The sequence below is a fragment of the Klebsiella sp. GL120222-02 genome (assembly GCF_003097195.1).
In the GTDB taxonomy this organism is placed as follows: domain Bacteria; phylum Pseudomonadota; class Gammaproteobacteria; order Enterobacterales; family Enterobacteriaceae; genus Klebsiella; species Klebsiella variicola.
The window spans coordinates 57672-104410 of record NZ_QEQO01000013.1 but is presented as its reverse complement, the minus strand read 5'-3'; the positions used below and the strand labels follow the sequence as shown (position 1 = coordinate 104410).

Sequence of the window (46739 nt, the reverse complement as noted above, 5' to 3'; positions counted from 1 at the left end):
ATGTCTCCCCGGTGGCGCTGCGCTTACCGGGGCTACGGATTCGCACCCGCCCTGCACGACCTGTAGCCCGGACAAGGTGCGCAGCACCGCCTCCGGGGAGGCCCCTGTCTGCTGATGCCATTCATTAACGTCTGTGTTAAGAAGCAACCCTACCGATAAACTGCTAATGCCTCTCTAACCAATTCGCAATAAATGTCGCGATCTGTTGAATATCATTTAAATCCAACTGCGGAAGCGAGGTCGCGATGGGCATATCGCTGGCCACGGCGATGGTATGTTCATCAATTATCAGCTCTTCTACACGATGGCCGCTGTTTTGCCGAAAAAGTAGGATCTTCGGCACGGGTTCATGTTTGAACCCCTCCACTAAAACCAGGTCCAGTTTGCTGACATCCATTCGACTGACAAGCCACGTGAGATCTAATTCCGGCGTCTCTGGCGTCTCCGTCATCAACGCCCAGCGCTGTTCGCTGGCGACAATGGTCTGCGCAGCGCCCGCCTTACGTAATTCATAGCTATCTTTGCCGGGCTTATCGACGTCCATATCATGATGGGTATGTTTTATCAGCCCGGGACGCAGACCTCTGACACAAAGCTCAGGGATAAGACGCTTTAATAATGTTGTTTTTCCGGTACCGCTCCATGCGGCTATCGCCAGTAATGGGGTCATGATGGCTCCTGCATTTGCTGCAAATCTTCAAGCGTATTTACATTGATGAACGCTGATTTCACATCGCTGAAATTCACCGGGCGCCCACCCACTTGTCGCATAAAGACCATCACCCTGCGCTCTCCATGAGCCAGATAAGCCTCCAGTTCCGGAATGATTTGACGATGAACTAATGCAACGGCGGGATGATCCCGTTCGCCGTCATGGGCCCAAACGACCGGCGCGGCCCCTCTCTGCTGGATAAAGCGCTCCACCAAAAAGGACGGAATGAACGGCGTGTCGCAGGGGCAAAAAACAAACCATGGGCTCGCGACCTGCTGCATCACAGCAAGCATTCCGGCTAGCGGCCCCTGATAACCCTCCTGTATGTCTCGAAAGACCGGATATCCGCTGGCACGCCACTGTTCAAGATGACGATTGGCGCTAATGACTAACTCATCTACCTGCGGGGCTAATGTCTCCGCGACGTGACGCCAGAGAGGGCGACCATTTAGCGCCTGTAATCCTTTATCAATGCCGCCCATTCGCGTGGCTTTGCCGCCTGCCAGCACGACGCCGGTTATCGCCTCGCTTTGCATCTGAATATCGCCTCTTTCATTGTGGGATTGACCCTGTTAACTTGTCCCTATCAAGAGTAAGGAGCATGACCATGAAATGTAAACGTCTGAATGAAGTAATTGAACTCCTCCAGCCTGCCTGGCAGAAAGAGCCTGAACTGAATCTGATGCAATTTTTGCAGAAACTGGCGAAAGAGGCTGGCTATGAAGGCGAACTGAGCGATCTTTCCGACGATATTCTGATCTATCACCTGAAGATGCGTGACTCTTCTAAAGATGCCGTCATTCCTGGTATTCAGAAGGATTATGAAGAGGACTTTAAAACCGCGCTGCTGCGCGCCCGCGGGGTAATAAAAGAGTAAAAGGTTGTAAGCGCTGCCGCGTAAAGTGCAATGAGATGATATCCTGAACTATTCGTACGATTATCGGATGTCAGGATGCACGATAAGGCTTTTACTTTTCAGACGCTTCGCCCGGATACCATTATCGATGGGTTATTCGATCTGGGTATGCGGGTGGACTCCGGTCTCACCCCGCTAAACAGCTATGAGAACCGCGTTTATCAGTTCCAGGACGAAGAGCGCCATCGCTATGTGGTAAAGTTCTATCGTCCTGAGCGCTGGTCCGCAGAACAGATCCTTGAAGAACACCAGTTTGCACTTCAGCTTGTAGAAGATGAAGTGCCCGTTGCTGCGCCGCTCTTCTTTAACGACAGCACGCTTCATCAGCATCAGGGATTCTACTTTGCCGTTTTCCCAAGCCTTGGCGGTCGTCAGTTCGAAGCGGATAACCTTGATCAGATGGAATGGGTTGGCCGCTATCTGGGGCGCCTGCACCAGACGGGCCGCAAACAGCGCTTTACTGCCCGCCCGGAAATTGGCGTCCAGGAGTACCTGCTGGAACCGCGCCAGGTGTTTGAACAGGCGACGCTGATCCCCTCTGGCCTGAAGGCCGATTTCCTGAAGGCGACCGATAAACTCATTGCTGCCGTCATGGAGCAATGGCACGGCCGCGGGAACACGTTACGCCTGCACGGTGACTGCCATGCGGGTAATATCCTCTGGCGCGACGGGCCACTGTTTGTCGACTTAGACGATGCGCGAACCGGCCCGGCGATTCAGGATCTGTGGATGCTGCTCAACGGTGATAAGGCTGAACAGCGTATGCAGCTGGAGACCATTGTCGAGGCCTATGAGGAATTCAGCCCCTTTAACAGCGATGAAATCGCGCTAATTGAACCTTTACGCGCTATGCGACTGGTTTATTATCTGGCGTGGTTGCTCAGACGCTGGGACGATCCCGCTTTCCCGGTCAATTTCCCCTGGTTAACCGGGGAGGATTACTGGCGGGGGCAGACGTCGACTTTTCTTGAGCAGGTGAAGGTTCTACAGGAACCCCCTCTTCAGTTAACGCCAATGTATTAATGTGATATATCCAGGAGAGAGTAAATCATGAAAAAAGTTTGGCTGGCGCTGGCTGGTATGATTCTGGCTTTTAGTGCATCCGCTGCCCAGATCACCGATGGCAAGCAGTACATCACCCTTGATAAGCCGATTGCTGGCGAGCCGCAGGTGCTCGAGTTCTTCTCATTCTACTGCCCGCACTGCTACCAGTTTGAAGAAGTGCTGCATGTTTCTGACAATGTGCGTCAGAAACTGCCGGAAGGCACCAAAATGACCAAATACCACGTTGAGTTCCTGGGCCCTCTGGGCAAGGATCTGACGCAGGCGTGGGCGGTGGCCATCGCGCTGGGTGTTGAAGATAAAATTACTGCGCCGATGTTCGAAGCCGTGCAGAAAACCCAGACCGTGCAGAGCGTGGCTGACATTCGTAAAGTGTTTGTCGACGCTGGCGTGAAAGGGGAAGACTACGATGCCGCATGGAATAGCTTCGTGGTGAAATCTCTGGTCGCTCAGCAAGAGAAAGCGGCAGCCGATCTGCAGCTGCAGGGGGTACCGGCTATGTATGTTAATGGTAAATACCAGCTGAACCCGCAGGGGATGGACACCAGCAATATGGATGTCTTCGTTGCTCAGTATGCGGATACCGTGAAGCAACTGGTAGAGAAGAAATAAAAAAAACGCCGGTCACTGACCGGCGTTACCTTAGCTGTTCTGGCAGTGACTATCTTTCTTTGTCCCGCATGATGTCAGTCAACTGACGGTCTTTCTCTTCCCATAGCCCATTGAGCCAGCGCTGGAAGCCGCGCTTAAAGTTCTTATCGTTAACGTAATCGCCGTGCAGCTCTTCACCAATAGGAACCAGATTGATACGTACTACAATGCGCGTCAGGCGGCCGCTTAACATATCGTAAAACGGCTTTGTATTATTCTCCGGGTAGCACAGCGTGACATTCAGTAGTTTATCGAACTGCGAACCGAGCACGTTTAACGCCATGGCGATACCTGCCGCTTTAGGCGGTAGCAGGTTATCGTAAGGCGAGCGCGTCTCGTGCTTTTTGGCTTCGGTAAAACGCGAGCCTTCCACAAAATTGACGATAGTCGTCGGATGCGCGCGAAATTTTTCACATGAACGGCGGGTGGTTTCGACATCTTTACCGCGGCGTTCCGGGTGTCTAATAAGGTAACTGCGTGAATAGCGGCGCATAAAGGGCATATCCAACGCCCAGCAGGCGAGGCCGATGAAGGGTACCCACGCCAGCTGTTGTTTAAGGAAGTACTTATTCATCGGAATATGCTTGCGGAACAGCACGCACAGCACCACGATATCTGCCCAGCTATGGTGGTTACTGATCAGCAGATACCAGTTCTTTTTATTTAAGCCTTCCAGACCCTCGACGTCCCATTTAAGCCAGGGATTGAGATGCAACAGCAGCGCCAGCCCTTCGCACCAGCAATACATCATAAAATTGCAAAAAACAGATATAGAGCGCCATACCGCTGGAATGGGGACCAGCAGTTTAATCAGCCCGGCGACGATGATCGGTACAGAGCAGATAATGGTGACTAAGATGGTTAAGGCGATACTCAGCGGAAGTGTTATCGCAGCGAGTAATCTCGACATAGTTAGTTTATTCAGAAAGTTAGGCTGACAAAGAGCGCCTTTAAGCTGCGCAAGGGGCTGATTTTACCAGAAAACGCGGCAAATGACGGGTCTTACGAGAACAGAAAAAAACAAGGATCTTCTATCCACATGGAACATTGGGTCATCAAATTGATGCCAGGATCGTCGATCTGTTTTTAATTAACTGATATATAAAGAGTAATAGTATTTGTTCATTTATTTTCAGGGGCGGTAAAGCTGACGCTGTAAAACTATACACAAAGTTATCCACAAGCAAAGTTCTTATGCGATCGCGACGATCGTTGAATCTTTTCCGCGAAATGCGGGAAAAATTCAGGATTTCATGCCCGTCTGTGGCATCCTTTACCCATAATCTGATAAACAGGCACGGAAATTATGGTTCAGATCCCAGAAAACCCTCTCATCCTCGTTGACGGCTCATCCTATCTTTATCGGGCGTATCATGCGTTTCCGCCGCTGACTAACAGCGCAGGGGAGCCGACCGGGGCTATGTACGGCGTACTGAATATGCTGCGCAGTTTGATCCTGCAGTATCAACCGACTCACGCCGTCGTGGTCTTTGATGCGAAAGGGAAAACCTTCCGTGATGAATTGTTCGAACATTACAAGTCCCACCGCCCGCCGATGCCGGACGATCTGCGCGCGCAGATTGAGCCGTTGCATAAGATGGTGAAAGCGATGGGGCTGCCGCTAATGGCGGTTCCGGGTGTTGAAGCCGACGATGTGATTGGCACCCTGGCGCGGGAAGCGGAAAGGGCGGGTCGTCCGGTGCTGATCAGCACCGGTGATAAAGACATGGCTCAGCTGGTGACGCCGGGGATCACCCTAATCAATACCATGACTAACACCATCCTTGGACCGGATGAGGTGGTCTCCAAGTATGGCGTCCCGCCGGAGCTGATTATCGATTTCCTGGCACTGATGGGCGACTCTTCGGATAACATTCCTGGCGTGCCGGGCGTGGGCGAGAAGACCGCCCAGGCGCTGCTGCAAGGCCTTGGCGGCCTTGATACGCTGTATGCGGAACCGGAGAAAATTGCTGCACTGAGCTTCCGCGGCGCGAAAACGATGGCGGCGAAGCTGGAGCAGAACAAGGACGTGGCTTATCTCTCTTATCAGCTGGCGACCATTAAAACCGACGTCGAGCTGGAGCTCACGTGCGAAGAGCTGGAGGTGCAGCCTCCGGCGGCTGACGATCTGCTGGCGCTGTTCAGGCAGTATGAGTTTAAGCGCTGGACAACCGACGTCGAGGCCGGGAAATGGCTGCAAGCGAAGGGCGGCAAACCGGCCGCTAAACCTGCAGAGCCTGCGGCAGCGGCACAGGCAGAAGCAGAGGATGAACCGGCCTCCGCCCTTTCAGCAGAGCACTACGTCACTATCCTTGATGAGGCCACGCTGGTCACCTGGATCGATAAGCTGAAGCAAGCGCCGCTCTTTGCCTTTGATACGGAAACCGACAGCCTGGATAATATCTCTGCCAATATGGTCGGTCTTTCATTCGCGGTTGAGCCTGGCGTGGCCGCCTATGTCCCTGTGGCGCATGATTATCTTGATGCACCGGATCAGATCCCCCGCGAGCGCGTACTGGCGTTACTTAAACCGCTGCTGGAGGATGAGAAGCTGCTCAAGGTCGGGCAAAATCTCAAATACGATCGCGGTATTTTGGCCAACTATGACATTGAGCTGCGCGGGATTGCGTTCGATACCATGCTGGAATCCTACATTCTCGACAGCGTGGCGGGCCGCCACGATATGGACAGTCTTTCCGACCGCTGGCTGAAGCATAAAACCATTACCTTTGAAGAGATCGCTGGTAAAGGTAAGAACCAGCTCACCTTTAACCAGATTGCACTGGAGGAGGCTGGCCGCTACGCGGCGGAAGATGCCGACGTCACGCTCCAGCTGCATCTGAAGATGTGGCCGAAGCTGCAGCAGCATGAAGGTCCGCTGAATATCTTTAAGCATATCGAAATGCCGCTGGTGCCGGTGCTGTCTCGGGTTGAGCGCAATGGTGTGAAAATCGACCCTGCCGTGCTGCATGCGCATTCCCAGGAGATCGCCCAGCGTCTGGTTGAGCTGGAGCAGCGCGCACATGAGATTGCCGGGGAAGCGTTTAATCTCTCCTCCACTAAACAGCTGCAAACGATCCTGTTTGAGAAACAGGGTATCAAGCCGCTGAAGAAAACGCCGGGTGGCGCGCCATCCACGTCTGAAGAGGTCCTGGAGGAGCTGGCGCTGGATTATCCGTTGCCAAAAGTGATTCTGGAGTATCGCGGGCTGGCGAAACTGAAGTCGACCTATACCGATAAACTGCCGCTGATGATTAACCCTAAAACGGGGCGCGTGCATACCTCCTATCATCAGGCGGTCACTGCCACTGGCCGTTTGTCGTCTACCGATCCAAACCTGCAAAATATTCCAGTGCGTAACGAAGAAGGACGGCGCATTCGCCAGGCGTTTATCGCGCCGGAAGATTACGTCATTGTCTCAGCGGACTACTCGCAAATCGAACTGCGTATTATGGCGCACCTGTCGCGGGATAAAGGCCTGCTGACCGCCTTCGCTGAAGGGAAAGATATTCACCGGGCGACGGCGGCTGAAGTGTTTGGCTTACCACTGGACAGCGTCAGCAGCGAACAGCGCCGCAGTGCGAAAGCCATCAACTTCGGTCTGATCTACGGCATGAGCGCCTTCGGCCTGGCCCGCCAGCTGAACATCCCGCGTAAAGAAGCACAGAAGTATATGGATCTTTATTTCGAGCGTTACCCGGGCGTCCTGGAGTATATGGAGCGCACCCGCGCTCAGGCGAAAGAGCAAGGGTATGTTGAAACGCTGGATGGCCGTCGACTCTATCTGCCGGATATTAAATCCAGCAATGGTGCCCGTCGCGCCGGCGCGGAACGTGCGGCGATCAACGCCCCGATGCAGGGGACTGCGGCAGACATTATCAAGCGGGCGATGATTGCTGTTGATGAATGGCTGCGGAAGGAGCAACCTCGCGTGCGGATGATCATGCAGGTTCACGATGAACTGGTCTTTGAAGTGCATAAAGATGAGCTCAATGCCGTGTCGAAAAAAATCCATGAACTGATGGAGAACAGCACTACGCTGGCGGTGCCGCTGCTGGTGGAAGTCGGTAGTGGCGAAAACTGGGATCAAGCGCACTAAGTATACAAAGCGCAAAGCGATTTTCTGTAAGTAAGCAACATAACTTATAGCGTTTTGTGAGGATCATTTGAATTTGCTATGTAAATAGTGAAAAAAAACTACAAAAAATGCTTTATCCGTGAGCGAAAGAAGAGTAGAGTTAATCGCGTAGGGTACAGAGGTAAGATGTTCTATCTTTCAGACCTTTTACTTCACGTAATCGGATTTGGCTGAATATTTTAGCCGCCCCGGTCATTTATGACCGGGGCGTTTTTTATTGCGCGAAAGAAAAGTTTGATGCAGTTAAAAGCGCGTAATATGAACGTCCGGATAGGGCGCTACGCGCCGTTATCCGGAAAAAGCGGGGGTTACTCGGCGTCTTCAACGGCTTCTTGCGGCGGGATTTCGTTAAACCAGCTATCCAGCTTCTGTCGCAGCTTATCCACGCCAGATTTTTTCAGCGAAGAGAAAGGTTCAACCTGAATATCGCCATTGAAGGCCAGTACCGCTTCACGCACCATATTCACTTGCGCTTTACGCGCGCCGCTGGCGAGCTTATCGGCTTTGGTCAACAGCACCAGCACCTGAATATCGCTTTCTACCGCCCACTCGATCATTTGCTGATCGAGATCTTTAAGCGGGTGGCGAATATCCATTAGCACCACCAGGCCCTTCAGGCACAGACGTTTTTCCAGATACTCTCCCAGCGCGCGCTGCCACTTGATCTTCATCTCTTCAGGTACTTGCGCATAACCATAGCCGGGCAGGTCAACCAGGCGTTTGCCCTCGGCGACTTCGAACAGGTTAATCAGCTGCGTACGTCCAGGAGTCTTGGAGGTACGCGCCAGGCTCTTCTGGTTGGTCAGCGTATTTAGCGCGCTGGATTTTCCCGCGTTGGAGCGGCCGGCGAACGCCACTTCAATGCCGGTATCGGCAGGAAGATGGCGGATATCTGGCGCGCTAGTGACAAAGTGCGTCAGTTGATAATTCCAGTTGGTCAAGACGGTCGTCTCCGTTAAAACAGGCTATGGCAGGGATTATACCTGAACAGCAGAAAAAGGCTGTTTTTACCGCACGCCGTTCCTGTAAGTAAAAACCATATGGTTTGTGAGACATTGACTATTCTTCGTATAGGACATACCTGAGAAAAATAAGACGATACAGATGTAATTAACTGAAAACAAACAAGTTATAAAAATAGAGAAATCTGAAAATGTTTTTTTAACGGCCTGGCTGGTTGTCGATTTTTGTCAACAGGGTAAAGTAATACACAACGGCGGGGATGCTGAAAGGATTAAGACTCAGGACGAGGGGTCAGGAAGCGCCAGGAGGCGAAGACCACAGGATAGTCAGGATGACGCGCGTCTTGGAGACGTTTCAAAGGGAAAAGGAAGAAACAGGGACCGTTGGACGCTAAGGGAAAGACAGGGTAAGTCGTTAGCGAACAGGGAAAGAAGAAGCCCGTTAAGGGTGGTCAGTGAGGAAAAAGGCGACAGAGTAATCTGTCGCCTTTTTTCTTTGCTTGCTTTCTGCTAGATTCCGCCTCAATTCTATACTGAATAATACTGTCTGAAGATTACACACCATGAAAAAACCGACATCCGCCACCCGTGGCAAATCCGGCCGCAAGTCGCGTGAAGAGTTAAATCAGGAAGCTCGCGATCGCAAACGGCAGAAGAAACATCGTGGCCACGCGGCAGGCAGTCGCGCGAACGGCGGCGATGCGGCTTCAGCGGGCAAAAAACAGAGCCAGACGCAAGACCCGCGCGTCGGCAGTAAAAAACCGATCCCGCTGGGCGTGAGCGAAAGCAGCACCCCAGCCCCCAAGCAGCATAAACCAAAGAGCGAGAAACCTATGCTTTCACCGCAGGCTGAGCTGGAGTTGCTGGAGAATGATGAGCGCCTGGACGCGCTGCTGGAACGTCTGGAAGAGGGGGGCACCCTGAATGCTGAAGAGCAGAGCTGGGTGGACGCCAAACTGGATCGCATTGATGAGCTGATGCAGCAGCTCGGCCTCTCTTACGATGACGAAGATGAAGAAGAGGAAGAGCGTCAGGAAGATATGATGCGTCTGCTGAAGGGTGGAAACTAACATTTGCATCCCATCGGATTCCCGGTACTGCTTATAACCCTTCTGGTTATATGTTATCTGCTGTGGTTATTCGTTAAACTACGACGGTTGTCGCGGCGTCAGAAATGGCTGCGCAACCGGCTCATGACCCGCGGTGCGGTGGGGCCGGGACGGCGTACCCGTCGGCGGCACCATCGGAAGGAGTGAGCATGTCTGAGCAGATAATCGACTGGGATCTGGCCCTGATCCAGAAATATAACTATTCCGGGCCGCGCTATACCTCGTATCCCACCGCGCTGGAGTTTTCACCGCAATTTGGCGCGGCGGAATTCGATGCCGCTGTGGCCCGTTACCCACAGCGTCCCCTGTCGCTGTACGTGCATATCCCGTTTTGCCATAAGCTGTGTTATTTCTGCGGCTGCAATAAGATAGTCACCCGCCAGCAGCATAAGGCCGATCAATATCTCGATGTCCTTGAACAGGAGATCATCCACCGCGCGCCGCTGTTTGCCAGTCGCCAGGTTAAGCAACTGCACTGGGGTGGTGGTACGCCAACCTATCTCAATAAGGCGCAAATCAGTCGCCTGATGGATCTGTTGCGCAGCCACTTCCATTTCAGCGCGGAAGCCGAGATCTCCATTGAGGTCGATCCACGTGAGATCGAGCTGGATGTCCTCGATCATTTACGCACCGAGGGGTTCAACCGCCTGAGTATGGGCGTGCAGGACTTCAATAAAGAGGTTCAGCGCCTGGTTAACCGTGAGCAGGACGAAGCGTTCATCTTTGATTTGCTCCACCATGCGCGGGAGATTGGTTTTACCTCGACCAATATCGACCTCATCTACGGCCTGCCGAAGCAAACGCCGGAGAGCTTCGCCTTTACCCTGCAAAAGGTCGCCGAGCTCAATCCTGACCGCCTGAGCGTGTTTAACTATGCGCATCTGCCCACGCTCTTTGCCGCACAGCGCAAAATTAAAGATGCCGATCTCCCCTCCGCTGAACAGAAGCTGGAGATCCTCCAGGAGACCATCGGCTCGCTGACGGCGGCAGGCTATCAGTTTATCGGCATGGACCACTTTGCTCGCCCAGACGATGAATTAGCGGTCGCGCAACGTCATGGCATACTGCACCGCAATTTCCAGGGTTACACCACCCAGGGGGATACCGATCTGCTGGGGATGGGCGTGTCCGCGATCAGCATGATTGGCGACAGCTACGCCCAGAACCAAAAAGAGCTGAAGCTGTACTACCAGCAGGTGGCAGAGCAAGGGGACGCTCTATGGCGCGGGATCGCGTTAACCCGCGATGACTGTTTACGTCGCGACGTGATTAAGGCGTTGATCTGTAATTTCCGTCTGGATATTGGGGCCGTAGAGGCGCAGTGGGATGTGGATTTTCAGTCTTATTTTGCTGAAGACCTGAAGCTGCTGGCGCCGCTGGCGCATGACGGGCTGGTGGCTGTGGATGATAAGGCCATTCAGGTGACGGCGAAAGGCCGACTGCTGATCCGCAATATCTGCATGTGCTTTGATGCCTATCTACGGCAAAAAGCTCGGATGCAACAGTTCTCCCGGGTCATTTAATGTTTTCCCCTCTCCCGCGGCCGCAGGAGAGGGGAACCATTAGCTGAACAGCCCGACCAGCGCAGCGCACAACACGGCAGCGACTGCCGTTTGTGGCGTGTGACTGGCTGCGGCGCCGCTCGATATCATACTCACCAGTGATTCAAACATGATGCTCTCCCCTAATGCCGGGCACGATCATACTCAACTCATCGGAACAGTAAAGTACAAAATAGCAGCACTTTGCGCTGAACGGCTAATTTTCATCATGCCGTTAATCACTACTCCATTCCCAGCTCTTTTAGCTTACGCGTCAGGGTATTACGACCCCATCCCAGCAGACGCGCAGCCTCCTGCTTGTGCCCCTGGGTATGGCGCAGGGCGGTCGTCAGCAGTGTGCGCTCCATTTCGGGTTGCGCTTCTGAGAGCAGGTTTTGATGACCGGATCGCAACGCCCGATCGGCCCACTGACCCAGCAGCGTCGCCCAGCTATCGGGCTGCATCTGCGTCGGGCTGTCCGGAACCGTGGTCTCAAACAGTTCGCTCGGCAGATCCTGCGTCAGTACCTCCTGGCCGGCGGCCATGACGGTGAGCCAGCGACAGGTGTTTTCCAGCTGACGGACGTTGCCAGGCCACGCCAGGCGTGTCAGCGCTGTCTCCGTTTCCGGATGCAGCTGTTTGGCTTCAACACCGAGCTCGCGGGCGGCTATCTGCAGAAAATGGCGGGCCAGGCGTGGAATATCTTCCCGGCGCTCGCGCAGCGGCGGTAAATGCACCCGGATCACGTTCAGGCGGTGGAACAAATCTTCACGGAATTTCCCCTCCTGCACGCGCTGTTCCAGGTTCTGGTGGGTGGCGGCGATGATCCGCACATCGACCTTCACCGGCGCGTAACCGCCCACGCGATAAAACTGGCCATCCGCCAGCACGCGCAGCAGACGAGTCTGGACATCAAGCGGCATATCGCCAATTTCATCCAGGAATAGCGTGCCGCCGTCAGCCTGTTCGAAGCGTCCCTGGCGGACGGTATTGGCGCCGGTAAAGGCCCCTTTTTCATGCCCGAACAGCTCGGACTCAATCAGGTCTTTGGGTATTGCCGCCATATTCAGTGCGATAAACGGCGCTTTTGAACGTGGACTATGACGATGCAGGGCGTGAGCGACGAGCTCTTTACCGGTACCGGATTCGCCATTAATCAGCACGCTGATGGATGATCGCGACAAACGGCCAATAATGCGAAAGACATCCTGCATTGCCGGCGCTTCGCCGATGATGTCGGCAGTTGGGCTGCTTATTGGCGCATTTCGCGGCTGTTGCTGCTCCTGATAGTGGCTTATCGCCCGGTCGACCAGGGCGACGGCTTCATCAATATCAAAAGGTTTGGGCAGATAATCAAACGCGCCTTGCTGATAAGCGCTAACCGCAGCGTCCAGATCGGAATGCGCGGTCATTATGATGACCGGAAGCATTGGATGACGCTGCTTAATCTGTTTGAGCAGCGCCAGACCATCCATTCCCGGCATACGGATATCTGACAGCAGTACATCCGGGGTTTTGGTGGTGAGGGCATCTAGCACCTCATTGCCGCTTTCGAACGTTGTGCAGCTCAAGCCGGCTCCGGTGAGCGCGCGTTCAAGCACCCAGCGGATGGAGCTATCGTCATCAACGATCCAGGCTATCCCTCGTTGCATAAACACCTCTACTTCCGAATAGGCAGGTATACCGAAAATTCGGTATGACCCGGCCAGCTGGTGAATTCAATTTTGCCGGAGTGCTGATCGATAAGGCTGCGGGCGATAGATAAGCCCAGGCCGGTACCGCCTTCGCGGCCGCTGACCATCGGATAAAACAGCGTATCCTGGAGATGGGGCGGAATACCCGGGCCATTATCTTCAACGTCAATACGTGCGGCGAGGCGATAACGCACCCCGTGCAGCGTCAGCTGGAAAGCGGTGCGGGTGCGGAGAACAATTTCACCCCCTTCCGGCCCCAGCGCCTGCAGCGCATTACGGACGATGTTCAGCAACACCTGTTCAATTTGATCCGGGTCGTGGGGTAGCTCTGGTAGGCTGGGGTCGTAATCACGGATTAACTTCACGTTGTCCGGTAACTCCATGGAGACCAGTTTCACTACCCGCTCGGCGACTTTATGGATACTTTCAGTAACGTGCATGCCCGGATGCTGTGGCCCAAGCAGGCGATCGACCAGATTTCTCAGCCGGTCAGCCTGCTCGATGATCACTTTGGTATATTCCGTTAGCGCCGGGTCGGGCAGGGCTTTGCTGAGCAGCTGTGCCGCGCCGCGCAGGCCGCCTAACGGATTTTTTATCTCATGTGCCAGGCCGCGGACCAGATCGCGGGCGGCGACCTGCTGCGCGTGCTGCAGCTGCTCCTGGCTCAGGCGGCGCTGGTTATCCATCGGCGCCATTTCCAGCAGAATAAAGCCTTCCGGCAGCCGCTGGGCGGTCAGCGACAGGATGTGCGAGCGGCCATCAATAACCAGCGTGACTTCGTTATCGGTAAACCCCTGGCCCGCCTGCAGGCTCTCCTGCATCAGCCCGATATTCAATGAAAAATAGCTCAACAGCTCAGGTAACGGGGTGCCAAACAGCTTGCGTGAACTTTGCGCCAGCAGCTGCTGCGCCGCAGGATTGGCAAAGTGCACCGCCAGGTCATCATCGACCAGTAAGATACTGTTGATAAGAGAGTTGAGGATCTGCCCAGCATCGGGCAGTGTGCCTGTTGCCATTCGACAGTCTCCTGAAAATGAGTGCACCAATTTAGTGCAGTATAGCTTTTTATCGGTAAAAAGCTCGCGAGATCAGCGTGTTGGTGGAGAAAAAAGCCCATCCTGAGATGGGCTGAAAGTTTCCACGGCAACAAAATATCCCGGGCATCCCGCGCCACAACACGACATACCCTGGATTTACAGCAAAATTAGACGCTGTAGTACAGTTCGAACTCAACCGGATGCGGAGTCATGCGTACGCGGTCGTTCTCTTCCAGACGCAGGGCGATGTAAGCATCGATAGCGTCATTGGTGAACACGCCGCCAGCCGTCAGGAACTCGCGGTCAGCATCCAGGGCCTGCAGGGCTTCTTCCAGAGAGCCTGCAACCTGCGGGATCTCTTTCGCTTCTTCCGGCGGCAGGTCATACAGGTTTTTGTCCATTGCTTCGCCCGGATGGATTTTGTTCTTGATACCATCAAGGCCAGCCATCAGCAGCGCCGCAAAGCACAGGTACGGGTTGGCAGCCGGGTCCGGGAAGCGCACTTCGATACGACGCGCTTTCGGAGAGGTCACCACCGGAATACGGATGGAGGCAGAGCGGTTACGCGCAGAGTAAGCCAGCATAACCGGCGCTTCGTAACCCGGGACCAGACGCTTGTAGGAGTTGGTGGTCGGGTTCGCCAGGGCGTTGATAGCTTTAGCGTGTTTGATTACGCCGCCGATGTAGAACAGCGCCTGCTCAGACAGACCTGCGTATTTGTCGCCGGAGAACAGGTTAGTCCCGTTTTTCGCCAGAGACATATGGCAGTGCATGCCGGAGCCGTTATCGCCGAACATTGGTTTCGGCATAAAGGTCGCGGTTTTACCGAAGCGGTGAGCGACGTTGTGAACAACGTATTTGTAAATCTGAATTTCGTCCGCTTTTTTGGTCATGGTGTTGAAGCGGGTTGCCACTTCGTTCTGACCTGCGGTAGCCACTTCGTGGTGGTGAGCTTCAACAACCAGGCCCATCTCTTCCATGATCATACACATGGTGGAACGGATATCCTGAGAAGAGTCTACTGGCGGAACCGGGAAGTAACCCCCTTTCACGCCCGGACGGTGACCTTTGTTACCGCCTTCGTATTTGGTGGAGGAGTTCCACGCACCTTCGATGTCATCGATCGCGACATGGGAGCCGGAGATAGAGGCGCCAAAACGGATGTCGTCGAACAGGAAGAATTCTGGTTCTGGCCCGAACAGGACGGTGTCAGCGATGCCGGTGGCGCGCAGGTACTCTTCAGCGCGTTTCGCGATGGAGCGCGGGTCACGGTCATAGCCCTGCAGGGTGCCTGGCTCGAGGATATCGCAGCGGATGATCAGGGTCGGTTCTTCGTAGAACGGGTCAATGACCGCGGTGGAAGCGTCCGGCATCAGGACCATGTCAGATTCGTTGATACCTTTCCAGCCACCGATCGAGGAGCCATCAAACATTTTGCCTTCTTCGAAGAATTCGGCATTTACCTGATGAGACGGAATCGTGACGTGCTGTTCTTTACCTTTGGTATCGGTGAAGCGCAGATCGACAAACTTCACTTCGTGCTCGTTCAGCATCGTCAAAACGTGTTCAGCGGACATACTTAAACTCTCCCGGATTGGTCATTGTCGTCGTGGTAACGAAAACTTCATACTGCTTAAAAGTGGCGTTGTTGCCTTAAAAAATATAAAGCGAAATCTGTGCCAACTTTTAAATGCCCTATAAAACGCTGTATCATGCGCACCATAGTGCAAAAGGACTGCACCATGATGGAGATAATGCACCAAAGTAGTGCCTCAGTGTGAACATTGAGCACCATTTTGGTGCAATTTTTGTTACGGTGCCCTTTTATCGCTCCGTGAAAGCGGTCACAAAGAAACTCTGCAATACTTGTTTGCGGAGGATGTTTGTGATCCTGTTCAGTCCTTCGCTTAATACGTGTACAATAACGCGCTATTTCTAATGCCTGAGGCAAAGTTGTGATCGAAAATCTGCGTAATATCGCCATCATCGCGCACGTTGACCATGGTAAAACTACCCTGGTTGACAAGCTGCTACAGCAATCCGGTACGTTCGACGCACGTACTGAAGCACAAGAACGTGTGATGGACTCCAACGATTTGGAGAAAGAGCGTGGGATTACCATCCTCGCGAAAAACACCGCAATCAAATGGAATGATTACCGTATCAACATCGTTGATACCCCAGGGCACGCCGACTTCGGAGGTGAGGTTGAGCGTGTTATGTCCATGGTTGACTCTGTGCTGCTGGTGGTCGATGCCTTTGATGGCCCGATGCCGCAAACGCGCTTCGTGACCAAAAAAGCTTTTGCCCACGGCCTGAAGCCGATCGTGGTCATCAACAAAGTTGACCGCCCGGGCGCCCGTCCGGACTGGGTTGTCGATCAGGTCTTCGACCTGTTCGTTAACCTTGATGCGACCGACGAACAGCTGGACTTCCCGATCGTTTACGCGTCCGCGCTGAACGGTATCGCGGGCCTGGACCACGAAGACATGGCTGACGACATGACCCCGCTGTACCAGGCGATTGTTGATCGCGTGCCGGCGCCGGACGTTGACCTTGACGGTCCGCTGCAGATGCAGATCTCCCAGCTGGACTACAACAACTACGTTGGCGTCATCGGTATCGGCCGCATCAAACGCGGTAAAGTGAAGCCGAACCAGCAGGTCACTATCATCGATAGCGAAGGCAAAACCCGTAACGGTAAAGTCGGTAAAGTGCTGACTCACCTGGGTCTGGAGCGTATCGAGAGTGACGTAGCCGAAGCTGGCGACATCATCGCGATCACCGGTCTGGGCGAGCTGAACATCTCCGACACCATCTGCGATCCGCAGAATGTCGAAGCGCTGCCGGCACTGTCCGTTGATGAGCCGACCGTAACCATGTTCTTCAACGTCAACACCTCTCCGTTCTGCGGTAAAGAAGGTAAGTTCGTTACCTCTCGCCAGATCCTGGACCGTCTGAACAAAGAGCTGGTGCACAATGTGGCGCTGCGCGTTGAAGAAACCGAAGACGCTGATGCGTTCCGCGTTTCCGGCCGTGGTGAACTGCACCTGTCCGTTCTGATTGAAAACATGCGCCGTGAAGGTTTCGAGATGGCGGTTTCCCGTCCGAAAGTTATCTTCCGCGAAATCGATGGCCGTAAACAAGAGCCGTTCGAAAACGTGACGCTGGACGTCGAAGAGCAGCACCAGGGTTCTGTCATGCAGGCGCTGGGCGAGCGTAAAGGCGACCTGAAAAACATGAATCCAGACGGTAAAGGCCGCGTACGTCTCGACTACGTGATCCCAAGCCGTGGTCTGATCGGCTTCCGTTCAGAGTTCATGACCATGACTTCTGGTACCGGTCTGCTGTACTCCACCTTCAGCCACTACGACGACGTTCGTCCGGGCGAAGTGGGTCAGCGTAACAACGGCGTACTGATCTCTAACGGTCAGGGTAAAGCGGTTGCGTTCGCCCTGTTCGGTCTGCAGGATCGCGGTAAGCTGTTCCTCGGCCACGGCGCTGAAGTTTACGAAGGCCAGATCATCGGTATTCACAGTCGTTCTAACGACCTGACGGTAAACTGCCTGACCGGTAAGAAACTGACCAACATGCGTGCGTCCGGTACTGACGAAGCAACGGTTCTGGTTCCGCCGATTAAGATGACCCTGGAGCAGGCTCTGGAGTTCATCGATGACGACGAACTGGTAGAAGTGACCCCTACGTCTATCCGTATCCGTAAACGTCACCTGACTGAGAACGACCGTAAACGCGCAATGCGCGGTGCAAAAGAAGAGTAATTTTTCTTGTTGTTGTTCGCTAAACCCCGCCTCTCCGGCGGGGTTTCTTTTTTTCATTCCTGCATCATAAGCCAATAGTCAAATCCTGCCTTTCCCGCTAAAGTTAATTTTCCACGGCGCGGAAGGAGACAAAAATGCTCTATATCTTTGATTTAGGTAATGTGATTGTCGACATTGACTTCAACCGGGTATTGGGAGCCTGGAGTGATTTAACCCGCATCCCGCTGGCGACGCTGAAGCAGCATTTCACCATGGGAGAGGCTTTCCACCAGCATGAGCGTGGCGAGATTAGCGATGAAGACTTTGCCGCCGCCATGTGTCATGAAATGAATATGTCCCTCAGCTATGAGCAGTTTGCTCACGGCTGGCAGGCGGTATTTGTCGCGCTGCGCCCGGAGGTAATTACCATCATGCATAAACTTCGTGCCCAGGGGCATCGGGTGGTGGTGCTCTCCAATACCAATCGTCTTCACACCACATTCTGGCCCGATGAATACCCGGAAGTGCGCGCTGCCGCCGATCGCATTTATCTGTCACAGGAGATGGGATTGCGTAAGCCTGAAGCGGAAATTTATCTGCGAGTACTGGAAGAAGAGGGGTTTTCCGCCGCAGATACGGTCTTTTTTGATGATAACGTCGATAATATAGCAGGGGCCAACCGGTTAGGGATCACCAGTATTCTGGTGACCGGGAAGAAGACCATCCCTGACTATTTCGCGAATCAGCTATGCTAAAAACCGTTCAGCAAAAATTACACCACCATACCCGGCCGCTGCTGGCTTGGCTTAAGCTGCTGTGGCGGCGCATTGATGAAGACCATATGACGACTCTGGCGGGGAACCTCGCCTATGTGTCATTACTTTCCCTGGTGCCGCTGATAGCCGTCGTGTTCGCGCTGTTTGCGGCCTTTCCCATGTTTTCCGAAGTCAGCGTGCAGATTCGCCATTTTATCTTCGCCAATTTTATTCCGGCGACCGGGGATGTGATTCAGGGGTATATCGAACAGTTCGTGGCTAACTCCAGCCGTATGACCGCCGTAGGCGCGTTTGGCCTGATCGTCACCTCGCTGCTGCTGATGTACTCGATCGACAGCGCGCTAAACACCATCTGGCGCAGCACGCGCAGCCGTCCCAAAGTTTACTCCTTTGCCGTTTACTGGATGATCCTGACTCTTGGCCCGTTGCTGGCAGGCGCCAGCCTGGCGATCAGTTCGTATCTGCTGTCGCTGCGCTGGGCGAGCGATCTGGACGGCGTGATTGATAATCTACTCCGCCTCTTCCCGCTGATCCTTTCATGGGCGGCATTCTGGCTGCTCTACAGTATTGTACCGACCACCCAGGTGCGTAACCGCGATGCAGTGATCGGGGCGCTGGTGGCGGCGCTGCTGTTCGAGGCAGGTAAAAAAGCGTTTGCCCTCTATATCACCACCTTTCCGTCCTATCAGTTAATTTATGGCGTGATTTCGGTGGTGCCGATTTTGTTCGTCTGGGTGTACTGGACCTGGTGTATCGTCTTGCTTGGCGCTGAAATAACTGTCACTCTCGGTGAATACCGCAAACTTAAAACAGAAGAAACATAACAACCATGATTGCATTAATTCAACGCGTATCCCGTGCAAGCGTTACCGTGGAGGATGAAGTGACGGGCGAAATTGGTCCGGGGCTTCTGGTGCTGCTGGGCGTCGAGAAAGACGATGATGAACAAAAGGCGAATCGCCTTTGTGAACGGGTGCTGGGCTACCGCATCTTCAGCGATGCGGAAGGGAAAATGAACCTGAATGTCCAGCAGGCGGGCGGCAGCGTGCTGGTGGTTTCGCAATTTACGCTGGCGGCGGATACCGAGCGGGGGATGCGACCGAGTTTCTCGAAAGGCGCTGCCCCTGACCGCGCCGAGGCGCTATATGAGTATTTCGTCGCCCGCTGTCGCCAGCAGGAAATGAACACCCAGACCGGAAGATTCGCTGCGGATATGCAGGTTTCTTTGGTCAATGATGGTCCCGTGACCTTTTGGTTGCAGGTATGACCCAGCTTCCGGGCAGGCTGCGGGTAACAAAAGAGAGTACGACTATGTATCACCTTCGTGTACCGCAAACAGCAGAAGAGTTAGAGAGCTACTACCAGTTCCGCTGGGAGATGCTGCGTAAGCCGCTGCATCAGCCAAAAGGATCGGAACGCGACGCCTGGGATGCGATGGCGCATCATCAGATGGTGGTGGATGAAGAGGGCAATCTGGTTGCCGTCGGCCGACTGTATATCAATGCGGAAAATGAAGCCTCCATTCGCTTTATGGCCGTTCATCCCTCCGTACAGGATAAAGGGCTGGGGACGCTGATGGCGATGACCCTGGAGTCGGTAGCGCGTCAGGAAGGGGTGAAGCGGGTCACCTGTAGCGCCCGCGAAGATGCGGTGGAGTTTTTCGCCAAGCTTGGCTTTGTCAATCAGGGGGAGATCACTACCCCGACCACCACGCCGATCCGTCATTTTCTGATGATTAAACCGATCGCGTCGCTGGACGATATTTTGCACCGTGGCGACTGGTGCGCGCAGCTCCAGCAGGCGTGGTATCAGCATATCCCGCTGAGTGAAAAAATGGGCGTACGCATTCAGCAGTACACCGGGCAGAAATTTATAACCACCATGCCGGAAGCGGGGAACCAGAATCCGCACCATACGCTGTTTGCCGGTAGCCTGTTTTCGTTAGCGACCCTGACCGGATGGGGACTTATCTGGCTGATGCTGCGCGAGCGGCATCTGGGGGGCACCATCATTTTGGCGGATGCGCATATTCGATACAGTCAGCCCATTAGCGGCCGCCCCAGCGCCATCGCCGACCTGGGGTCGCTGAGCGGCGACCTCGACCGCCTGGCGCGTGGGCGTAAAGCCCGCGTGCAAATGCAGGTGGAGCTTTTTGGCGATGATAAACAGGGTGCGGTTTTCGAGGGGATCTACATCGTGCTGCCGGCGAAGCCTTTTGGTTCGTACGAAGAGGGCGGCAACGAGGAAGAGTAAGTGCCCTCTGGCCGTTATCGTCCTGGCGATGCCACACGCCAGGCGATATCCCGCATAGCATCACGCGCGGCGTGGCTGACGCCACCCAGCTGAAAGAAGCCGTGGATCACCCCCAGATAACGCTGACAGGAACTCTCCACCCCTTGCTCCGTCAGCCTTCGGTACAGCACTTCGCCCTCATCGCGTAAAGGATCGAACTCCGCCGTCAGAATATGCACCGGTGGCAGCCCGTTAAAATCTTCGCGCCAGAGCGGACTGGCATCCGGATGGTTTGCCGGCGTCGAGGCGAGGTACATTTCGTAGCCGCTCAGTAGCGTGTCCCGGGTAATCACATAGTCATCGCCATTGCTGAGGTAGCTCGCCATGCTGGCGGTGGGGTCAAGCATCGGATAAATCAGAATCAGTTGTGCAGGATGCCACGCCGCTTTCGCTTTCAGGCGCAGGGCCGTGACCAGGGCGAGATGGCCTCCGGCGCTGTCGCCGGCCAGCGTGATGCGCGAGGCATCAATACCAAGCTGCTCCGCGTGCCGGTGGATAATCGTAGCACCTCGTTCTGCATCATCGTGCGCCGCCGGAAAGGTATGCTCCGGCGCCAGGCGGTACTGTACAGCGATCACCCGGCAACCGCTGAACATGGCTAACTGACGGAGTTGGTTATCGTGGGTGGTAAAGCCGCCGCTGACAAAACAGCCGCCGTGGTAGTAGATAAGCGTGGGTAGCAGGCCGTCGGCAGTGGGCGGTGAAACGACGCGGAAGTGCATCCCCTCCAGGGTGATATCCTCCACCCGCACTCGCGTTTCCGTCTCCCCGGCGAGTACCGCACTGGCGATATAGCCGGCCCTCCGATCATCAATATGTTGATCGCGCGATGACGGACGACCTGCCGCAATAAATGCCTCAACCAGCGAAGCAATCCCTTTCTCCAGCGCCATATGTAGTTCCTTGTACTGTTTTAATATCCAGTGTTATAGCCTGGATTATGGCGAAAATACAGGCCTGTTGAGGTCGCCTGTGCATTATGGAAAGCGGCTCGCAAAAAAGCGTTTACCTGGCAAAATCCTTTTTGTTTCCGATTTCAAAAGCTGTAGATTGCTCATAACTTCATCACTGGTGATATACTTGAGGTATATATGAGCATGATGGCTGAAAGGGATATGGGCAGAATTCTTCTCGATTTATCAGACGATGTCATTCAACGTCTCGATGACCTCAAAGTGCAGCGTAACATTCCGCGAGCGGAACTGTTACGTGAAGCGGTTGAACAATATCTGGAGAAACAAGATCGAGCTAAAGATACCATCTCCAGTGCGCTGGGTCTGTGGCAAGACTGCGAAGAAGACGGCATGGAATATCAACGTCAGCTACGCAAGGAGTGGTAATGACCTCCGGATCTGCGCTTTTTGATACCAATATTCTTATTGATTTATTTAGCGGGCGTCGCGAAGCCAAACAGGCGCTGGAGGCCTGGCCACCGCAGAATGCGATCAGTCTGATTACCTGGATGGAGGTGATGGTTGGCGCTAAAAAATATCACCAGGAGCAGCGTACGCGAATGGCGCTAAGCACCTTTAATATCATTAACATCTCACAGGATATTGCAGAGCGAAGCGTTGCGCTGCGGCAGGAGTATAAGCTTAAGCTGCCGGATGCCATCATTCTGGCGACGGCGCAACTCCATCGTCTGGAACTGATTACGCGGAATACGAAGGATTTTGCCGGTATTCCTGGCGTAGTCACGCCGTACGAACTACACCCTGAATAATTCGAGTGGCAGGAGGACGACAAGGGAGCGACAAACTCGTCTGAAACGAGTGTGTCGAGCCAAAGGCTGGTCTCTGATGACAGTCAGTGACGCGGGTGAGTCATTCCTGACTACGCTCGTATCGCAAGAAGGAAAGCGGGCGGCAAGAGCCGCCCGAAATCACACTGCAGAACTTACTCCCCTTCGCCGGGGAACATGAACGGGTTAATTGAGCTCCTGGCGAAGCCTTCCTGTTCCATACGGGCGTCGAGCACCAGGGACGCCAAATCGTCGGCGACGGCTTCGACTTTCGGATCCTTCTCCTGATACATAATCTTCAGGTAGGTTCCGCAGTCGCCACAGCTTTCGGCTTTCACCGCTGCCTGCTCGTTGTCCAGCGACCAGTAGTGCAGGTCGCGGCTCTGTTCACAGTTGCTGCACTTGACGCGCACCACGTGCCACTCGGTTTCGCACAGGTTGCAGTGCAGATAGCGCAGCCCCTGAGTGGTGCCGATCTGCACGATGCTGGAGACCGGCATCGAGCCGCATACCGGGCAGAACTGACGCTGTTCGCCGTATTCGGCGCGCGCTTTCCCCGGGATCAGGCTGGCCATCTGCGCCCAGTAGAGCGACAACGCGGCCCAGATGAACGGCGCTTTATCACTGCTGACGGAGGCGAAGTCGGAAACAAACAGCGCGCTGGCCATCTGCTCCAGCTCCTGCTCAGAGGCTTTTTCCAGATTCTCAATGACCGCCAGCGCCGGGCCGCTCATTTCCGGCTTCAGCTCGGCAATCAGCGAGTGCAACAGCTTGTGCCAGTGCTTGTCGCGCGGCAGAACGTGGATATCCAGCGGCGGTTTACCCTGTTCGCTGGCCGCTTTAATGCGAGCCGTCAGATCCATCTGCAGCGGATGGTCGTACAGCACCACTTCCTGGGCATGGGCGATCAGCGCGGCAAAGCGCAGGTAATCGCCCAGCGGGTTGTTGGCGGCCAGCTCACGCAGGCGTTCAGCGCGGCGGTTATACAGATTTTTCAGCCTGGGGAACAGTAACGGCGGAATTGCTTCCGCCGTGCGTTTCTCGCTCGAACCCAGCTCGTCTTGCGGGATTATGCGAATACTCATTCAGATGACTTTTCCTGTTTCTGGCGGACCTCTCGGTACCAGCGCGGGTGATGTTTCTTCGCCCACGTTTTGGTAACCCAGCCTTCCACCATCGCGGTAATGGTGCCTTTCACCCAGAGGGCGGCGTAGATATGCACCATGATAACCACAATTAACGCCACTGCGGCAAATGAATGCAGCATCAGCGCAAATCGGATCACCGGGATTGAGAAAGCCGGCGCAAAATACGGACGCCAGATGATCACACCGCTCACCAGCAGCAGTACCAGCAAAATAATCGCCGCCCAGAACACGCATTTCTGGCCGAAGTTATAGCGCCCGGTATCGCCCACCTCCTCGTTGACGACGATCTTACGAATATTCTTCGCCCAAAAGATATCATCCCGATTGATTAGGTTGTGGTGCCAGTAACGGAAAAACATGATGATAAACGACGCGAACATCACCACCCCGACGAACGGGTGGAGAATACGCGCCAGCTGCGGCGTACCGAGAATATGCATCAGCCAGTTAAAGGACGGGAAGAAAAAGCCTAACCCGCTCACTGCCGCCAGGACGAAGCAGAAGGCGGTGACCCAGTGGTTGATGCGTTCCGGCGCCGTGTAGCGCACGATGGTGTCACGTCTTTTCATTTGCGCACCTCGTCTTTCTCTTCATGCAGGTTGTCCTCTTCCTCTTCCGCGCGGTTCGGACCGACGCCGACGTAGTGGAAGATACTGGCTGCGAAGGTCGCGGCGAAGCCGACGGCCGCCAGCGGTTTCCAGATGCCTTTCCAGAACTTCACGGTCTGGCTGATCTCCGGGTTTTCCGGCAGGCCATGGTACAGATTCGGCTTGTCGGCATGGTGCAGCACGTACATGACGTGGGTGCCGCCGACGCCGGCCGGATCGTACAGGCCCGCATTGTCATAACCGCGGGTTTTCAGCTCAGCCACGCGTTCACCGGCCAGCGTTTTCATATCCTCTTTGGAGCCAAAGTGGATTGCGCCGGTCGGACAGGTTTTCACGCAGGCAGGCTCCTGGCCGACGGTCACGCGGTCTACGCACAGGGTACATTTGTAGACGCGGTTGTCTTCCGGGTTCAGACGCGGTACATCGAACGGACAGCCGGCGATGCAGTAGCCGCAGCCGATACACTGCTCGGACTGGAAGTCGACGATACCGTTGGCGTACTGAATGATTGCGCCTTCTGACGGGCAGGCCTTCAGGCAGCCCGGGTCCGCGCAGTGCATGCAGCCATCCTTACGGATGAGCCATTCCAGCTTGTCGTTTTGTTCCACCTCCGAGAAGCGCATGACCGTCCATGACTTGGCGGTCAGATCCGCCGGGTTGTCATACACCCCGACGTTGTGACCGACTTCATCACGAATATCGTTCCATTCGGAGCAGGCCACCTGACAGGCTTTGCAGCCGATACAGGTGGTGACGTCGATAAGCTTCGCCACCTCCTGCTGGTGGTCCCGCGCCTGAGGCGCGGGGGTGAAACCGTTAGTCGCGGAACGACGAATAATATCTTGCGATTGATAAGCCATAAGTCGTCTCCGTTACACCTTTTCCACGTTCACGAGGAAAGCTTTGAACTCCGGTGTCTGCGTATTCGCATCACCGACGAACGGCGTCAGGGTATTAGCAATAAAGCCTTTTTTCGCTACGCCCTCATAGCCCCAGTGAATAGGAATGCCGATGGTATCGATATCCTTACCGTCAACTTTCAGCGTGCGAATACGCTTGGTCACCACTGCCTTGGCTTTGATATAGCCGCGGTTAGAGGAAACTTTCACGGTATCGCCGTGGCCGATGCCAAGCTTATTCGCCAGTTTTTCACCAATCTCCACAAACTGCTCCGGCTGCGCGATGGCGTTAAGTAGCGCGTGTTTGGTCCAGTAGTGGAAGTGCTCGGTCAGGCGGTAAGTGGTGCCGACGTAAGGGAACTTATCGGCCTTACCCATCTGCTCGAGATCGCCTTTGAAGACGCGAGCGGCCGGGTTAGAGACCACGTTTGGATGCAGCGGGTTAGTCCCCAGCGGCGTTTCAAACGGTTCGTAGTGTTCCGGGAACGGCCCTTCCGCCATTTTATCAATAGCGAACAGACGGCCCATCCCTTCCGGCTGCATGATAAACGGACCGACGTCGCTGCCAGGGGCGGCGGCGCTGTAGTCCGGAATATCCACGCCGCCCCATTTCGCGCCGTCCCACTTCAGCAACTGACGCTTCGCATCCCACGGTTTACCCTGCGGGTCCGCGGAGGCGCGGTTATACAGGATGCGGCGGTTGAGCGGCCAGGCCCAGGCCCAGCCCAGCGTGTTGCCGAGGCCTGACGGGTCGGCGTTATCGCGGCGCGCCATCTGGTTGCCGTCCGGCGTCCAGCTACCGGCGAAGATCCAGCAGCCGCTGGAGGTGGTGCCATCATCGCGCAGCTGGGCAAAGGAGCTCAACTGCTGCCCTTTCTTAACGATCACCGCGCCGGTCGCCGGGTCGGTGATATCCGCCAGCGCTTTACCATTGCTTTCCATCGCCACTTCTTCAGATGCCGGCTCGTGCGGAGTGGAGTAGTTCCACGTCATGTTGAGCACCGGCTCCGGCGCAGGTCCGCCCTCTTCGGCATACATCTTACGCAGGCGAGTGAAGATACCGGCGAGGATTTCGCCATCGGTCACGGCGATCCCCGGGGCGTCCGCGCCTTTCCAGTGCCACTGCAACCAGCGGCCGGAGTTGACGATAGAACCGTTTTCTTCGGCGAAGCAGGTGGAGGGCAGACGGAATACTTCGGTCTGGATTTTCGACGGGTCAACATCGTTGGACTCACCGTGGTTTTGCCAGAAGGTGGACGTTTCGGTGTTGAGCGGGTCGATGGTTACAAGGAACTTCAGCTTCGACAGGGAAGCCACTACCTTGTTTTTGTTCGGGAACGAGGCGACCGGGTTAAAGCCCTGGCAAATATAGCCATTCACTTTGCCCTGATTCATCATCTCGAAATACTGCAGAACGTCGTAGCTCTTATCCCACTTCGGCAGCCAGTCAAAGCCCCAGCTGTTTTCTGCCGTAGCTTTGTCGCCGAAGAAGGCTTTCATCATGGAGACGAAGAACTTCGGATAGTTGCCCCAGTAGTTGACCTGGTCTTTCAGCAGCGGCTTCGGCGTGTTAGCCGTCAGGTAGGTCTGCAGGTCGGCCTGTTTTTCATTCGGCAGCGACATGTAGCCCGGCAGGCTGGTGGAGAGCAGGCCGAGGTCGGTCAGACCCTGGATATTGGAGTGACCGCGCAGGGCGTTGACACCACCGCCCGCCATCCCCATGTTGCCGAGCAGCAGCTGGATCATCGCCATGGTGCGGATGTTCTGTGCGCCGATGGAGTGCTGGGTCCAGCCGAGAGCATACAGGAACGACGCGGTCTTATCCGGCGCGCTGGTTTCGGCAATGTATTCGCAAACTTTAAGGAAGTCGGCCTTCGGCGTACCACAGATGTTTTCGACTACATCCGGGGTATAACGAGAAACGTGCTGCTTCAGCAGGTTCCAGACGCAGCGCGGATGTTGCAGCGTGGTATCGCGTTTGGCGAAGCCGTTCTCATCCAGCTCATAGTTCCAGCTGGTTTTGTCGTACTGGCGTTTTTCTGCGTTATAGCCGCTGAACAGCCCGTCGTCGAAGCTGTAGTCCTCACGCACGATCAGGCTGGCGTTGGTGTAGGCTTCGGTGTATTCGCGGTTGAATTTTTCGTTATTCAGCAGGTACAGGATCACGCCCGACAGGAAGGTAATGTCGGTACCGGAACGAATCGGGGTATAGAAATCTGCCACCGACGCCGTACGCGTAAAGCGCGGATCGATAACGATGAGCTTGGCGCCGTTATGAATTTTGGCTTCCATTGCCCAGCGGAACCCCACCGGATGCGCTTCAGCGGCGTTACCGCCCATCACCACGATCAGGTTGGCGTTCTTAATATCCACCCAGTGGTTGGTCATCGCACCGCGACCAAATGTTGGAGCAAGACTTGCTACCGTTGGTCCGTGTCAGACACGCGCCTGGTTATCCACCGCCAGCATCCCGAGGGCGCGGGTGAATTTTTGCGTTAAATAACCGGTTTCGTTACTGGAGGCGGAGGCGCACAGCATCCCGGTGGTTAACCAGCGGTTGACGGTGGTGCCGGCGTCGTTTTGCGCGATAAAGTTGGCGTCGCGGTCCTCTTTCATCAGCTTGGCGATGCGATCAAACGCTTCGTCCCAGCTGATTTGCTGCCATTTATCGGAACCTGGCGCGCGATATTCCGGGAATTTCAGGCGGCTTTCAGAATGGATAAAGTCCACCAGACCGGCCCCTTTCGGGCAGAGCGCACCACGGTTAACCGGATGATCCGGATCGCCTTCGATATGGAAAATGGATGCTTTGGCGTTTTTTGCGCCGTCGCCGAGGCTATACATCAACAGCCCACAGCCGACAGAACAGTATGTACAGGTGTTACGGGTTTCTCGCGTGCGCAGCAATTTGTACTGCCGTGTCTCCGCGAGCGCAGTTGCCGGGGCAAAGCCCAGCGCTGCTGCCGTGGTTCCCGCCATACCGCCAGCGCAGATCTTAAAGAACTGCCTTCTGCTGACCTGCATGGTTCGCTCCTTGTTTCGACATTGTCACATGTAGTTATTTGCTTTGCGGTGAAGGCCGCAAAGGTTCAGAATTAGGGCTAATTTCCCTCATTCCTGAAGGGATAAAAACAGAATACCACATTGTGTGTATGCCTGTTCCAATACGGTTAAAGCAAAGTGAACAAGAAGCCTCTCGAACAAATCAAAAATGTGACGAATGTCACAGGATATCGCCAGGTCTCCCTCTGGAAACGCGAGGATCTGCAACACCCTCAGCCAGACGAGTTAGCCGAAGAAATTCCCGTCGCGCTGGTCTACAACGGTATCTCCCATGTGGTGATGATGGCCACGCCGAAAGACCTGGAGCAATTCGCCGTCGGCTTTTCCTTATCCGAAGGGATTATCGAGCATCGGCGGGAGATTTTCGGCATGGACGTGGTGTCGGTGTGCAATGGCCTTGAGGTACAGATTGAGCTCTCCAGCCGACGTTTTATGGGGCTCAAAGCCCGGCGTCGCGCGCTGGCCGGGCGTACCGGCTGCGGGGTATGCGGCGTCGAGCAGCTCAATGATATTGGTAAGCCAGTTCAGCCGCTACCGTTCACTCAGACGTTCGATCTAGCCAACCTCGACCACGCCCTGGCGCATCTTAACGATTTTCAACCGGTCGGCCGACTCACCGGCTGTACCCATGCGGCTGCCTGGGTCAGGACGACTGGCGAGCTGGCGGGCGGTTTTGAAGACGTTGGCCGGCATGTCGCCCTGGATAAACTGCTGGGCCAGCGCGCGGAAATTGGCGAGGACTGGCAGCATGGCGCCGCGCTGATCTCCAGCCGCGCCAGCTATGAAATGGTGCAGAAGGCCGCGATGTGCGGCGTCGAGATCCTGTTCGCAGTCTCGGCGGCCACCACCTTAGCGGTGGAAGTGGCCGAGCGCTGCAATCTGACGCTGGTGGGCTTTTGCAAGCCGGGCAGGGCGACAGTCTACACCCATCCGCAGCGTTTAATTGCGGGTTAAATATCGATCAATAAATTTGAACAATGACAGCAAATCCTTCCGCTTTTTGTTTAGCGATGTGCGGGCTACTATTTAACACATCAAGGCACGGCGCCTTATCTAAACAACTAAATGAAAGGGTTTATATCATGAAAAGCATCAAAACTTTTGTCGCAGTAATCGCACTGGCCGCTTCTTTTGGTTCATTCGCTGCTGAAACCGTGACTGCAACCGCTGCCACGATGGATGGTGCGGAAGCGAAAATCGCTGCTCAGGCGCAGGCTGCTGGCGCTTCGTCTTACAAAATTACCGAAGCCTTTACCGGCAACCGCGTGCATATGACTGCGGAACTGAACAAATAAGCATAAAGTTACTGTCGAAAGAGCGCCTTAGGGCGCTTTTTTTGTTTCGCTTCCCGCATCGGCGAAATTACCCGATATTCCCCTCTGCTACGAAAAAAATGTGGCAGTAATCACGTTTCCGTTCTTTTCTTAAATCCCTATATTAACGGCAAAGGAAAGGTCTGCACGCCTGAATATCTCGATATTTTAACGCTATGAAATATAAAGATATTAAAAACAGAAAGCGATGGCGATCACCCTCTTTAAATGAGATGTTTATCACATAAATAAGCATGTCACTGCTACTGTCAACCATTCACTGACGTAATTTAATACGCATTATGTGATCTTTATTGCAAATAGAAGGCTTGTACTCAGGGAAAAATGTTGTCAGGCAAATGAGCGAGGAAGCGTCATGAAAATTGGCATCGTTATTAGCGGCGGGGATGTTTCGGGAATGAATAATTTTATATTCCAGATAGCCAGGCAGGCTAATGCCGATATCACGCTGTTTAATGGCGGTATTCCAGGGCTACTGGAGAAAAGTCATCAGGATATGGCGTGGCGCGATCTGGTTGATTTCTCCATTACCGCGGTGCCGATCATTACCTCGGGGCGAACCAGTCGCAAACTGCAGCGCAGTGAATATGAAAGCATTGCTAAAAAACTTAAATCTCTGCGTATTGATGTGCTCATTATGGCCGGGGGGGATGGCAGCCTGCAGTTTCTGAATACCCTTAGTGAATTTGAGATTAATTGCTTTGGTGTCGGGATGACTATCGATAATGATGTGTATGGCAGTGATTATACGATTGGTTTTTCCACGGCCTGTGAGCAAATTATTAAAGAAGTCTCCCGTTTAAGAAATACCGGAAGAGCGCTGCCGGGTCGGGTTTTTATGGTTGAGATATTAGGAGGCTATTGTGGAGAACTAACGTTACAGTCCGCCATTAAATGTAATGCTGATATTGCCCTGATCCCGGAGGCACAGATGCCGCTGACCATGCTTGCGGAACGGATTACCCGGAAGCTGAGCACGCAAAATAGCGTCGTGATCCTCTGCTCAGAAGGCTATACCAAAGAGTACTCTCCCGGCTTTCAGGGGGCGATTGATACCATGATTAAACAGCTGGAACCACAAATAGGTGTCCGTATCCGTAAAACGATCGTCGGTTATGGTTTACGCAGCGGTGATCCAACCTGTGAAGAGATTTATCAGGGTACCATTATGGCCAGTGAAGTGGTTCGCTGTATTCAGTCAGGTATGAAAAATAAAGCCATAATAATTAATTCCAGTAACAAACCTATTCCGATTGATTTAGTCAGTATGAAAAAACGTCTGGTCGATACTGAAGGACATCATTATAAACTTGCCAAGCAACTCAATATTATTTGAGGAGACCCTCCATGCTGAAAATTTTATGCGTATGTGGCTGCGGCCTCGGTTCAAGCTTTGCCATTGAAATGACGGCGAAGGCAGTTTTAAAGAAGCTGGAAATTCCCGCTCATATTGAACACACCACCGTTTCCGAAGCTGGGGCCTTTAAATCGGATATGATTCTGACGCAAAAAACCTTTGCCGACATCTTAACCGCCGATGCCAGTGAAGAAGAAATTAAACGTGTCGTGGTATTGAATAAACTTACTGATAAAGAGGAGATTGAAACCAAGATCGTCGCATTCTTAAAAGAACGTCATCTGAAGGTGGCTGATTATGAATAGCTTCGTTGCGTTTATCGTTAAGGATTTACTCGGCCAGGCATCCATCCTTATTGCTTTTATTGCCATGCTTGGCCTGATCCTGCAAAAGAAATCGCCAGGCAAAACCGCGGAAGGGACATTTAAAACGCTGCTCGGTTTCTTAATTATGATGGCCGGGATAAACATCATTGTCGCCACCCTGACCTTCCTGAATGATATCTTCACCCAAGGGTTTGGCATGAAAGGCTACATTACCGATGTGGCCGCCATCGCCGGGTTAGCGAATCGGGAATTAGGTTCGGAAGTGGCGCTGACGCTGCTGGTGATCTTTGCCGTCAATATTATTATCGCCCGTCTGACGCCGCTGAAATATATTTTCCTGACCGGCCAGGCGCTACTGTGGATGGCGACAATTGGGGCTGTGATTGGCTATAAGTCCGGGCTCACTGGCGTACCGCTGATTTTAACCGGGGGTATCTTCGGCGGTGTGATGGCGGTCTTAATGCCGGCCCTGGCGCAGCCGGTGGTCAGGCGCATTACCGGGTCTGACGATGTGGCCCTGGGGCACTTCTGTACCATCGGCTATCTGGTGCAGGCTGCGGTCGCTAAAGTTGTCGGAAAAGGCTCTCGCTCCACGGAAGATCTCGAACTGCCTGATAACTTTAAGTTTCTGCAGGATACCTATCTGGCCATGGCGGTGGTGATGGTGCCGATGTATCTCATCCCGGCTATTGCGGCGGGGCCGCAGTACATCGCGCAATTCTCCGGCGGCATTAATTACCTGATGTATGCCTTCATGCAGTCCATTCAGTTTGTCGCCGGGGTCTTTGTCCTCTATAGCGGTGTGCGTTTATTACTCAATGAGCTGGTGCCGGCTTTTCGCGGTATCGCGATGCGTATTGTCCCGGATGCAAAGCCTGCTCTCGATTGCCCGGTGCTGTTTCCCTATGCGCCAAATGCGGTGATTGTCGGATTTCTGGCGACGACTGTCGGCTCGATTATCGGCATGCTGGTTTTCCCGATGTTCGGTCTGGCGATGATCCTCCCCGGGCTGTTAACCAACTTTTTCGCCGGCGGTACGGCAGGGGTATTTGGTAATGCGCTGGGCGGACGTCGCGGGGCGATGATCGGCGGGGTTATCCACGGTCTGTTTATCACTTTTCTGCCGGCTATTCTGGTGCCCATGCTGGAGAGCTACGGCTTTACGGGCGTCACCTTCAGCGATTCTGACGTCATCAGCTCCGGTCTGGTATTAGGCCACGCCTTCCAGAATAACTGGCTCTTTGTCGCCTTGTTTATTGTGTTTGTCGCCGCACTGGCATGGTTTGTAAACGGTAAATCCGCTAAGCCGAAAGGGGAAAATGTTCATGAGTCTGTATAATTTTAATGAGATTTTAAACATCGCTCAGGAAAGAAATTTTAAAGCGATTGGCTCGTTTAACTTGCACTGTATTGAGATGTTACCGGCTTTTTTCAAAGCCGCGCAAAACAGCCACAGCCCATTAATGATCCAAATATCAACCGGTACCGCAGAGTATCTGGGGTATCGGTTACTGGTCGATGCCGTGCGTTCATTAGCAGACAGTGAAAATATCCCGACCTGCCTGCACCTCGATCACTGCTCCGATATTAAAGCCATCGAGACGGCAATGAATGCGGGCTTTTCTTCGGTGATGTACGACGGGTCTCACTTAAGCCTCGAGGAAAATATCGGTAACACGCGGATTGTGGTGGAAATGGCCCGGCCGCGGAATATTACGGTAGAAGGTGAGCTGGGGGCGATCGGCGGGTCAGAGGATGGAAAAGCGGTGGCTGCCGAAGATATCTGTTTTACTACCGTCGACGACGCGAAACGTTTTGTGGAGGAGACGCAGGTCGATATGCTGGCCGTCTCGGTGGGCACTGTGCATGGCCTGTACACCGGTAAAGCGCAGATACAGCATGCGCGGCTGAAGGCGATAAGCGAAGCGACTGGCGTGCCGCTGGTGCTGCATGGCGGCACAGGCGTTAGTGACGACGATATGCGGCTGGCCGTCACTGAAGGGATTAATAAAGTGAACGTCGGAACGGAAATGAACGTGCAGTGGGTCGACCGCTGTAAATCAACGTTCGAGAAAGGAAAAGTAAATGACAGCGTACGGAAATTTTTAATTCCCGCCAACCAGGCAGTGACTGCCGTATTAATGGAAAAAATGGCGCTATTTAAATAGCGTTTTTACCGACACATATCTTTTGTTGCCCTGTCTTCCGCCAGGGAGGGAGCTTGCTATGTTTGAATCATTGAAAACGCTGTGGAAAAAAGAGCAAAACCCGCTGCAGGATTATGATCAACAGTCCCGTCAGCTGGCGGAAGAGATCGCCAGACTGGAAGGCGAATTACAGCGCCAGCCCGATAATAGCGACGTGCAAAAAACATTGATGTTGACTTACAACCGGGCATTATCGGTATATGCCAAGAGTAAGAGCCACCGGCAGGATATCGATGAGCTGTTTCTGCAGATTGATAATTTACGCAATATTATTCGTCGCAATATCTAGGAACAGAGAATGACCATAAAAGAACTGCTTATTGAGGCCGATGCCATTCAGGTTGGCGTTGTGGAATCCGACTGGCAGCGGGTAATAAAGTTGGCTGCCCGCCCGCTGGAGGCGAAAGGCTTTATTTCGGCGGAATATAGCCAGGCGGTGATCGATAATACCTTGAATCATGGCGCTTATTACGTTTTTGATGAAGGGATTGCCATCCCCCATGCCCGCCCCGAGTGCGGCGTCAGACGCAACTGCTTTAGCCTGGTGGTGCTGAAAAAGCCCATCCCGTTTGCGGACGGTGAAAAGGCGGACATTGTTATTATGTTTGGTGCCCGGGACAGCAATGCGCATATCGAGGAGGGCATCCGTTCCATCGTCGCGCTGCTGGATAACAATGACACCATGGCCAAACTGCGGACGGCCCGCAGCCGGGAGGAGGTCGTCGCATTACTATGAACAGACATCTGACCCCAGGCTGCAAAACGGCCATATTAATCAACGGCATTCCGGCGTCGGGGAAGAGCACCATCACCCGTTTGCTGGCGGAGACCTTTAGTCTACCAGTGTTGACGATCGACGGCATCAAAGAGCCGTTTATGGCGCGCCTGGCCCCTGTCGACCGGCCGATGAATCGCCAGCTGGGCTGTGCGGCGTATGAGGTGATTTGGTCGATTGTCGGCGCGTCGCCTGCCAGCATGGTTTGGTTGATCGACGCCTGGTTCGGTTTTCAGCCGCGGGAGACCTTGCAGAGACTGCTACAGCAGGCGGGCGTGGAGCAGGTAATTGAGATCTGGAACCATATTACCCCGGAGCTGGCCGTCGCACGCTATGCCTCGCGGCTGGCGACGCGGCCGCCGGGCCACCCCGGCGAGGAGTATCTGCCGGAGCTGGCCCAGCTGGCCGGGCGGGCGCAGCCCATGTCTTTAGGGCCCGTATTGACGATAGACCAGCGGTATCCGCTGGAGATAAAACCGATTATTCACTGGCTTGAAGGCACGATCGCTGGAAAGCACGCCGGTTTGGCGGATTACGCTTACCCGCCCTAAGGCATACCCGCCAGGCGCAGCAGCGCGGTCACCACGGCGGCGGCGATAATCACGCCGATCAGCGGGACCTTGCGCCAGGCGAGGAACACGGCGACAGCCACACCCAGAACGCGCGCCATGCCGGCGAAATGCGCCCCTTCATAGAAGGTGGTGGCCAGGGCGACGGAAAAAAGCAGCACCGTCGCCGCATCGGAAAGCAGCGCCTGCGAGCGCTCGGAAAATGCCAGCCGATTGCCGAGCTTCGCGCCGCCGAGGCGCATCAGATAGGTTCCCAGCGACAGGATGGCGATACCGGCGATAAACAGCGTCATATTGCCCATTATTTTTTCCTCGACAGTAAACCAAACAGCGAAAGCAGCACCGGCAGCCCGGTGGGCACAAACGGTACGGCGGCAAGCGCCAGTGCGGCGCCGCTGGCGGCGCGGATCAGCGTAGTGCGGTTTTTAAAGGCCGGGATCACCAGCGCCAGCAGGATCGCCGGGAAGACCGCGTCAAGCCCGATGGTTTCCGGCGCTGGCAGCAGTTTGCCGACGGCCGCGCCGGTTAGCGTGCCGAGGGGCCAGATCAGCGCGACGCCGGCGCCGCACAGCCAGTAGGCCGCTTTGCGCTGCGTAGGGGTGGGCTGCGACAAGCCAAAGACCACGCTCTCGTCGTTCATAATGTGGCACCCGATAAAGCTTAAGGCGCGCCGACCAACCAGTTCGCGCACGGTCACTCCGAACGGGATATGGCGCGCGTTGACTAACAGGCCAGCGGCAGCGGCGGCCAGTGGGCTACCGCCGCTGGCGATAATGCCGATAAACATGAATTCAGAAGCGCCTGCCAGCACGGACACCGAAAGCAAGAGCGGCACCCATAAAGGGAAGCCGTAAGCCACCGCCAGCGACCCATAGGACATGCCCACCACCCCGACGGCAAGGCAGACCAAAACGATCGCTTTTATCGTGTCTCCGCTGAGACTGGAGAGAGTTTGTTTCATATCATTTAGCCATATCGAACGAATTTCCATTATAATGAACACATAATAATCGTTTTTCAAGGCGAACGAATCGTTCGATATAAAAAACAAAGGGGCGGGTATGACACAGCCAATCAGCGTTATTGCCAAAAGCCTGGTGCGGGAGCGGGCGCGGACCGGTCTCTCGCTGGCGGAAGTCGCGCGTCGGGCGGGTATCGCAAAATCCACGCTATCGCAACTGGAGTCCGGCAACGGCAATCCGAGTCTGGAAACGCTGTGGTCGCTCTGCGTGGCGCTGGATATCCCGTTTGCCCGCCTGCTTGAGCCGCAGGTGAACAAAACGCAGGTGATCCGCCGCGGAGAGGGGACAAAGGTGGTGGCGGAGCAGGCGAACTATCAGGCCATTTTGCTGGCCGCTTGTCCGCCAGGCGCGCGTCGGGACATCTATTTACTGTTAACCCAGCCCGGCGCCGATCGTATTTCGCATCCGCATCCGCCAGGCTCGGTGGAACATATTATCGTCACCCAGGGGCGGGCGCGGGTAGGGCTGACGTCGGCGCCGGAAGAGCTCGGCGAGGGCGACTATATCTGCTACCCGGCGGATCAGGAGCATGTTTTTCAGGCGCTGGAGCCGGATACGCAGGCTCTGCTGATCGCTGAGCAAAATTAGTCATAATCTGCGCATTTTATTTTGATGCGCAGAAGATTCTTTCATTTCTCATTAATGATTGAGTGAGCTATTTATCTGCTCAATATCTTCATCGTTTTTCCATTTTTGTTTCCTTCCGTTTTGCCTAAAAACATGGGATTGATGTCACTCTTCCTGCCGGAAGGGGTTCGTATACTTAATTCGTGACATTGGGGTTTATTATGTTTTTAGAAGAACGCAGACGGCATATCCTGAAATATTTAAACGATCATGAACGTGGTTTTGTTAATTATTTTGCTGCCTATTTTGGTGTTTCAAAAGAAACCATTCGTAGTGATTTAAATACTCTTTCAGAAATGGGTGTCGTGCAACGTTGTTATGGCGGGGCGATTATTTCACGGCGCAATTTACAGGCTGAGCTTATTTCTGAAACCGGTGATAGTTTCGGGGTGCTGTTGCAGCCTATTAATCACAGAAAACCTACGGTGAGTGGTCAGCAGAAAGGAAAATCGATGAACGGCAAAGTGTGTGTATTCGGCTCATTTAATGTGGATATTGTGGCCCGAGTGGAACGTTTTCCGCGCGGTGGCGAATCGCTACTGGCGCTCGCCAGCAGCCTTGGGCCCGGTGGAAAGGGGGCAAATCAGGCAACGGCTGCCAGTAAAGCCGGTGCGCAGGTACATTTTGTCGCTAAGGTTGGCAAAGATCAGTTTAGCCATTTAGCGGCCGATCATCTGACCCGTTCTGACATACACTCCTTTACGCTTTATCAATCTGAGAGCGAACCAACCGGCAATGCCATTATTTATGTCTCGCAGGAAAATGGCGAAAATATGATCGCTATTTACTCCGGCGCGAATACGACGATAACGCATAATGAAATTGAGGCGATTATTCCTGAGCTCACCTCTTCTGATGTTTTATTAGTTCAGCTTGAGAATAATTTTGACGCTACCCATGCGTTAATAAAAATAGCCAGGGAGCTAGGAAAGACCGTCATTCTAAACCCTGCTCCGTACTCAGCAGAAATCATTCCCAGTATTCCTTATGTTGATGTGATTACACCGAATGAAACCGAGGCTTCATTGTTATCTGGTATCGAGATTAACGATGTTGATACCGCCAAAGAGGCTGCACTGCGCATCGCTGAATTAGGGGCTAAGAAAGTCCTTATTACCATGGGATCGCGCGGCGCGCTGCTGCTGGATAATCGCCAGTTTAGCCATATTCGCGCTTTCCCGGCGGTCACTGTCGATACCACCGGCGCTGGCGATGCCTTTAATGGCGCGCTCGCCGCCTCGCTAGCTGCTGGCAACACCCTGGTTCAGGCCGCGACCTGGGCCTCCGCATTCGCCTCTCTGGCCGTCGAGCTGGAGGGGGCTTCCAACATGCCTGACTTTGCACAGGCAAACGCTCGACTCCGTACCCTCTAATCCAGGAAAAATAAGATGAAAACGATTAACGGTGTTGTTCCCGTCATGCTGACCCCATTTACCACTGACGACCAGATTGATTATCCGGCTCTGGCGAAGCTGATCGACTGGTACCTGGCAAAAGGCGTGGATGCGCTTTTTGCCGTCTGCCAGTCCAGTGAAATGCAATATCTCAGTCTGCAGGAGCGTGTCGAGCTGGCGCGTTTCGTGGTGCATCACGTGGCGGGGCGCATCCCCGTGATTGCCTCGGGCCATATTAGTGACGATCTGGCGGCGCAAAAGGAAGAGTTGCTGGCAATGTCGCAGACCGGCATTGATGCGCTGGTGCTGGTTACCAATCATCTCGATCCGCGCAATGAAGGCAGTGAGTTCTTTTTCGCTACCCTGCAATCGCTGCTGGCGGTGCTGCCGGTTTCGATGCCGCTGGGGCTGTATGAGTGTCCGGCGCCGTATCGCCGTCTGCTTAGCGACGACGAGTTCGCCTGGTGCGCCAACAGCGGCCGCTTTGTGGTTTTGAAAGATGTGAGCTGTGATCTGCCGACCGTTGAGCGCCGCGTGCGCCTGGCTCAGGGAACCCCGTTGAAAGTGATCAACGCCAATGCTGCTATCGCCTGGCCTGCGATGCTGGCGGGTGCCGAGGGCTTTAGCGGTGTGTTTACCAACTTCCACCCGGAGCTGTATAGCTGGATGTGGCGAGAAGGCAAAAACCAGCGGGCGCTGGCCGACGAGCTGGCGGTATTCCTGTCGCTGGGAGCGGTCACCGAAACACTGGGCTACCCGAAGAACGCCAAAATTTACCATCAGCGGCTGGGGACCTTCGACAGTGTTGCCTGCCGGGTTAACAAAGACGATGTACTGAGCAAGTTCTGGGGGCTGACGGTGATCCTCGATCAGATCCGCGTGGGCACTGAACTGTGGCAGCAGCGGATCGCAGGCTAAGGGAGGGGTCATTATGATCGTATCAAGTCTGCACGCGTGGCCTGCACAACAGGCCGCGTTTCATCCGGTGATTCGTCAGGCGCTGGCGTTTATCGCCAGCCAGGATTTTCAGCACTTTGCGCCGGGTAAAATCGACCTGATCCCGGGGAAACTCTTCTGCCTGTTGCAGGAGATGGACAGCATGCCTTTTGCGCAGGCGCGTCCTGAATCGCACCGCCAGTTTATTGATATTCAGTATCTGATCTCCGGCGAGGAGCGCATGGGGGTCAGCCGTGCTGAAAGCCGTTGCCATCACGTTACCGAGGATATGACGCCGCAGCAGGACATTCTGTTCTGGCAGGTCGAAGACGAGGAAACGCAAATAAGGCTGACGCCCGGCATGTTTGCCATTTTCTTTCCACAGGACATCCACCGCCCCTGCTGCCACCCGCGAGAGGGCGAACAGAAACATCTTCGGAAAGCGGTGATGAAAATCGATCGCGCCTTGCTGGAGGACGGTTTATGAGTTCGCTAAATCACACTACTGCAGCGGCTATCGCGGCGCCGAAACTCTCACGCCGGCGCTGGGGGATCATTTTAATTCTGCTGCTGGCTGCGGTGGTGAACTACCTTGATCGCGCCAACCTGAGTATTGCTAATACCACCATTTCGAAGGAGTTTGGTTTCTCCGGAACCGAAATGGGTCTGCTGCTATCGGCGTTTCTCTGGCCTTATGCGCTGGCGAACCTGCCGGCCGGCTGGCTGGTCGACCGTTTCGGCTCGAAGAAAATGTTCACCGGCGCGCTGACGCTATGGTCTGCCGTGACCTTTCTGATGGGATTTGTGAATACCTATAGTTTCTTCTATGGCCTGCGGGTGCTGCTGGGGGTGGCTGAGTCGCCGTTCTTTACCTCTGGTATCAAGATCACCCAAAGCTGGTTTTCGGATAAAGAGCGCGGCCTGCCGACATCGATTATCAATACGGGTTCGCAAATCGCTAACGCCATCGCGCCGCCGCTGCTGACGCTTCTGCTGTTGTGGGTTGGCTGGCGCGGGATGTTTATCGCCGTGGGTCTGCTGGGTATACCGTTGATTCTGGCGTGGCTGAAGTTCTATCGCGATCCGGATGCGCGGGAAGCGATGCTGATCCACACTGGTAAGGTGGTGATGGCTGAGGCCGATAAGCCACAAGTTAGCTGGGGCGAGCTGTTTCGCAATAAAACGACCTGGTTCATGATCTCCGGCAACTTCTGCATCATGTTTACTATCTGGGTTTATCTGACGTGGCTGCCGGGTTATCTGGAAACATCGATGGGATTCAGCCTGAAGCAGACGGGCTTTATTGCCTCGATTCCATTCTTTGCCGGTATTCTTGGCGTCCTTTGCGGCGGGATGCTCTCTGACCGTCTGGTGCGCAGAGGGATTAATGCGGTAACGGCGCGGAAGGTGCCTATTGTGGTGGGGGCGGCAATGGCGGCCTGTTTTGTGATGCCAATTCCGTTTGTCAGCAACAGCGGTACCGCGATTACGCTACTGACGCTGGGTTATTTCTGCTCGCAAATGCCGTCCGGGGTTATTTGGGCGCTGGCGGCGGATATGGCGCCCAAAGAGCAGGTCGCTTCTCTCGGTGCGATCCAGAACTTTGGCGGTTTTCTGGGCGCCGCGCTGGCACCGGTGATCACCGGGATTATCCTTGATGCTACCGGTCAGTTCACCAATGTCTTTATTCTCGGCGGCTGCCTGCTGTTCCTTGGCGCCTGTCTCTATGGCTTCTTTGTGCGTAAACCGCTGACGCAGTAGTTTTTCCTCAGAACAAAGCGCCGAACGGCGCTTTGTCTCTGTTGCTGGACGTCATAGCCATATTGCGGGAAACTAGCTTTCCTATGCGAAAACAGGGATTTTTATGTCGCTGAAAGCCATTGCCAAACAACTTGGGATCTCCGTCACGACCGTCAGCCGGGCGTTGAACGGCTATGACGATGTGTCACAGGAGACCCGCGCCCGGGTTGAGGCTGAAGCGCAGCGCCGGGGCTATCGCCCCAACACTTTCGCCCGCCGTCTGAAAATGGGCACCATTGATGCCGTTGGTCTCGTCTTTCCTGTCCGCCCCGTGCCGCTCAACAATAACGTTTTTCTTGAGATGGTTGGGGAGATCAGCCATGAGCTGGCGCGCCATGACATTGATTTGTTGCTGATCGCCGATGATGAACAAGCGGATAAACATGGCTATATGCGCATGGTGCAGGGCCGTCGCGTCGACGCTTTAATCGTGGCCCATACCCTGGATGACGATCCGCGGCTGGCGCAGCTGCAGGCCTCAGGCTTTCCGTTTCTGGCGCTTGGCCGTAGCCGCCTGGCACAGCCCTACGCCTGGTTTGATTTCGATAACTATGCCGGCACCTGCCGCGCCACCCGCCATCTGATTCAACAGGGCCACCAGCGTATCGCGCTGTTGGGCGAGAACAACAATCAGGCGTTTATTTTGCAACGGCGTAACGGCTACCTCGATGCTCTGCGCGAGGCGGGGTTATCCGATGCATGGCTGCGTAGCGTGCCGGCGACGCGCCGAGGCGGCTATCAGGCCACGCTGGAGCTGCTGCGTCTGCCGGAGACGCCTACCGCGATCATCACCGACTGCAACACCCATGGCGATGGCGCCGCCATGGCGCTCGCCCATCTGGGCCGTTTAACCGGCGACAACCGCGTCGCCCTGGTGGTGTATGACGGGCTGCCGCAGGACAGCATCATAGAGACCGATGTCGCCGCGGTGATCCAGTCCACGCGCCAGGGCGTGGGGCGGCAGATTGCCGATATGGTCCGCCGCTTAATTGCTGGCGAGGATCTGGCCTCGCTGCAGGTGCTATGGCAGCCGGAATTTTTCCCGGGTGAAACTGCCTGACTTGACCCCTTTTTAACCCGTAATTCTGAAGCCGATCACGGATCCGAAACGTTTTGGTTGGCATCCGAAACGTTTCGGATCAACAGTAAGACATTCCTTGTTATGGAGATGTCTGATGTCTGATTCGCTGATTCACCTGCAAAGCGCCGGTGCCGATGTTGTCATTAAAACTCGCCCTTTCGCCGAAATTGTCTACTGGGGGCCACATTTAAGCCACTTTTCACCGCAGGATGCCGACAGCCTGACGCGCCCGGTCGCCAACGGCAGACTGGATGTCGATTCGCCAGTGACCTTAATGGCAGAGCTGGGCCATGGCCTGTTTGGTGCGCCGGGCATTGAAGGCCATCGTCAGGGTCTGGATGCCTCTCCGCTGTTCACCACCAGCGAAGTGCGGCACGAGGGCCAGACGCTGATCCTGGTCAGCGAAGATCCACAGGCCGGCCTGCGTCTGCACAGCGAGATCGCGCTGGATGCCAGCGGCGTGCTGAGCGTGCGCCATGGCGTGACCAATCTGCGCGCCAGCCCATGGCAGGTGGATCGCCTGGCGGTCACATTGCCGGTCGCCGAACGCGCTCGCGAGGTGATGGCTTTCCATGGCCGCTGGATCCGCGAGTTCCAGCCTCACCGCCTGACGCTGGAGCACGACAGCTTTGTGCTGGAGAACCGCCGCGGGCGCACCTCTCACGAACATTTCCCGGCCCTGATCACCGGCAGCCGCGCCTTTAGCGAGATGCAGGGTGAAGTCTGGGGCGTACATCTGGCCTGGAGCGGTAACCATCGCCTGCGGGCAGAGGTGAAAACCGATGGCCGCCGCTATCTACAGGCCGAGGCGCTCTATCTGCCGGGTGAAATGGCGCTGGCGGAAGGGGAAACCTTGTGGACACCGTACCTGTATGCCAGCTACTCGGCGAACGGGCTGAACGGCATGAGCCAGCAGTTCCATCGTTATCTGCGCGAACGGATTATTCGCTTCCCGGGCAACAAGCCGCGCCCGGTGCATCTCAACACCTGGGAGGGGATCTATTTCGACCACGACCCGGACTACATCATGCGTATGGCTGACGAGGCGGCGGCGCTGGGCGTCGAGCGCTTTATTATCGATGACGGCTGGTTTAAAGGGCGCAACGACGACTGGGCGGCGCTTGGGGACTGGTATCTTGATGAGAAAAAATACCCCTACGGCCTGACGCCGGTTATTGATCACGTGAAATCGCTGGGGATGGAATTCGGTATTTGGGTGGAGCCGGAAATGATTAACCCGGACTCCGATCTGTACCGGGCGCACCCGGACTGGGTGCTGGCGCTGCCGGGCTATACCCCGCTGACCGGCCGCCATCAGTTTGTCCTGAATCTCAACATTCCGGAAGCGTTTGATTATCTGCTGGAGCGGATGAGCTGGCTGCTGGGCGAGCACGCGGTGGACTACGTGAAGTGGGATATGAACCGCGAGCTGGTGCAGCCTGGGCATCAGGGACGCGCCGCCGCGGACGCGCAAACGCGCCAGTTCTACCGCCTGCTGGATACGCTGGTGGCCCGTTTCCCGCACATTGAATTTGAATCCTGCTCCTCCGGGGGCGGGCGGATCGATTATGAAGTCCTCAAGCGCAGCCATCGCTTCTGGGCGTCTGACAATAATGACGCCCTTGAGCGCAACACCATCCAGCGCGGCATGAGCTACTTCTTCCCGCCGGAGGTGATGGGCGCGCATATTGGCAATCGCCACTGTCATGCCACCTTCCGCCAGCACAGTATCGCCTTCCGCGGCCTGACGGCGCTGTTTGGTCATATGGGACTTGAGCTGGATCCGGTGAGCGCTGATGAAGAAGAGCGCGCCGGATACCGGAAATATGCGGCCTTACATAAACAGTGGCGCGACGTGATCCATCACGGCGTGCAGTGGCGGATGGATATGCCGGACGCTACCACCCTTGCCCATGGCGTCGTCAGCCCGGATAAAGCGCAGGCGATTTTCCTCGTCAGCCAGCTGGCGATGCCGGACTACACCCTGATGGCGCCGCTGCGCCTGGCGGGGCTGGAGGCGAGCGCCCGCTATCAGGTGACGCTCCTCGATCATCCGAACATTCAGATAACCGGCGAGGGTGGCCACACCATGCGGAAGCTGCCGGCATGGATGACGACGCCGCAGACGGTGAGCGGTGAGTGGCTACAGCAGGCGGGGCTGGCGCTGCCCATCCTCGACCCGGAAAGCGCCATTCTGATTGGCCTGCAACGCGTGTGATGGTATCGGGCCGCGTCGCGGCCCTTCTTGAGGAAAATATAATGAACCCGACCGTCTGTACCCACAAAAACAACCCCAACTTCTGGATTTTCGGGCTGTTCTTCTTTCTCTACTTCTTCATCATGGCCACCTGCTTTCCGTTTCTGCCGATCTGGCTGTCGGACGTCATCGGCCTGAATAAAACCGAAACCGGCCTCGTTTTCTCCAGCCTGTCGCTGTTCGCCATCTGTTTCCAGCCGGTCCTCGGGGTGATCTCTGACAAGCTGGGGCTGAAAAAACACCTGATGTGGATCGTGACTGTTCTGCTGGTGCTGATTGCTCCCTTCTTCCTCTATGTTTTCGCTCCGCTGCTGAAAACCAACATCTGGCTCGGGGCGCTGAGCGGCGGCGCCTATATCGGCTTTGTATTCTCCGCAGGCGCCGGCGCGATGGAGGCCTATATCGAACGGGTAAGCCGCAACAGCGGGTTTGAATACGGCAAGGCGCGCACCTTTGGCTGTCTGGGATGGGCGTTGTGCGCGACCACCGCCGGAATGCTGTTCAGCATTAATCCCGAATGGGTGTTCTGGATGGGGTCGGCCGCCGCGCTGCTGCTGGTGGTACTGGTGGCCATCGCCAAACCGCAGGCCAGTCAGTCCGCGCAGGTGATGGATTCGCTCGGCGCCAATCGCCCGGCGATCGATTTAAAAACGGCGGTGCGCATGTTCCGCCAGCGTAAGATGTGGATGTTTATTCTGTATGTCATCGGCGTGGCCTGCGTGTATGACGTTTTTGATCAGCAGTTCGCCACCTTTTTTAAATCGTTCTTCGCGACCCCGGAAGCGGGCACCCGCGCCTTTGGTTTCGCCACCACCGCGGGAGAAATATGTAACGCCATCATTATGTTCAGCTCGCCGTGGATTATTAACCGCATCGGGGCGAAGAATACCCTGCTGATCGCCGGGATGGTGATGGCGGCAAGAATGATTGGCTCTTCCTTCGCCACTACGGCCGCGGAAGTCATAGCGTTGAAAATGCTCCATGCGCTGGAGGTGCCGTTCCTGCTGGTGGGCGCCTTTAAATACATTACCGGTGTGTTTGATGTCCGGCTGTCGGCGACCATTTACCTGGTGGGCTTCCAGTTCGCCAAGCAGGTGGCGGCGATCTTCCTCTCCGCCTTCGCCGGCAATATGTACGATCGGATCGGCTTTCAGGATACCTATATGATCCTCGGCGGTATTGCCCTGACGGTCACCTTAATCTCCGCGTTTACGTTAGCGGGTAAGGCGAAAACCGAGCCGCTTCGGGATAATGCGATGATTGTTTAATCTCCGAAATTTCATGGCACAGGAATGTGCCTGAAAGATAAGAAAGTTGATATATTAAATATGAGAAACACATGAAAGGGCTATGGGTTGTTTTTCTTCAGTAAAGAAGTATTAATACTTGAATAGCTAACCCCCTCATCCCCGTGATGAGGGGTAATGATATAATCACTCCTCTGTTTTTCCTGCCTAAAAATATTGATATCTTTTGAGTTCATTAATTTCTCTCAAGAAACGTAAATGAATAACGATGGCCAGTAAAATAAAAATGCGAGGCCAGAGTATGGATCTATGTAACGCAGCAACATGTGAACTGGATTACATTCTTGGCAGAGATCACAATTTATAGTGAACACCATTGTTAAAGGGTATGTTCAATCATCATGGCATCTATTAAAGACGTAGCGAAAAGAGCTGGGGTCTCGACGGCAACCGTATCGCGAGTGCTCAACAATCATCCCAGCGTCGTGCCGGAAACGCGGCAGGCTGTGCGTGATGCGATGGATTATCTCTGCTATGTCCCCAGCAAAAGTTCGTTTCAGCTTAGCGGTAAATGTTCAGGGTTGATTGGTGTGGTTTTGCCTAACCTGGTGAATCCTCATTTCTGTGAACTGCTGGCGACGGTGGAAGAAGAGGCCCGGTATATCGGCAAATCGGTGATCGTTAAAACGCATCAGAATCAGCCGCAGCAGGATAAACATATTATTCTGACCTTAGTGGGGATGGGCATTGACAGTTTGCTATGGGTGCCGACAGAAGCAGAAGCCGAACTTTCAGAATGGTTAAGCATTACCCGGATCCCGGTCGCCGTCGTCACCCAGGTGTCCCGGTTCTTTAACTCCGTATCGATTAACCAGGACCGGGGGGCAGAAAGTATTGCGGAACATTTTATTCATACAGGCCATCTTTCGTTTGGCTTTGTTGCCCAGGAAGGGGTTGATAATCGTAAGGTTTCATCGTATACCAAAAAAATAGCGAGTCATGGTTTAAAACTTGCTAAAGATAATTCGTTCTGGATAGCCAAAGGAGAGGGGGAAAAGATATCAGGCCATATTAGCATTCTTGATGATATTATTGCGAAACTCAGCGATCCGAAGCGAATCTGTACATGTCTGCTAGTGTATAACGATATTGCGGCAAATTATATTATCGATGGGCTAAAAGAAAAAGGCATCTCCATTCCTGAAGATGTTGCGATTGCCAGTTTTGACAATACCTTGCTGGCACAAACTAAAAAAATAACCAGCGTTGCACAGCCGGTAAATGAAATTGCTCACCTCGCGTTTCAGATGGTGAAGCATCAACAGCAGCCGGACAGTATTGAAATGCACGAAATTGTCTCTCGGTTAATTGTTCGTGAGAGCAGCGTAAAAATTAATATTACTTCCCTGTAAGGGATGTATGTTTAGAAATGGCGCGACAATTTTCGCCATGGGCTCCTTTTAACAAAAAATAGGTATATTTATGTCTGCTACCGCAATGGAAAAGCCAAGTGCTTATGAAAAGCTGGGGTTGAGGGAGAAGATCGGCTACGGGATGGGGGACGCTGGTTCAGGAATGATATGGAGTGTACTGGCGCTCTATCTGACGTGGTTTTATACCGATGTCTATGGCCTCAATGCCGGGGTGGTGGGCACATTATTCCTCGTTATTCGCATCTTTGACGCGTTTAGCGATCCGCT

At 54.5% G+C, this 46739-nt stretch carries 47 protein-coding genes (1 of these 47 only partly in view); 32 read left to right on the top strand and 15 right to left on the bottom strand.

Features of this window, described 5'->3' with window-relative positions:
* Nucleotides 1–163 precede the first annotated feature (163 nt).
* Both mobB and mobA read right to left on the bottom strand, forming a co-directional pair.
* Nucleotides 164–670, bottom strand: coding sequence for a molybdopterin-guanine dinucleotide biosynthesis protein MobB (gene mobB, locus N438_RS26425; RefSeq protein WP_048964064.1), 507 nt, complete (start codon nucleotides 668–670; stop codon nucleotides 164–166).
* Complete coding sequence (gene mobA, locus N438_RS26420) at nucleotides 667–1248, bottom strand: molybdenum cofactor guanylyltransferase MobA (protein WP_008807920.1); 582 nt, start codon at nucleotides 1246–1248, stop codon at nucleotides 667–669. Before mobA ends, mobB begins: the two co-directional genes overlap by 4 nt.
* 71 nt (nucleotides 1249–1319) lie before the next feature.
* Here mobA and N438_RS26415 point away from each other — a divergent pair, with 71 nt between their 5' ends.
* The 3 genes from N438_RS26415 to dsbA all read left to right on the top strand — a co-directional run bounded on the left by N438_RS26415 (nucleotide 1320) and on the right by dsbA (nucleotide 3302).
* Nucleotides 1320–1589 carry a YihD family protein gene (locus N438_RS26415; protein WP_012543292.1) on the top strand — a complete coding sequence of 90 codons (270 nt, stop codon included), beginning with the start codon at nucleotides 1320–1322 and terminating at the stop codon, nucleotides 1587–1589.
* A gap of 75 nt (nucleotides 1590–1664) precedes the next feature.
* Nucleotides 1665–2651 carry a serine/threonine protein kinase gene (locus N438_RS26410; protein WP_008807918.1) on the top strand — a complete coding sequence of 329 codons (987 nt, stop codon included), beginning with the start codon at nucleotides 1665–1667 and terminating at the stop codon, nucleotides 2649–2651.
* A gap of 27 nt (nucleotides 2652–2678) precedes the next feature.
* The gene (gene dsbA, locus N438_RS26405; RefSeq protein WP_008807917.1) at nucleotides 2679–3302 is read left to right on the top strand and encodes a thiol:disulfide interchange protein DsbA; all 624 of its coding nucleotides are present in this window, start codon (nucleotides 2679–2681) and stop codon (nucleotides 3300–3302) included.
* A gap of 49 nt (nucleotides 3303–3351) precedes the next feature.
* Here dsbA and N438_RS26400 read toward each other — a convergent pair whose 3' ends face one another.
* Complete coding sequence (locus tag N438_RS26400; protein ID WP_008807916.1) at nucleotides 3352–4251, bottom strand: acyltransferase; 900 nt, start codon at nucleotides 4249–4251, stop codon at nucleotides 3352–3354.
* Between the two features lie 396 nt (nucleotides 4252–4647).
* Here N438_RS26400 and polA point away from each other — a divergent pair, with 396 nt between their 5' ends.
* A complete protein-coding gene (gene polA, locus N438_RS26395) occupies nucleotides 4648–7440 on the top strand; it encodes a DNA polymerase I (RefSeq protein ID WP_044643215.1) in 2793 nt (930 codons plus the stop codon).
* 347 nt (nucleotides 7441–7787) lie between these two features.
* Here polA and yihA read toward each other — a convergent pair whose 3' ends face one another.
* Nucleotides 7788–8420: a ribosome biogenesis GTP-binding protein YihA/YsxC gene (gene yihA, locus N438_RS26390; protein WP_008807914.1), complete on the bottom strand. Its 633-nt coding sequence runs from the start codon at nucleotides 8418–8420 to the stop codon at nucleotides 7788–7790.
* Between the two features lie 584 nt (nucleotides 8421–9004).
* On the opposite strand from yihA, the gene yihI reads away from it, so the two are divergent.
* Nucleotides 9005–9511 (top strand): Der GTPase-activating protein YihI, encoded by a 507-nt coding sequence (gene yihI / locus N438_RS26385; protein ID WP_008807913.1) that lies wholly within the window; start codon nucleotides 9005–9007, stop codon nucleotides 9509–9511.
* A 188-nt stretch (nucleotides 9512–9699) separates the two neighbouring features.
* Nucleotides 9700–11073 carry an oxygen-independent coproporphyrinogen III oxidase gene (hemN, locus tag N438_RS26375; protein ID WP_032756510.1) on the top strand — a complete coding sequence of 458 codons (1374 nt, stop codon included), beginning with the start codon at nucleotides 9700–9702 and terminating at the stop codon, nucleotides 11071–11073.
* Nucleotides 11074–11112: 39 nt separating this feature from the next.
* On the opposite strand, the gene N438_RS28460 is transcribed toward hemN, so the two are convergent.
* The 4 genes from N438_RS28460 to glnA form a co-directional block, all read right to left on the bottom strand.
* On the bottom strand, nucleotides 11113–11223 hold the full coding sequence (locus N438_RS28460) for a YshB family small membrane protein (protein WP_004152951.1): 111 nt from the start codon (nucleotides 11221–11223) through the stop codon (nucleotides 11113–11115).
* 110 nt (nucleotides 11224–11333) lie between these two features.
* A complete protein-coding gene (gene glnG, locus N438_RS26370; RefSeq protein WP_008807911.1) occupies nucleotides 11334–12743 on the bottom strand; it encodes a nitrogen regulation protein NR(I) in 1410 nt (469 codons plus the stop codon).
* 8 nt (nucleotides 12744–12751) lie between these two features.
* A complete protein-coding gene (gene glnL, locus N438_RS26365) occupies nucleotides 12752–13801 on the bottom strand; it encodes a nitrogen regulation protein NR(II) (protein ID WP_008807910.1) in 1050 nt (349 codons plus the stop codon).
* A gap of 188 nt (nucleotides 13802–13989) precedes the next feature.
* Nucleotides 13990–15399: a glutamate--ammonia ligase gene (gene glnA / locus N438_RS26360; RefSeq protein ID WP_004203622.1), complete on the bottom strand. Its 1410-nt coding sequence runs from the start codon at nucleotides 15397–15399 to the stop codon at nucleotides 13990–13992.
* Nucleotides 15400–15777: 378 nt separating this feature from the next.
* Here glnA and typA point away from each other — a divergent pair, with 378 nt between their 5' ends.
* The 5 genes from typA to fabY all read left to right on the top strand — a co-directional run bounded on the left by typA (nucleotide 15778) and on the right by fabY (nucleotide 20609).
* Nucleotides 15778–17601, top strand: a complete 1824-nt coding sequence (typA, locus tag N438_RS26350) for a ribosome-dependent GTPase TypA (RefSeq protein ID WP_008807909.1) — start codon at nucleotides 15778–15780, stop codon at nucleotides 17599–17601.
* 134 nt (nucleotides 17602–17735) lie between these two features.
* Nucleotides 17736–18335, top strand: coding sequence for a glucose-1-phosphatase (gene yihX / locus N438_RS26345; protein ID WP_008807908.1), 600 nt, complete (start codon nucleotides 17736–17738; stop codon nucleotides 18333–18335).
* Complete coding sequence (locus N438_RS26340) at nucleotides 18329–19180, top strand: virulence factor BrkB family protein (RefSeq protein WP_116696590.1); 852 nt, start codon at nucleotides 18329–18331, stop codon at nucleotides 19178–19180. Before yihX ends, N438_RS26340 begins: the two co-directional genes overlap by 7 nt.
* 5 nt (nucleotides 19181–19185) lie before the next feature.
* Nucleotides 19186–19623 carry a D-aminoacyl-tRNA deacylase gene (dtd, locus tag N438_RS26335; protein WP_012543288.1) on the top strand — a complete coding sequence of 146 codons (438 nt, stop codon included), beginning with the start codon at nucleotides 19186–19188 and terminating at the stop codon, nucleotides 19621–19623.
* Between the two features lie 44 nt (nucleotides 19624–19667).
* Nucleotides 19668–20609 (top strand): fatty acid biosynthesis protein FabY, encoded by a 942-nt coding sequence (fabY, locus tag N438_RS26330; protein WP_012543287.1) that lies wholly within the window; start codon nucleotides 19668–19670, stop codon nucleotides 20607–20609.
* A 14-nt stretch (nucleotides 20610–20623) separates the two neighbouring features.
* On the opposite strand, the gene N438_RS26325 is transcribed toward fabY, so the two are convergent.
* Nucleotides 20624–21541, bottom strand: coding sequence for an alpha/beta hydrolase (locus tag N438_RS26325; protein ID WP_064166397.1), 918 nt, complete (start codon nucleotides 21539–21541; stop codon nucleotides 20624–20626).
* Nucleotides 21542–21745: 204 nt separating this feature from the next.
* On the opposite strand from N438_RS26325, the gene N438_RS26320 reads away from it, so the two are divergent.
* Together N438_RS26320 and N438_RS26315 are read left to right on the top strand one after the other, a co-directional pair.
* Nucleotides 21746–21988, top strand: coding sequence for a CopG family transcriptional regulator (locus N438_RS26320; protein WP_004150355.1), 243 nt, complete (start codon nucleotides 21746–21748; stop codon nucleotides 21986–21988).
* On the top strand, nucleotides 21988–22371 hold the full coding sequence (locus tag N438_RS26315; RefSeq protein WP_008807903.1) for a type II toxin-antitoxin system VapC family toxin: 384 nt from the start codon (nucleotides 21988–21990) through the stop codon (nucleotides 22369–22371). Before N438_RS26320 ends, N438_RS26315 begins: the two co-directional genes overlap by 1 nt.
* A gap of 173 nt (nucleotides 22372–22544) precedes the next feature.
* Here the strand turns inward: N438_RS26315 and fdhE are convergent, their stop codons facing one another.
* Genes fdhE through fdnG form a run of 4 tightly spaced genes read right to left on the bottom strand, consistent with a single transcriptional unit; the run spans nucleotide 22545 to nucleotide 28068 of the window.
* Complete coding sequence (fdhE, locus tag N438_RS26310; RefSeq protein WP_004150358.1) at nucleotides 22545–23474, bottom strand: formate dehydrogenase accessory protein FdhE; 930 nt, start codon at nucleotides 23472–23474, stop codon at nucleotides 22545–22547.
* The gene (fdoI, locus tag N438_RS26305) at nucleotides 23471–24106 is read right to left on the bottom strand and encodes a formate dehydrogenase cytochrome b556 subunit (RefSeq protein ID WP_008807902.1); all 636 of its coding nucleotides are present in this window, start codon (nucleotides 24104–24106) and stop codon (nucleotides 23471–23473) included. The genes fdhE and fdoI overlap by 4 nt, the downstream gene beginning before the upstream one ends.
* The gene (fdxH, locus tag N438_RS26300) at nucleotides 24103–25005 is read right to left on the bottom strand and encodes a formate dehydrogenase subunit beta (RefSeq protein ID WP_002882822.1); all 903 of its coding nucleotides are present in this window, start codon (nucleotides 25003–25005) and stop codon (nucleotides 24103–24105) included. Before fdxH ends, fdoI begins: the two co-directional genes overlap by 4 nt.
* A gap of 12 nt (nucleotides 25006–25017) precedes the next feature.
* Nucleotides 25018–28068 (bottom strand): formate dehydrogenase-N subunit alpha, encoded by a 3051-nt coding sequence (gene fdnG, locus N438_RS26295; protein ID WP_094030659.1) that lies wholly within the window; start codon nucleotides 28066–28068, stop codon nucleotides 25018–25020.
* Nucleotides 28069–28224: 156 nt separating this feature from the next.
* Here fdnG and fdhD point away from each other — a divergent pair, with 156 nt between their 5' ends.
* The 9 genes from fdhD to N438_RS26240 all read left to right on the top strand — a co-directional run bounded on the left by fdhD (nucleotide 28225) and on the right by N438_RS26240 (nucleotide 34657).
* Nucleotides 28225–29061, top strand: coding sequence for a formate dehydrogenase accessory sulfurtransferase FdhD (fdhD, locus tag N438_RS26280; RefSeq protein ID WP_116696589.1), 837 nt, complete (start codon nucleotides 28225–28227; stop codon nucleotides 29059–29061).
* Nucleotides 29062–29189: 128 nt separating this feature from the next.
* Nucleotides 29190–29402, top strand: a complete 213-nt coding sequence (locus N438_RS26275; protein WP_004127125.1) for a YdgH/BhsA/McbA-like domain containing protein — start codon at nucleotides 29190–29192, stop codon at nucleotides 29400–29402.
* Nucleotides 29403–29796: 394 nt separating this feature from the next.
* Nucleotides 29797–30777 (top strand): 6-phosphofructokinase, encoded by a 981-nt coding sequence (locus N438_RS26270; protein WP_032731538.1) that lies wholly within the window; start codon nucleotides 29797–29799, stop codon nucleotides 30775–30777.
* An 11-nt stretch (nucleotides 30778–30788) separates the two neighbouring features.
* Nucleotides 30789–31103 (top strand): PTS sugar transporter subunit IIB, encoded by a 315-nt coding sequence (locus N438_RS26265; protein ID WP_004151864.1) that lies wholly within the window; start codon nucleotides 30789–30791, stop codon nucleotides 31101–31103.
* A complete protein-coding gene (locus N438_RS26260; RefSeq protein WP_004203642.1) occupies nucleotides 31096–32463 on the top strand; it encodes a PTS sugar transporter subunit IIC in 1368 nt (455 codons plus the stop codon). Before N438_RS26265 ends, N438_RS26260 begins: the two co-directional genes overlap by 8 nt.
* Nucleotides 32450–33292, top strand: coding sequence for a class II fructose-bisphosphate aldolase (locus tag N438_RS26255; protein WP_008807896.1), 843 nt, complete (start codon nucleotides 32450–32452; stop codon nucleotides 33290–33292). The genes N438_RS26260 and N438_RS26255 overlap by 14 nt, the downstream gene beginning before the upstream one ends.
* Before the next feature lie 58 nt (nucleotides 33293–33350).
* Nucleotides 33351–33620 carry a hypothetical protein gene (locus tag N438_RS26250; protein ID WP_055323207.1) on the top strand — a complete coding sequence of 90 codons (270 nt, stop codon included), beginning with the start codon at nucleotides 33351–33353 and terminating at the stop codon, nucleotides 33618–33620.
* Nucleotides 33621–33629: 9 nt separating this feature from the next.
* Nucleotides 33630–34067: a PTS sugar transporter subunit IIA gene (locus tag N438_RS26245; RefSeq protein WP_046882434.1), complete on the top strand. Its 438-nt coding sequence runs from the start codon at nucleotides 33630–33632 to the stop codon at nucleotides 34065–34067.
* Nucleotides 34064–34657 carry an ATPase AAA gene (locus N438_RS26240; protein ID WP_008807894.1) on the top strand — a complete coding sequence of 198 codons (594 nt, stop codon included), beginning with the start codon at nucleotides 34064–34066 and terminating at the stop codon, nucleotides 34655–34657. Before N438_RS26245 ends, N438_RS26240 begins: the two co-directional genes overlap by 4 nt.
* Here N438_RS26240 and N438_RS26235 read toward each other — a convergent pair.
* The gene (locus N438_RS26235; RefSeq protein WP_008807893.1) at nucleotides 34654–34977 is read right to left on the bottom strand and encodes an AzlD domain-containing protein; all 324 of its coding nucleotides are present in this window, start codon (nucleotides 34975–34977) and stop codon (nucleotides 34654–34656) included. The genes N438_RS26240 and N438_RS26235 overlap by 4 nt on opposite strands.
* The gene (locus N438_RS26230; protein ID WP_038421942.1) at nucleotides 34977–35636 is read right to left on the bottom strand and encodes an AzlC family ABC transporter permease; all 660 of its coding nucleotides are present in this window, start codon (nucleotides 35634–35636) and stop codon (nucleotides 34977–34979) included. The genes N438_RS26235 and N438_RS26230 overlap by 1 nt, the downstream gene beginning before the upstream one ends.
* A gap of 100 nt (nucleotides 35637–35736) precedes the next feature.
* On the opposite strand from N438_RS26230, the gene N438_RS26225 reads away from it, so the two are divergent.
* The 10 genes from N438_RS26225 to N438_RS26180 all read left to right on the top strand — a co-directional run.
* On the top strand, nucleotides 35737–36285 hold the full coding sequence (locus N438_RS26225) for a helix-turn-helix domain-containing protein (protein WP_002882865.1): 549 nt from the start codon (nucleotides 35737–35739) through the stop codon (nucleotides 36283–36285).
* Nucleotides 36286–36485: 200 nt separating this feature from the next.
* The gene (locus N438_RS26220) at nucleotides 36486–37697 is read left to right on the top strand and encodes a PfkB family carbohydrate kinase (RefSeq protein WP_040970674.1); all 1212 of its coding nucleotides are present in this window, start codon (nucleotides 36486–36488) and stop codon (nucleotides 37695–37697) included.
* Between the two features lie 15 nt (nucleotides 37698–37712).
* Entirely contained in the window at nucleotides 37713–38636 is a 924-nt protein-coding gene (locus N438_RS26215) for a dihydrodipicolinate synthase family protein (protein WP_022064605.1), read from the top strand.
* Nucleotides 38637–38649: 13 nt separating this feature from the next.
* Nucleotides 38650–39141, top strand: coding sequence for a YhcH/YjgK/YiaL family protein (locus tag N438_RS26210; protein ID WP_046882436.1), 492 nt, complete (start codon nucleotides 38650–38652; stop codon nucleotides 39139–39141).
* A complete protein-coding gene (locus N438_RS26205) occupies nucleotides 39138–40415 on the top strand; it encodes an MFS transporter (RefSeq protein WP_022064607.1) in 1278 nt (425 codons plus the stop codon). The genes N438_RS26210 and N438_RS26205 overlap by 4 nt, the downstream gene beginning before the upstream one ends.
* A 103-nt stretch (nucleotides 40416–40518) precedes the next feature.
* Nucleotides 40519–41514: a substrate-binding domain-containing protein gene (locus N438_RS26200; protein ID WP_116696588.1), complete on the top strand. Its 996-nt coding sequence runs from the start codon at nucleotides 40519–40521 to the stop codon at nucleotides 41512–41514.
* A gap of 115 nt (nucleotides 41515–41629) precedes the next feature.
* Nucleotides 41630–43753, top strand: a complete 2124-nt coding sequence (locus N438_RS26195) for an alpha-galactosidase (protein ID WP_116696587.1) — start codon at nucleotides 41630–41632, stop codon at nucleotides 43751–43753.
* 41 nt (nucleotides 43754–43794) lie between these two features.
* A complete protein-coding gene (locus N438_RS26190) occupies nucleotides 43795–45060 on the top strand; it encodes an MFS transporter (RefSeq protein WP_023296852.1) in 1266 nt (421 codons plus the stop codon).
* Between the two features lie 380 nt (nucleotides 45061–45440).
* Nucleotides 45441–46451 (top strand): LacI family DNA-binding transcriptional regulator, encoded by a 1011-nt coding sequence (locus N438_RS26185; protein ID WP_004187910.1) that lies wholly within the window; start codon nucleotides 45441–45443, stop codon nucleotides 46449–46451.
* 70 nt (nucleotides 46452–46521) lie between these two features.
* On the top strand, nucleotides 46522–46739 hold the start of the coding sequence (locus tag N438_RS26180; RefSeq protein ID WP_004187899.1) for a glycoside-pentoside-hexuronide (GPH):cation symporter. Its footprint extends 1171 nt past the window's final position; 218 of the gene's 1389 nt are visible here — the first part of the coding sequence; its start codon is at nucleotides 46522–46524; its stop codon lies beyond the right edge, outside the window.

Bases quoted from the DNA above. Each gene is read 5' to 3' on its own strand.
- glnG (WP_008807911.1), bottom strand. From the start codon at position 12,743: ATGCAACGAGGGATAGCCTGGATCGTTGATGACGATAGCTCCATCCGC.
- N438_RS26235 (WP_008807893.1), bottom strand. From the start codon at position 34,977: ATGGGCAATATGACGCTGTTTATCGCCGGTATCGCCATCCTGTCGCTG.
- hemN (WP_032756510.1), top strand. From the start codon at position 9,700: ATGTCTGAGCAGATAATCGACTGGGATCTGGCCCTGATCCAGAAATAT.
- N438_RS26250 (WP_055323207.1), top strand. From the start codon at position 33,351: ATGTTTGAATCATTGAAAACGCTGTGGAAAAAAGAGCAAAACCCGCTG.
- dsbA (WP_008807917.1), top strand. From the start codon at position 2,679: ATGAAAAAAGTTTGGCTGGCGCTGGCTGGTATGATTCTGGCTTTTAGT.
- N438_RS26275 (WP_004127125.1), top strand. From the start codon at position 29,190: ATGAAAAGCATCAAAACTTTTGTCGCAGTAATCGCACTGGCCGCTTCT.
- N438_RS26195 (WP_116696587.1), top strand. From the start codon at position 41,630: ATGTCTGATTCGCTGATTCACCTGCAAAGCGCCGGTGCCGATGTTGTC.
- N438_RS26205 (WP_022064607.1), top strand. From the start codon at position 39,138: ATGAGTTCGCTAAATCACACTACTGCAGCGGCTATCGCGGCGCCGAAA.
- fabY (WP_012543287.1), top strand. From the start codon at position 19,668: ATGTATCACCTTCGTGTACCGCAAACAGCAGAAGAGTTAGAGAGCTAC.
- N438_RS26215 (WP_022064605.1), top strand. From the start codon at position 37,713: ATGAAAACGATTAACGGTGTTGTTCCCGTCATGCTGACCCCATTTACC.
- N438_RS26240 (WP_008807894.1), top strand. From the start codon at position 34,064: ATGAACAGACATCTGACCCCAGGCTGCAAAACGGCCATATTAATCAAC.
- N438_RS26210 (WP_046882436.1), top strand. From the start codon at position 38,650: ATGATCGTATCAAGTCTGCACGCGTGGCCTGCACAACAGGCCGCGTTT.
- N438_RS26265 (WP_004151864.1), top strand. From the start codon at position 30,789: ATGCTGAAAATTTTATGCGTATGTGGCTGCGGCCTCGGTTCAAGCTTT.
- glnA (WP_004203622.1), bottom strand. From the start codon at position 15,399: ATGTCCGCTGAACACGTTTTGACGATGCTGAACGAGCACGAAGTGAAG.
- N438_RS26400 (WP_008807916.1), bottom strand. From the start codon at position 4,251: ATGTCGAGATTACTCGCTGCGATAACACTTCCGCTGAGTATCGCCTTA.
- N438_RS26190 (WP_023296852.1), top strand. From the start codon at position 43,795: ATGAACCCGACCGTCTGTACCCACAAAAACAACCCCAACTTCTGGATT.
- N438_RS26340 (WP_116696590.1), top strand. From the start codon at position 18,329: ATGCTAAAAACCGTTCAGCAAAAATTACACCACCATACCCGGCCGCTG.
- N438_RS26230 (WP_038421942.1), bottom strand. From the start codon at position 35,636: ATGAAACAAACTCTCTCCAGTCTCAGCGGAGACACGATAAAAGCGATC.
- mobB (WP_048964064.1), bottom strand. From the start codon at position 670: ATGACCCCATTACTGGCGATAGCCGCATGGAGCGGTACCGGAAAAACA.
- glnL (WP_008807910.1), bottom strand. From the start codon at position 13,801: ATGGCAACAGGCACACTGCCCGATGCTGGGCAGATCCTCAACTCTCTT.
- mobA (WP_008807920.1), bottom strand. From the start codon at position 1,248: ATGCAAAGCGAGGCGATAACCGGCGTCGTGCTGGCAGGCGGCAAAGCC.
- N438_RS26200 (WP_116696588.1), top strand. From the start codon at position 40,519: ATGTCGCTGAAAGCCATTGCCAAACAACTTGGGATCTCCGTCACGACC.
- N438_RS26220 (WP_040970674.1), top strand. From the start codon at position 36,486: ATGTTTTTAGAAGAACGCAGACGGCATATCCTGAAATATTTAAACGAT.
- polA (WP_044643215.1), top strand. From the start codon at position 4,648: ATGGTTCAGATCCCAGAAAACCCTCTCATCCTCGTTGACGGCTCATCC.
- N438_RS26260 (WP_004203642.1), top strand. From the start codon at position 31,096: ATGAATAGCTTCGTTGCGTTTATCGTTAAGGATTTACTCGGCCAGGCA.
- N438_RS26185 (WP_004187910.1), top strand. From the start codon at position 45,441: ATGGCATCTATTAAAGACGTAGCGAAAAGAGCTGGGGTCTCGACGGCA.
- N438_RS26270 (WP_032731538.1), top strand. From the start codon at position 29,797: ATGAAAATTGGCATCGTTATTAGCGGCGGGGATGTTTCGGGAATGAAT.
- fdhE (WP_004150358.1), bottom strand. From the start codon at position 23,474: ATGAGTATTCGCATAATCCCGCAAGACGAGCTGGGTTCGAGCGAGAAA.
- yihX (WP_008807908.1), top strand. From the start codon at position 17,736: ATGCTCTATATCTTTGATTTAGGTAATGTGATTGTCGACATTGACTTC.
- fdxH (WP_002882822.1), bottom strand. From the start codon at position 25,005: ATGGCTTATCAATCGCAAGATATTATTCGTCGTTCCGCGACTAACGGT.
- dtd (WP_012543288.1), top strand. From the start codon at position 19,186: ATGATTGCATTAATTCAACGCGTATCCCGTGCAAGCGTTACCGTGGAG.
- fdoI (WP_008807902.1), bottom strand. From the start codon at position 24,106: ATGAAAAGACGTGACACCATCGTGCGCTACACGGCGCCGGAACGCATC.
- yihI (WP_008807913.1), top strand. From the start codon at position 9,005: ATGAAAAAACCGACATCCGCCACCCGTGGCAAATCCGGCCGCAAGTCG.
- N438_RS26415 (WP_012543292.1), top strand. From the start codon at position 1,320: ATGAAATGTAAACGTCTGAATGAAGTAATTGAACTCCTCCAGCCTGCC.
- N438_RS26255 (WP_008807896.1), top strand. From the start codon at position 32,450: ATGAGTCTGTATAATTTTAATGAGATTTTAAACATCGCTCAGGAAAGA.
- N438_RS26325 (WP_064166397.1), bottom strand. From the start codon at position 21,541: ATGGCGCTGGAGAAAGGGATTGCTTCGCTGGTTGAGGCATTTATTGCG.
- N438_RS26410 (WP_008807918.1), top strand. From the start codon at position 1,665: ATGCACGATAAGGCTTTTACTTTTCAGACGCTTCGCCCGGATACCATT.
- N438_RS26245 (WP_046882434.1), top strand. From the start codon at position 33,630: ATGACCATAAAAGAACTGCTTATTGAGGCCGATGCCATTCAGGTTGGC.
- N438_RS26320 (WP_004150355.1), top strand. From the start codon at position 21,746: ATGATGGCTGAAAGGGATATGGGCAGAATTCTTCTCGATTTATCAGAC.
- N438_RS26225 (WP_002882865.1), top strand. From the start codon at position 35,737: ATGACACAGCCAATCAGCGTTATTGCCAAAAGCCTGGTGCGGGAGCGG.
- N438_RS28460 (WP_004152951.1), bottom strand. From the start codon at position 11,223: ATGTTTGAATCACTGGTGAGTATGATATCGAGCGGCGCCGCAGCCAGT.
- N438_RS26315 (WP_008807903.1), top strand. From the start codon at position 21,988: ATGACCTCCGGATCTGCGCTTTTTGATACCAATATTCTTATTGATTTA.